Genomic DNA, 57,671 nt, shown 5'->3' with positions numbered 1-57,671 from the left:
TAATTCAGGATTATCAAACATTTCCTCTAACTTAACACAAACTTCCATATATTTAGTGCCAGAACAGCAATCAAGAACATTTGCAACGCGTTTTAAATCAGCAAATAAGGCTTTACCAACTTGCGCTAGTGGCTCTTTTCTTTCACCACATCCCATTCCGATAACTTGACCTGGCTTACGTCCTTCTAGAATAACGTTATTCCAATTTGAACGACAACACGCTAATTCAGAAGCACTCATTTCTGGAGCATCCGCTAATACACACCAAATCAGGAATAAATCAAGAAAGCGAATTTGAGTTTCGTCAACACCAATTGGCGTAAATGGATTGATATCAAGTGAACGAACTTCGATATATTCAATACCACCGCGTAATAACGCATCAGAAGGTGATTCATCCCCTTTAACCACACGTTTAGGACGAATAGGTGCGTAGAGTTCATTTTCAATCTGCAACACATTGGTGTTTAACTGAATATACTCACCGTTTTTCTTAATACCTAATTTAGCAAACTCTTCAGAAGGCTTATGAATCGCTTTTTTGAGCCCTTTGACATAAGTTTCAAGGTGATTAAAGGTGATATCTAAATCGCTTTGGGATTTATTGGTATATCCTAAATCGCTTAAACGTAATGAAGTTGCATAAGGTAAATACTTCGCCCCCTTAGACGTACTCTCAAATGGTAGATTTGTTTCTCTTCCTCTTAAGAAAGATCCACAAATTGCGGGTGATGCACCAAAGAAGAATGGAATGATCCAGCCAAAGCGATAGTAATTTCGAATAAGACGTAAATAACCGTCAGAAATCGCTTCTTTTCCACTCTCTTCATCTTTTACATTAGCCCATGCTTGCCAAAATTCGATAGGTAATGAAAAGTTGTAATGCACACCTGAAATAGTTTGCATTAACGCGCCATAACGATTTTTAAGCCCTTCACGATAAAGTGTTTTAAAACGCCCAACATTCGATGTGCCAAATTGAGCCAGCGTAATCTTATCTTCCGCTTCAATAAAGCAAGGCATACTCATAGGCCACATACGTTCATTATCTAAGTGACGTGCTGTATAGCGATGTAAATCACCTAAAAAATGCAAGGTATGTGCAATGTTGTCATCAACAGGTGTAATAAACTCTAATAGAGACTCAGCAAAATCAGTTGTGATCCATTTATGAGTTAATGATTTACCTAATGAAATAGGATGCTCTGTTGATGCTAAATTGCCTTCTGGCGTAACTCTTAAAGTTTCACGCTCTATACCACGGTGGATGCCACATAAAACTTTAGGGTGTGCTTCTAACCAAGAAAGCGCTTTTGATACGTCCGGGATCAAAGGTGACCTCCCGCGTTGATTGATGTTAGTAAATAGATAGGAGTTACTTTATCGCAAAGTCACTAAATTGTCGCTTATTAGATGATATTAGCATTGTTAGTTGGTGCTAAACAAAAACATCACTTTATGAGAAATAATAGAATAGTAGAAAGCAAAAAGCCTCGCTATTGCGAGGCTTTTAAGATGGTGCATCCTGGAGGATTCGAACCTCCGACCGCTCGGTTCGTAGCCGAGTACTCTATCCAGCTGAGCTAAGGATGCAGGTCTGACGTTTTTACTAGAAAGAATAAAACTAAGTTATCTAATAAAAGATGGTGCATCCTGGAGGATTCGAACCTCCGACCGCTCGGTTCGTAGCCGAGTACTCTATCCAGCTGAGCTAAGGATGCATTGTAGTTATTTTTCTAGTTGCTCATATTGCAATTGGCAATCTGAGTAATGAGATGGTGCATCCTGGAGGATTCGAACCTCCGACCGCTCGGTTCGTAGCCGAGTACTCTATCCAGCTGAGCTAAGGATGCGCCGTTTTAATACTTTACTCTTTTAATGCAAATTATTCACCATTTGCACCAAAATAAAAACCCCATACTTTAATCATGGGGTTGGAATATGGTGCATCCTGGAGGATTCGAACCTCCGACCGCTCGGTTCGTAGCCGAGTACTCTATCCAGCTGAGCTAAGGATGCAAGTCTAAATGGCGGTGAGAGAGGGATTCGAACCCTCGATGCAGCTTTTGACCGCATACTCCCTTAGCAGGGGAGCGCCTTCAGCCTCTCGGCCATCTCACCATATTTAGAACCACTCGAAGAAGTTCTTACTGAACATCTCGTCTCTGTGTGGCGCACATATTACTTTCTCAGCCTAAGAAGTCAAACAATTTTTCTCAACTTTTTACGAATATAGGTTTGTTTGAACACTTCACAAACAAACTGATGCGTTTATCATCAAGATTGGCTAAAAAAGTCCTAAACACAATGATATCGCTGATGAAAAATCATTCAAGTATTTTATTCTCTTAGTTAATAAATTCATTCACACATCAAATAATTATGAATCGAATGATTAGAGGTAAAAAGAGTTTCAATTCTGTCAATCAGAATAAACGGATAGTGTAATAATAAATACAGCTCAAGGAGAGCGAAGATAGGAACAAAGAAGGGAATCAAAAGTCTTATAAAGAGAAAAGCGCCCAAACCCGGCAAAAGTGTGGACGCTCACGAATGAATTGTGACTAACTAAAATAGGAATTAATTTAGTAGTTATCAGTAGGCTGAGTTTTCTCGGCCTGAATTCGTTGATAGATCTCTTCACGATGGACAGATACTTCTTTAGGTGCGTTTACGCCAATCCGTACCTGATTACCTTTAACCCCTAAAACGGTTACGGTCACATCATCGCCTATCATAAGCGTTTCACCAACTCGACGAGTTAGAATAAGCATTCTTTGCTCCTTGAAAATTTACAAGAGTCGGGTCTCTAGAATTTCCCGGCCATTATCCATCATACATTGTCAATTCGTATAACCCTTATTTATCACAAGTAACTCATACTTCATAACAAAATATAAATTTAGTGATTGATTATTTAACGGATTAACAATATCTCAATAAGGCGTTATCCCTATAAAAAACAGAGATAACGCCTTTTTTCAGGTTTCTATCGCTTACAGATGCGATTCAACCCACTCGTCAACACTTGCCAAAGCAGCTGGTAAAGCTTCAACGTCAGTACCACCAGCTTGAGCCATATCAGGGCGACCGCCACCTTTACCGCCAATTTGCTGTGCTACAAAACTAATTAGCTCACCTGCTTTAACTTTAGCAGTTAAATCTTTAGTGACCCCAACAATTAAGCTCACTTTACCATCAGAAATAGTGGAAAGCACAATAATTGCAGAACCTAATTGATTTTTTAAATCGTCAACCATTGTTCTTAACATTTTTGGCTCAACACCATTAAGCTCACGAACTAAAAGTTTGATACCTTTCACGTTTTTAGCCTGACTACCTAAAGAGGAACTCTCTTGGGCAGCTTGCTGATCTTTTAGTTGTTGGAGTTCTTTTTCTAATAAACGATATTTTTCTTGGACTGTTTTGATTCTTTCGACCAAGTTTGTTCCATCGCTTTTTAGAACTTGTGCAACAAGAGAGATAAGATCTGATTGCTCATGAATACTCTCAATTGCTGTAATACCAGTAATTGCCTCAATACGACGAATACCAGCTGCAGTACCTGACTCACTGACAATGCGGAATAAACCAATATCCCCCGTTCTAGAAGCGTGAGTACCACCACAAAGCTCAGTAGAGAAGTCACCCATTGTTAAAACACGAACTCGTTCGTCGTATTTTTCACCAAAGAGTGCCATCGCACCTTTTTCTTTCGCATCTTCAAGATCCATTAACTCAGTGACAACTGGTGAGTTAAGTCGGATTTGCGCATTGACAATATCTTCAATTTTTCGTAATTGTTCTGGTTTAACTGCTTCAAAATGAGAAAAGTCAAAACGCAGATATTTATCATTAACTAAAGAGCCTTTTTGAGTAACATGCGTACCCAGAACTTGGCGCAATGCTGCGTGCAATAAGTGCGTCGCAGAGTGATTTAAACGAATAGCATCACGGCGAGCAATATCGATAGTGGCATTAATTTTATGGTTAACAATAAATGACCCTACGTTAACTTTACCAATATGACCAATAGCTTTACCGTATTTTTGCGTATCTGTGACTTCAAACAGGCTATCTTTACCTGTTAAAACACCTTTATCACCAACTTGTCCACCAGACTCTGCATAGAATGCCGTTTTATTTAAGAAGATAATACCTTCTTCGCCTGCTTTCAATTCAGTGACAGCTTGTCCATTATGGAAAATAGCGGTGATTGTGCCTTGCTGTTCATCATGATCATAACCAGAGAACTCACTACGGCTATCCACTTTGATTAAACTGTTATAGTCAGTACCAAAACCACTAGATTCACGAGCACGTTTACGCTGCTCTTCCATCGCAACATCAAAGCCTTTTTCATCAACTTTGATATTTCTTTCACGACAAACATCGGCAGTTAAATCAAGAGGGAAACCATAAGTATCATAAAGACGGAAAGCTGTTTCACCTGGAAGAACGTCATCTGTTAAGTTAGCAAGTTCTTCATCTAATAATTGAAGACCGCGTTCTAATGTACGAGCAAATTGCTCTTCTTCCGTTTTTAATACTTTTTCAACGATAGCTTGTTGACGTTTTAATTCTTCACCAGCCTCTGCCATAACTTCAATTAATGGAGCGACTAACTTATAGAAGAAAGTATCTTTTGCACCAAGCATATAACCATGACGTACTGCACGACGAATAATACGACGCAATACGTATCCACGGCCCTCATTAGAAGGGATCACACCATCGCAAACAAGGAATGAACAAGAACGAATGTGGTCTGCAATAACGCGTAATGATTTATTACTTAAATCCGATGCATTAGTTACTTTAGCAACTGATTCAATTAATGAACGGAATAAATCAATATCATAGTTAGAATTTACATGCTGTAAAACAGCTGTAATACGCTCTAAGCCCATCCCCGTATCAACAGAAGGTTTTGGTAGCGGATCCATTGTACCGTCTGACTTACGGTTAAATTGCATAAAGACGATATTCCAGATCTCAATATAACGATCGCCGTCTTCTTCTGGTGATCCTGGAGGTCCCCCCCAAATGTGGTCACCATGATCATAAAATATTTCAGTACAAGGTCCACAAGGGCCTGTATCCCCCATTTGCCAGAAGTTATCTGATGCAAATGGTGCGCCTTTGTTATCACCAATACGGATTATTCTTTCTGCTGGAATACCAATTTCTTTATTCCAAATATCATAAGCTTCATCATCTGTGGCATATACCGTTACCCAAAGTCTTTCTTTAGGTAGATTGAACCACTCTTCGCTTGTTAATAATTCCCAAGCAAAATTGATTGCATCATGTTTGAAATAGTCACCAAAACTAAAATTACCTAGCATTTCAAAAAAGGTATGGTGACGAGCGGTATAACCCACATTTTCTAAATCGTTATGTTTACCACCAGCGCGCACACAGCGTTGCGCGGTTGTCGCTCGGGAATAAGGTCTATTATCCAATCCAAGAAATACATCTTTGAATTGGTTCATCCCTGCGTTTGTAAACAGCAATGTTGGATCGTTATTTGGAACCAAAGAACTGCTAGGTACTATTTGATGTCCTTTAGTATGAAAAAAGTCGAGAAACGCCTGACGGATCTCAGCGGTGCTTTTGCTCATAATTATCCCGAAATCAAGCTGGAAAAACAGAAATTAGAAATCTAGTTAGAGGAGGTTTATTATTACCTCTACTTAGCCAACGAATACATAAGTAGGGATAAGATAGAATTTCTTCAGTCAGAAGTAAAACCCCCGATAAACTTATTCGTGTTGACATTGTAAATCGTCTAGTTTTTTTCTGAAAGTGGGATTGTTATCTGAGAATGGGACTTTTCTCTATTTAAGAGCAATTATCTTGGAAAATGTTAGCAACTTAAAGTATTTTCATTTTGTAATTATTAAAAAGTATTTGTTATTACTGCTTTTTTATGAGATGACTCGATATACGTTTTTTTCTTTAAATAATCTCTTTTTCTCATGGCCATTAGTAATAAATACATAAGCACCATTACTTAAATAATATATTTATATGGCGATAACTTACTAAAATAAAAGCATTTATTACTACAAAACACAACTTACATCTCAACAAACCTTTAAATATAATTTAAATCAGATCCAAATATATTGAAGATATTTATCTTTATATGTCAATTAATTATTATCTGGTGCAACCAGATTATCGTAATGATTCTTATTTCTATTTTTTATTAACAAGGATATATCACCAAAATTTCACTATATAAAATTTCATATAACTATCAAAAACAAGTTAGTAAAAAATATCGTTATATTAAATAAAGTAGTGTTAAAGGCTATTTTTCATGGAAAGAAAACAGAATAAGACTAATTTTAACTCTATTTTGAATAAAAGATGCAACATATAGCAAAAAGGAAGCCGTTTTAGAGCTTCCTTTATTAAGTGAGTTAAATCACATTAATTGACTAATGGTTTACAACTACAATAATCGTAATATGTTTTAATACACATTCAATGTGCAATTTAGGCATTGGTAAAAATTATTTTTCTGTTTCTTCGCTATCTGTAGCGCCATCAGTATCATTAGCAAAATCAGCTGCGCTAGTAAATTCACCTGCATGATTTAATAACATTTCACGAAGTTTAGTGTTTAACTCATCGTACATTTCAGGGTGTTCTTTTAGGTAAGTTGTTGCATTGGCTTTACCTTGACCAATTTTCTCACCATTGTAGCTATACCATGCGCCAGCTTTCTCTACCAATTTATGTTTCACACCTAAATCAATCAATTCGCCAAAGGTATTGATACCTTCACCATACATAATTTGGAATTCAGCTTGTTTAAATGGTGCTGCAATTTTATTTTTCACCACTTTAACGCGTGTTTCACTACCAACAACTTCATCACCGTTTTTAACAGAGCCAATGCGACGAATATCTAAACGGACAGATGCGTAGAATTTAAGTGCATTACCACCTGTTGTGGTTTCTGGATTACCAAACATAACACCGATTTTCATTCGAATTTGGTTGATGAAAATAAGCAACGTGTTGGAATTCTTCAAGTTACCCGCTAATTTACGCATAGCCTGGCTCATCATACGAGCAGCTAAACCAACGTGTGAATCACCAATCTCACCTTCAATTTCTGCTTTTGGTGTTAAAGCAGCAACGGAGTCAACAACGATAACATCAACAGCACCAGAGCGAGATAACGCATCACAAATTTCTAGGGCTTGTTCACCAGTATCAGGCTGAGAACACAGCAAGTTATCAATATCTACGCCTAGTTTTTGAGCATAGATAGGATCTAATGCGTGCTCAGCATCGATGAATGCACAAATTTTGCCTTCACGTTGAGCAGCTGCGATAACTTGTAGTGTTAATGTTGTTTTACCAGAAGATTCTGGGCCATAGATTTCAACAATACGGCCGCGTGGTAAACCACCAGCACCTAAAGCAACGTCTAATGATAAAGAACCAGTAGAGATGGTTTCAACGTTCATGGAACGATCTTCGCCCAGACGCATGATAGACCCTTTACCAAATTGCTTTTCAATTTGACCAAGTGCTGCGGCCAATGCTTTTTGCTTGTTTTCATCAATAGCCATGTTATCTCCCTCTGGGCAGTGAAGCATAAAAATGGGTCACTACCATTAAAACGTATATGATTTTGCTTGTTGAAACTCATTATACTGTATAATCATACAGTATCAAGTTAATTATTAATAATTTCTTTAAGAATTGATTTTAAAGAAAAAATAACAGATTCAGCTCTTATTTGATCTCGAGAACCACTAAATATACAGTGTGTTGCCGTAGTTTGAATACCTGTTGATGTTTTCATTGCAAAGCCAAACCAAACTAAACCAACGGGTTTTTCTTCACTACCACCACCGGGGCCTGCAATACCGCTAACAGACACTGCAAAATCTGCATTAGCTTTTATCAGCGCCCCTTTAGCCATTTGACGAACAACCTCCTCACTCACCGCACCATATTTAAGCAAAGTTTGTTCATCAACACCTATCATTTCATGCTTTGCTTCATTGCTATATGTTACAAAGCCACGCTGATAATATTCAGAGCTTCCTGCAATATCAGTGATAACTTTCGCAATCCATCCGCCAGTGCAAGATTCAGCCGTTGTTATCGTACGCTTCTTTTCAAGTAATGCTTTACCCATTTCAATACTTAGGCGGGTCATTTCATCGTCATTTATCATTAAGGTTCATCTAACCTCTATTATAAATCTCACTGTTTAAGATTTCTTCCTAGTGCAATCCCATAACCATAGACCACCAATTGCTAGGGCAAAAATAGCCCCAAAGCCTATTCCGATAGCAACAACAGAGACACCAATGCTTGTAACTAGTGAGAATAAACCAAGCATTAATAACATTGCTGTATTTTCACCGAGATTTTGTACAGCGATAGCATTACCAGCACCAACACTGTGCTTTCCTTTGTCTTGTAATAACGCATTCAATGGCACGACAAAGAAGCCACCAAAAACACCGATGATGATAAGAATTAAGTAGGATGGAATAATTGAGGTTTGCAATGAGAAATAAACAACACCAAGACCAATTAAAATACCCGCAGGCATACAGCGACGTACTGTTTTCAGAGTCACAAATTTAGCAGCTAATCCGGCACCGACCACAATACCAATAGCAACCATCGCATTTAATACAGTCGGGGTTGTATTATCAGTCATACCTAGAGCAATAGGTACCCACTGCACAAGTAAAAAGCGCAATGTTACTCCCGCTCCCCAAAACATGCTGGTTCCTACTAAAGAAAAGCGACTTTCTTTATCAGCCCATAAAGTTCGTGTAGCCTCAAGAAACTGTGTAAACATTTTTTTAATGTTCCAACCACGACCAATTTGAGCAGCTGATAATTTAGGTATACCAAAGTTAACAAATACCGCTAAACCATACATTGTAGCACAAACACCTAATGCAAAAACAATGCTCCAATCTGAGAGTAAACCACCAATGACGGATCCCAATAAAATAGCCGCAATAGTAGAAGCTTCCATTAAACCATTTGCTTTAACTAAACGTTCGCCATCGGTTAATTCACCTAAAATGCCATATTTAGCCGGAGAATAAACAGCGGCACCAATTCCAACGAGGGCATAACCAAGAAAAGGATCAGAGCCAACGCAGATAAGAAATGCACCTACAAATTTTAACAGATTACCGCTGAGCATTACCCTACCTTTAGGATTACGATCAGCAAACTGTCCTACAAAAGGAGCTAAAAGAATAAAAGCCAGCACAAAGACCATCTGTAAAACAGGTTGGCTCCACTCTGGATACAGTGACGATTTAAACTGCGCAAGAATGGCAAACAGTAAGGCATTATCGGCAAAAGCAGAAAGAAATTGTGATAAAAGTACCGCTTTCATTCCCCTACTCATTAAAGGAGGCTGGCTAATATTCTCTGGCATTAATTATTTTCCTGTTCAGCTAGTTTCTTCAATGAAACAAAATCCGTTTTTCCACTTCCTAAGACAGGAATCTCTTTGATAAAACGAATGTCTTTTGGTACAGCGATTTCGGCAATACCTTCAGATTTTGCCAGTGTTGATAATACACTACGATCTAATTGTTTATCTGTTGTAAAAAGAACTAATGATTCACCTCGGCGTTTATCACTTATTGATACAACCGCATGCTCACCTTGAGATGCTTTACGTGCAAGTTGCTCAACACCTTCGAGAGAAACCATTTCACCAGCAATTTTTGCAAAGCGTTTAACACGCCCTTTAATTGTACAGAAACCTTCACTATCGATAGCAACAATATCACCAGTGTCGTACCAACCTTCCTCATCAATGCCTTCAGCATTAGCTGCGACTGGGGCTTCCAATTTTTCAGGGGATTCTACTCGTAAGTACCCCATCATTACATTAGGGCCACGTAGTTGTAGTCTACCGCCATCAGTAATACCATTCATTGGAATTAAACGCCCTTCCATACCAGGTAACAAACGCCCTACTGTATGAGCTTTAGCACTCATAGGCACGTTGATTGACACAACTGGTGCACATTCTGTTACGCCATAACCTTCTAAAATACGAATACCAAATTTCTCTTGCCATAAAACACGTGTTGATTCAGAGAGTTTTTCAGCCCCAGCAACCACATATCTCACTCTGGCAAAATCATAAGGATGAGCAAATTTTCCGTAGTTTCCTAAAAAGGTTGATGTTCCAAATAACACTGTACAGTTTTGGTCATAGACTAATTCGGGTACAACTCGATAGTGTAACGGACTGGGATAAAGAAAAACGCGTGCACCCAAACAAATTGGGGTTAGCAAGCAAGCGGTTAAACCAAATGCATGGAATAACGGCAATGCTGACATAAATTTATCTTTTGGCGAAAAATCAGCAATAGCACGAATTTGATCAACGTTAGCCAATAAGCTTGAATGGCTATGAACAACGCCTTTGGGCGTCCCTTCTGAACCTGATGTAAATAGAATAACGGCTGCATCATGTGCATCTTGCGGTAACATCGCTTTTTGAGGCGTAATGAGATGTTTGAGGATCCAGCGTTTATCTTCACTGGTGACAGTATCTTTTAGATCCTCAAGATAAATCCAATTAGCTTCAGGGGTTTGCTCAGGAATATGTAATAAATTCCCTTTCTCTAAAAACTGGCGTGATGTAAAGATGGTTTTGATTGATGCGGCTTTCATCGCATTTTGTACACCTAAACTACCTGCCGTGTAGTTAAGCATTGCCACAACACGTTGACGCATAGTGGCACCTAATAGTGCAGCTGCAGTTACCGTTGTATTTGGAAGCAGTAAACCTATACGCTCTTTCGGCTCCGTGTAGCGTTCAATCAACCGGCTGATCCCTAACGTTTTTTTCAGTAACCCTTGATAAGAGTCTTCTTTTAAGCTGATATCAGAAATTAGTGGACTAAATCGGCCATATTGAGACATTGCCTGTAAAAATGCTTCATACAACGTAAGATTAGGGCGTGTTTGCATGATGGCTTCCATCATGATGTCACGCATCGCTTCACCTGCTAATCGGCGACGCTCAGAAGATTTTTCAGCTTTTGGCATCGGTAAATCAACGGCAGGAAGCACTTTGATAGTGATTTTAGGAAAGAATTGAGACTTTACTCGTAAACTTTTACGTACTCGTGAAAAATAGCTGAATTCAGCGCCTTCAATTCTAACAGGAACAACTTTAGCGCCTGATTTTGCGGCAATAAAAGCAGCACCTTCATAAATTTTCATCAAACCATTTGTTACAGTGATCCTTCCTTCTGGGAAGATCACAATTGGACGACCTTTATCCACTTCTTTAACTAATTGGCGCACAGCCATTGGATTAGCGGGATCTAAAGGTACAATATCAGCATAACGACCTAACCATTTTGTCGTTTTTGCAGAAGCAACAGAGGTATAAACAGCAAACACGGGATTAATAGGCAGGAATAAACGTAATAATATACCGTCAATAAAAGAAGTATGATTTGGTGTAATTATACATTTTTCATATTGTGAAAACTGATTAACAAGTCCTTCAATTCTTATTCTAAATAAGAATTTAAATAGTGTTTTAAAAAACGCTATCAACATCATATCCATATCTCATTTTGCTATAATTAGCCTTACTATAAATAGGATGTGATGAAAATAAAATAGATCTTCCCTGTTTTATCCTTTATATCAGACGACTTCTTAATTATTTCATGAGTTTTGCGAGAATTACCTCAATAATTTCGTTTATAGATAATCCCGCATCGACAATGATATCAGCACATTGTAAATATAAAGGTTCACGTTTAACCAAAACGTCATTCATTTCTGAAACTAACGTTTTACCCGTCAAACTTGGTCTTTGTGCTTCATTCGGATCTTGAGATAAACGCTCAACTAAAGTTTCAACAGACGCCTGTAAATAAATAATAACACCTGAAGATTTCATATAATCACGATTTTGTTCTGCTAAAATCATACCCCCACCCGTTGAGATAACTTGATTAGGTTGGCTAACTTGGATTAGTGCTTCTGATTCAATTTGACGAAAAAAATCCCAACCTTTTTCTTGAACCATTAAAGATATAGTTTGTTGATATTTTTGAGTTACCCAATCATCAGTATCAATAAATCTATAATTTAAAGTGAGGGAAAGTGCCTTACCTACTGTTGTTTTCCCTGCACCTCTAGGCCCAATAAGGTAAATTGTACTATCCATAAAATGCACTATCTCCATAGTGTGTTCCCTTTTAGGGTTGTAATTAAAAGTTTACATGCTGTAAAGTATAAAACATCATACCTGATGTAACAAAAAAATAAAGCCACACTTTAGAAAGTATGGCTTATTTCGTCATCTTAATAATTAGCTACGAATTGTATTATCACCGTAACCAATCCATTTATAGGTCGTTAATGCATCTAAACCCATCGGGCCTCTAGCATGTAGTTTCTGTGTACTAACAGCAACCTCAGCACCTAAACCGAATTGTCCACCATCAGTAAAACGCGTGCTTGCATTAACATACACAGCTGCAGAATCAACTTGACGAACAAAACGATCAGCATTAGAGATAGATTGCGTTAAAATAGCGTCAGAGTGCGCAGTACCATAACGACGAATATGACTAATTGCCTCCGTTAATCCACTCACTACTTCAACATTTAAATCAAGTGACAACCATTCATCGCAATAATCAGCATCTTTCACATCAACTACAGTAGCTCCGCCTTTTTTCAGCCCTACCAATGCTTTCTCACTTGAATGCAAAGTTACCTTTTGAGTAGCCATGGCATCACTTAACTGTGGCAAAAATAGATCTGCAATATTTTCGTGTACTAAAAGTGTTTCTAACGAGTTACATGCACTAGGACGTTGTACTTTTGCATTTATGATAACCGTTAATGCTTTTTCTAAATCAGCACTTTCATCAACAAAAGTATGACAAACACCGATACCACCAGTGATAACTGGAATAGTTGATTGTTCACGGCAAAGTTTATGTAATCCTGCACCACCACGTGGAATAAGCATATCAATATACTCATCCATTTTTAGCATTTTAGCGACTAACTCACGATCAGGCTTATTGATTGCCTGAATAGCACCGGCAGGAATGCCACATTTTTCTAATGCTTGTTGAATAACAGCCACAACCGCTTGGTTAGTGTGATGGGTTTCTTTTCCACCTCGAAGAATCGCTGCATTACCTGTTTTCAAACATAAAGAAGCGACATCAATTGTCACATTAGGGCGAGCTTCATAAATAACTCCCACCACCCCCAATGGCACACGACGACGCTCTAAACGTAAACCGCTATCTAGCATACGTCCATCAATAACTTGACCCACCGGATCTTCTAAGCGACACACTTGTCGTACATCATCTGCGATTGCTTTTAAGCGTGCAGAATTAAGTAATAGACGATCAAGCATAGCGGCATTGATATTAGCTTCGCGAGCCGCTTGCATATCTTTTTCATTCGCCGCAAGAATTGAGGCTTCATGTTGTTCTAATAAATCAGCCATAACTAATAATGCCTGATTTTTTTGCTCTGTTGATAGTTGAGCTAAATGCCAAGAGGCCTCTCTTGCAGATTTACCCATTTGTTCTAACATCAGAAGGCTCCTTAGCTAACAATCATATCATCACGATGCACGACAACACTGCCATACTCGTAACCTAAAATTTGACTAATTTCTTGTGAATGATGTCCTGCAATTAGACGTAAGGCATCACTATTATAGTGAGCAACACCATGAGCGAGATCTTTACCTTGTAAACTTTGCACGCGGATAACACAGCCACGGGAGAAATCGCCTTTAATTTCTTTGATACCTTTTGGTAAAAGGGAGCTACCTTTTTCTTTAATTGCGTTTTCAGCGCCTTCATCAACCACAATCACACCAGCAATTGGCGCACCAAAGATCCACCGTTTACGCGCTTCTAATGGGCTTTTTAAGCCATGGAATAACGTTCCAACAGGTTCATTATTGATAACTTTAGCAATAACTTCAGGTTGAACACCTGCAGCGATGACAACATCAATACCTGCGCGCCCTGCAACGGTCGCAGCTTGCAGTTTTGTAGCCATTCCCCCCGTGCCTAAGCCTGATACGCTATCACCTGCCATTTGACGTAATTTATCATTGATATCAAAAACTTCAGGGATCAATTTAGCATCTGGATTACTACGCGGATCAGCTGTATACAGCCCTTCAATATCCGTCAGTAATAACAATTTATCTGCACCACCTAAAATAGCAGCTAATGCTGATAAGTTATCGTTATCACCCACTTTAATTTCCGCGGTAGCAACAGCATCATTTTCATTGATAACGGGGATAATATGGTTATCCAACAGTGCATGTAATGTATCACGCGCATTTAGGAAACGTTCTCTATCTTCAATATCTGCACGCGTTAATAGCATTTGACCAATATGAATACCATAGATGGCAAATAACTGTTTCCATACTTGAATTAAGGCACTTTGCCCCACAGCGGCCAGCAACTGTTTTGAAGCAATAGTTGCTGGCAAATCAGGATAATTCAAATACTCACGCCCAGCGGCAATTGCACCTGACGTGACAATTATAATCCGATGACCTTTTTCATGTTGTTTAGCACATTGGCGAACCAGCTCAACTATATGAGACTGATCTAGACGTCGTGAACCACCAGTCAGTACACTTGTCCCTAATTTAACAACCAGCGTTTGGCTGCTACTCATAACATTTACCATTCTTGTTGATTATTTAAAAAGATAATACACAGTTTTATCAGGAGAGAAGCGTTATGCCAACTGACATAACGCAAAATCTATGAAAAGTTGCCCTAACACAAAATTAGGGCTGAATGGGAAGAGGAAATTTGTTCATTTTTTCATCGGGGATGAGTGTCATCTCTAATTCACTCACCGCAAGTTGAAGAAATTCATGAAAACGAATAAGTGTTTCATTGATTGACTCAACAACATCATTCTTACTTATGTTCTGATGAAGCCAGTCACCATTTTTATCGAATAGCCCAATTTGATAATGATAAATGAGCTGTTCATTATTACGTTCTAATTCCATCCACCAGCCCCAAAACTCTCGTTTTTCCGGCGCGACTTTTTTATTTACACAAACCGCTAAACAGTCAAAAAAGAACTGGCTCTCTTGGCATTGTTGCTCTCGGATATAAGGACCGATTTGAGCAAAACGCTTTAATAACTTACCTCGGGTAGGGTTCAAAGATGAAGTCATAAATTCAGCCTCCTTAGAAACTCTACTGTTATATAATCTAATATAATTAGCAAGTTATTGTTCAAAATTAATTATATTAATTTATCATAGATCCAATCTGCACTTTTTTGTAACGCAAGCTCTAAACCTTCGTAAAGCGGTTTGTCATTAATAGCAAGAATATCACCATCCATAGAGGAACGAGCAATTAACTGCGAATCCTCTTTAGGACTCATTTCATCCCCTTTCCAATAAACGCCCATCATAGGAACAGGCATACGTCGGCCAATCAATCCTTGGTTTTTCAAGGAATAACTGCTCAACGATAATCGAAGATTATTCTCATCTATATTCCATAACCCCAAGCGACTTGCTAATACATCAAGGTACATCACAGGGATCTTTTTCTGCAATTCAGCTTGAGTAAAGAAAGCGTGGATCAAAGGACCTAAAGCAACAACACCTTTAATTAATTTTGGGTAGATATAAGCTAATCGCACAGCAATATTACCACCAAAGCGAAAGCCCATCACACCAACGCGAGTATGATCAATCCAAGGCACTTCAGAAAGTTGTTTTAGAACGTCACCTTGTAATTGGCATGTATCTTCCGTTAGTTTTTGTTTTACTGAATAACCAATTCCGGGCATATCCAGTGTTAACATTGCAATCCCTTTAGGGGAAAGGTAATCACGGAAGAAGCTAACATAATCGCTTTGTAAGCCGTCTAGCCCGCCACAAAATAACACAGTAGGATAAGGGCCTCTACAATCTTTAGGTAAATGCAGAAAACCCGTTGTCGACCCTTTTCCCTCTAATTTAAATGTCAGTTTTTTTACTTCAAAAGAAGAAAATTTAGTCGCATTTTCAAAGGCCTTCATCGATAAAGTTACAGCTTGATCCGCTAGGAAATCACCATTAATAAAGGGATATGCGGCAATACTATAAAGATGTGCGGCTTGTAACCAACACTCTGCTGCGACATCACCAGACTCTTCACGTAATGCTTTTTGTTGCCAGATCATCGCTTGATGTGACCATTCAAATGACCAACCTCCTTTACGATATCCTACAACGGTATCAATAAATTTATCATCACTGCGAGGAGCATCGTGTACCGCAATTCGACTTAACACTTCTTCTATTTCAATAGGAGAAATTCCACGCCAAATCCAAAGTAAACGTTGAATAGTCCGATACCAATTTTGCTGGCTCGTACCATTAAGTACAGTATAGGTATTAATATTCGATTTTGGATGGGTGTACTGAATTAGCGTTGAGGTTTCAGCGTGCTTTGCTCGTGGCTTAAATAAAGTTTCAGAAAGATTCGTATTGTTTGCCATATCACTCTTCAAATCAGTGGATACCGTATAAAGGGGCTTAAAAGTCTGGCTTTATCATAGCATGAAATCGGCTACAACAATGTGTATCACGACAAGCAATCGCACGAAGACACCATAACAAGAGAGAGAAGTGTAAAAACAAAAATCCCCGCCTAAGCGAGGATCTCAATTAAAACAGCAAAGCAAATGCTATCAATTTATTTTTGATCACAAACTGGAGGTATAAAGGCAACGCCCATATCCCAAGGCTGTTCAATCCATGTGTTTTGCGGAATATCAACCACAAAATCATCCACTAAAGGACGCCCTTCTGGTTTTGCAAAGATAGTAACAAAATGCGCTTTTGGATACATTTCACGGATAACTTTAGCAGTACCACCAGTATCGACTAAATCGTCAACAACGATAAAGCCTTCACCATCACCTTCTGCTTTTTTTAAGATTTTGAGGTCACGCTGATGATCATGGTCATAGCTAGAAATGCAAACTGTATCCACGTGGCGGATACCTAATTCACGAGCAAGTAATGCAGCAGGGACTAATCCCCCACGGCTGACAGCAATAATGCCTGTCCACTGTTCGACTGGTAATAAACGTTGCGCCAATTGACGGGCATGTATTTGCAACATATCCCACGTTACAACATATTTTTCGCTCATAATATTGTGATCCTAGCTACTTGAATTTCGAGAGAAGCTTTTTTGCGGAAAAAAAGGTTGCGCGAGATTATAGTGATTTGAGCGCCTAAAAACCAGAGAAAACGTGAAAACAGGTGAGATTATCCTCATTTTTTTATGTAATACCTTTTTCTGATTAAAAAACAAACTATATAAAAAATGAATACAAAATAGAGATCTACTTTCTTAGATAGAGATGTGAATAGAATGACGCATTCATCAGAAGAAAGTGATATTCTCAACTATATTGGCGTATAACGCTCAGAATAATAAAGCTAACCCTTAAAAAAGCGGTAGGCTATCAATAACACAGATGCTGTTAGAGGAGATCCATCGTGTCTGAACTATCTACTCTATCCCCACAACCACTATGGGATATTTTTGCAAAAATTTGTTCAATTCCACATCCATCACATCATGAAGAAGCCTTAGCTTCCCATATTCTTTCTTGGGCTAGTGAAAAAGGTCTTTTTGCTCAGCGCGATGCAGTTGGCAATATTTTAATTCGTAAACCAGCAACCAAAGGCATGGAAGATCGTAAAGCCGTTGTTTTGCAAGCACACTTAGATATGGTGCCACAAAAAAATAACGACACGGTTCACGACTTCACTAAAGATCCGATTCAACCTTACATTGATGGTGAATGGATCAAAGCTAAAGGCACAACATTAGGTGCTGATAATGGTGTAGGTATGGCATCTGCATTAGCTGTTTTAGCTGATGACACTGTTAAGCACGGACCATTAGAAGTGCTACTAACTATGACTGAAGAAACAGGCATGGACGGTGCATTTGGTTTACAACCAGGTTGGTTACAAGCTGACATTCTTATCAACACAGACTCAGAAGAAGAAGGCGAAATCTACATGGGTTGCGCGGGTGGTATTGATGTTAAAACCACAGTAAGCCTTTCTTACGATGCAATGCCAGCAGGCCACATTGTTAAACAACTGGTTTTAAAAGGATTAAATGGTGGTCACTCTGGTGGTGATATCCATTTAGGCTTAGGTAACGCCAATAAATTATTAGCGCGTTTCTTAGCGGGTCATGCCGAAGAATTATCGCTGAAATTAATTGATTTTCATGGTGGTACACTGCGTAATGCGATTCCTCGTGAAGCAAACATTATTTTTGCAATTCCAGCGGATAAAGCAAACCAACTAGATGAAGTAAAAGCGAAATTTGAAGCGCTGTTAAAAACAGAATTAGCTATTGCTGAAAAAAATCTGAAAGTTGAATTAATTGATACAACAACAGATAAGAAAATTTTCACTGCAGATTGCCAAGAGCGCTTAATCAACCTACTTAATGCAATGCCAAATGGTGTTATACGTATGAGTGACGACGTTGAAGGTGTTGTTGAAACTTCATTAAACGTCGGTGTTGTTAGCATTGTTGACGATAAAGTAGAGATCTTATGCTTAATTCGCTCACTGATTGATAGCGGTAAAACCTATGTTGTTAGCATGCTAACATCATTAGCAAAACTGGCGAAAGCAGATATCGAAACCAAAGGCGGCTATCCTGGTTGGAAACCTGATGCAGACTCTCCTGTTATGCATTTAGTTCGTGACACTTACCAGCAACTGTTTGATAAAGTACCAAACATCATGGTTATCCACGCTGGTCTTGAGTGTGGTCTATTCAAAAAACCTTACCCAGATATGGATATGGTTTCTATTGGGCCAACAATCCGTGGTGCTCACTCACCAGACGAACGCGTTCACATTAAGAGCGTCGGTCAATACTGGCAATTATTAACCGCGATTTTAAAAGCAATCCCTGCTAAATAATCTCGCTTTAGCGTTAATAATGAAACCCGCTTAATTGGCGGGTTTTTTGTAACGCAACCAGCAAGAAAATAATTTATCCCTCCTTCCCCTATTTCCCTTAAAGATCATAATTTATTCCTCATATAGCCAATTTCTCAATCACTTATTTCATAATGGAATAAAAAAACAGATCTTAATAAATTAAATATATATAATGCTAATCATTATCATTAGCATTAATATTTTTAGAGTGATATTTTCATGGCTTCCGCATTTAAAGTTAAATAATAAAAAACAAAGGGTTCAATTGTGTCTAATAAAAATTGCGTTGTTAGCCTCTTTCTCGCTTTACCTCTAAGTTTACTTTCTATCCAGATCCATGCAGCCGTTACTCAAAATGTACCTGAAAAGATAATTGTTACAGCATCTCCATCACAAGATCCTCAAGCACCGGTTTCCGGCTTTGTAGCAACAAAAACATTATCAACAAATAAAACACCGACTGAAATAGAAAAAACACCGCAATCTATTAGCGTGATCACACGTGATCAAATGGATACTCAAGATGTCAGTTCTGTTTCTCAGGCGTTGCGTTATACACCGGGAGTTTTCACAGAATATCGTGGAAGTTCTAATCGTAATGATGAAGTTTTTATTCGTGGATACAGTTATGCGCCACGTTTTCTTGATGGTTTAAGCTATGGAATGGGAGCATCATCATCAACTGGCGCAATTGATCCATGGTTATTAGAACGCGTTGAAGTAGTTAGAGGACCAGCATCGGTTCTTTATGGTCAAGTAAACCCTGGTGGTCTTGTTGCAATGACAAGTAAAAGACCAACAGCATCCCCTATTCGTCACATTCAAGTACGTGTAGGCAATGATAAATTAGCAGAAACTGCTTTTGATTTTTCAGGTACATTAAGTGATGATAATCGTATACTTTATCGTCTAAACGGTATTGCCAAAACACAACATACACAAATAAAAAACTATAAAGAAGAACGTTTTGCACTTGCTCCTGCGATAACATTCTTACCTAATGAACAAACTCGCTTAACATTATTAAGTTTTATTCAACAAGAGCCTGAAGCAGGATATCGTAATTTTTTACCTGCCTATGGTACGGTTAAAAGCACTCCTGCGGGTACTATTCCCTTTAATTTTGATGTTAACAATCCCGATTACCATAAATCATGGCGCCAACAATATGGTGTAGGTTATGAGTTTGAACACGAATTTAGTGACTCACTAAAAATTGTACAAAATGCTCGATATAGCCATATTAATCAGAAATATAAATACCTTGTATTTGGATCTTTAAGAAAAGATAACCCTTATGTCCTTGAACGCCGAGCACAACAAGAGCAACGAGAAACCGATACTTTAGGAATAGATACTCGTTTACAAGCCGACTTTGCTACTGCAAAACTTGATCATACTGTGATTGCTGGTATTGATTATCAATGGAGTAAAGATCAAGATAACTTACTCCGTGCAATGGGGCCTGAGTACGATCTTGATTGGCGTGATCCTAATTATCACTATCCAATTAATATGAACTTACAAAAACCCGCAACCGATCAGCGCCAAAAACGTGATCAGATCGGTCTGTATCTACAAGATCAGCTCCAATGGAAAAACTGGATCTTACTTGCAGGCTTACGTCAAGATTGGGCTCAAGTTCGGACTCATGATTTCTTAGCTAAAAGCTATGACCAACAAGACGATCATAAATTGACGGGGCGCGTAGGGCTTTTATATTCTTTTGATAATGGCATTTCTCCTTATATTAGTTATAGCACCTCATTTGAACCTAATTTACAAACTCGTCGAGCACCAGGAAGTTCTCCTTTTGAGCCTAGCGAAGGTCGTCAATTAGAAGCAGGAATTAAATACCTCACACCAAATGAACAAACATTAGCAACACTCTCTGTTTATCAATTACAACAACGCAATGTTACCAATTACAATGCTGAAAAAGCGTATTTTGAACCGGTGGGTGAAATTAGAAATCGAGGTGTTGAAGCGCAAATTAATAGTCAATTAACTGAAAAAATTTCATTTATCAGTAGCTATGCTTATATCGATACTGAAGTCAGAAAAACCATTATTGCGGGAACACAAGGAAAAGAACTCCCTAGAGTCCCTAAACATATGGCATCTCTTTGGGGGCAATATGATGAAACATCCGGACTATTTAATGGGGCAAAAACGGGTATTGGTGTGAGATATGTGGGGGTATCTCAAGGTGATACCAAAAATACAGTCAGTGTACCAGCGGTTACTCTTTACGATGCAATGATTGGTTATTCATTAGGTAAGCTATCACCCTCTTTAAAAGGTGCTGAAATTCAGCTCAATATAAATAATATTGCGAATAAACACTATGTGGCATCTTGTGCAGGTGATACTGCATGTTTTTATGGGATTGGCAGAACAATGACAGCAACAATGAATTATCGCTGGTGATCCCGTATTAGATTAACAACATAAATGAACTGCATTAACCATAGTCTATCGATAAAGAGGCTATGGTTTTTTTAATATTTATAATGCTAAAAGAAGTTGTCGTTCTATTTGTGGATCTTGCAAAGTGACATGAAAACCGATTAATCGCACACCTCGGCCATTTCGGCGCTCATGCCATGCTTGATAGGCAATATTTATTAAATCGGCTTTTTCTAAAATAGGATGAGTATGCTCTTGTGTTGTTAATTGAAAATCATCAAATTTTAGTTTAACGCCTTGCCTTGCTATTCTTAAATCAGGTTTCACTTTTATGAGCCGCCTTTCTAATTCGTTATATAACCCATCAAGTAACACCAAGCAATCATCCCAAGAATTGATATCTGAGGCAAAAGTACGCTCAACGCCAACAGATTTTCTGAGTCTATCAGGGTTAATTTCACGCTCATCAATGCCATGACTACGTTCCCACAAATTTTGACCAAATTTCCCAAACACTTTTACCAAAGAAATAACATCGCTACGACGAATATCAGCGCAAGTTTCTAACCCCATTTCTTGCAAGCGAGCAAATGTCACCTTACCTACACCTGGTATTTTATTAAGCGGTAATTTTAAAATAAAATCATCGACTTGCTCTGGTGTAATAACAAATTGTCCATTTGGTTTATTAATATCAGAGGCAATTTTTGCAAGAAATTTAATCGGTGCAATACCAGCTGATGCAGTGAGATTTAATTCATCAAAAATTTGTTGGCGAATCTCTTGTGCTATCAACGTCGCTGAGCCGTGGCAATGCTTACTGTCAGATACATCAAGATAAGCTTCATCGAGTGAAAGAGGTTCAATAAGATGGGTATAACGAGAAAAAATTTTACGGATCGTTGCTGATGTCTCTTTATAGAGCGCCATTCTACCTGGTAAAACTTTTAAATGAGGACATAACTTCAACGCTGTTGCTGTTGACATCGCGCTACGAACACCAAAACGACGAGCTGGATAATTCGCCGTGCAGATCACTCCTCGGCTAGAAGCATTACCTCCAACCGCAATTGGGATCGCTTTTAGTGCTGGATTATCTCGCATTTCAATCGCAGCATAAAAACAATCCATATCAACATGAATAATTTTACGCATACAATCACCTCATCTTATTTACTGTTTAAATATACAGTAAATAAATATTAACTACAATTTTATTCCTTCTCATCTCCCTCTATTGAGGTGTATTTCTCATAAAACTCTGAATTAGTCTGTTTATTTATAGAAATGTCACAAAGTGATGATAGATTGTTTTTGCTCGTTGATTAATTACATTAATTTTAAGTATTGTTTTGTAACTATATATAAAACAAGGAAATAATTTTTCATGATCAAATTATTTATCGCTATTTCTCTCTTTTTTTATTCTGTAATTCTTATGGCATCTCCTAAAATTATCGCACATCGTGGTGGCACAGCTGATGCCCCTGAAAATACTGAAATTGCTATAAAAACAGCCCTTTCTAATCAAGCTGATGCAATTTGGATCACCATTCAATTATCGAAAGATAATATTCCCGTTCTTTATCGTCCAAGCGACTTAAAAAGCTTAACGAATGGACAAGGCAGTATTTCTGACTTTACTGCACAGCAACTTAAACAATGGGATGCGGGTTATAAATTTGGTGAAGCACAACAGTTTCCTTATCGAAATAAAGGCGTCACCATTCCAACATTAGATGAGATCTTAACTCAATTTCCGACAACACAGTTTTATCTTGATTTAAAATCGCCAGATGCTGATCCAACAATCCAAAGTGAAGCATTAACTACTGTGCTTCGTAAACATAACGCTCTGGATAGAACTCGCATCTACTCTACAAATACCGCATTTCTTAATGCCTTGCCGGATAATGTACAACGTTTTGAAAGCCGTGATATCACTCGTGATATTTTAGCTAATATCACCATGAACCATGTTTGCTTATTACCAGAAAGTTTAGATATTACTCGTTGGTATGGACTTGAGCTTCACCGCAAAGTAGAGGTCGTTGAGAAGTACACACTAGGTGAAGCTCGCTCAGCATCTATTCTGAGTTGGGATAAGGATGCCATGTCTTGTTTTCGTGCTGGTGGCAATGCTCATATTATTCTTTTTGGGATCAATACAGAGAAAGATTATATTCAAGCCAAAGAATTAGGTGCTGATGCAGTTATGGTTGATTCACCTGCAAATATGAAAGCATTTAGAAAAGAGTAAACGTCTAGTTTTAGCTTCGTTTTTTTAGAAAAATAAAATAAAAAAGAGTGATGTAAACAGATACACCACTCTTTTTTTATTTTTATATCTTACTTAAAGAATTCTATTTTTATTAAGCAATTCTTCTCTTGCTGCATCTTTTGCCATACGTTTTTTACGTGCATCACAAGGTTCAGGGCAATCACACTCTTTCTCTATACCCATAGCACCTAAACCGCCACAGCTACCTTGAAGGCTTTTACGTTTTACAATATAGCCTAATGCCATACCAAAGAAGGCAATCAAGAATAAGATGAAGGCAAATAAAAATATTTTTAACATAACCTTCTCTCCTTAAATTCTACTTTTTCAAGAATGGGGCGAATGCTTTACTATAACGCTCTTCAAACCCATTTTCAGTTTTCACTATCATAAAGACAGGAATATTTAACTCATTTGCTACTGCTAACCCTTTTTCAGGTCCTAAAACATTTAATCCTGTTGAAAGACCATCAGCACTCATACAACTTGGCACAATCACAGTGATAGAAGCAAGATTATGTTTAATAGGATGACCTGTTGTTGGGTCAATAGTATGAGAAAAACGGACACCGTCTTCTTCAAAATAGTTACGATAATCACCAGAAGTGGCTATTGAGTTATCACCCGGTTCAATAATTAACTGAACACTCTGCTTTGTGCCATCATTCGCCGGTTTTTCAATCGCTATACGCCAAAGCTTATCATTACCATTCACGCCTTGGGTTCTTACTTCACCACCAATATCAACCATATAGTTAGTGATATTCTGTGAAATTAAATATTCAGCCACAGCATCAACGCCATAGCCTTTAGCAATCGAAGAGAGATCAACATAAAGTTCAGGGATCTTCTTAATTAATGTATTCCCTTCAACAGCAAGGTAATCAATTCCAATCCACTGTTTACGTTTTTCTAATTCATCTTCAGATGGTTGATGCGTAAATCGGCCTTCAGGACCAAACCCCCATAAATTAACCAACGGCCCAACGGTTACATCCAAAGCACCTTCAGTTATTTTATTAATATGGATAGCTTCACTGACTACTTTTGCTGTCGCAGGTGAAACAGGAAATGGAGTATTAATTTCACGGCTTTGATTAAAACGACTAAGTTCAGAATGAGGACGATATGTTGACATTTGATCGTTAACTTCTTCAAGAATACGATCAATCTCTGTTTGTAAGACGTTTTGTGGAGGTGAGTTACTGTCAGGAATATATTTAATCGAGTAATAAGTTCCCATGGTTTCACCTTCTAATACCTGCTGCTTTTCACCACATGCAGATAATAGAACTAATGCAGACAGCATCACTATCCAGTTTATCATCTTTCTTTTTAACATAACTCTCTCTTCTGATCATGAGCGCCCACATAAGTGGGCGCTTGTCATTTCATTCATTTATGCTTTATACCAAGAGAGGATCAACCCCCAAAGTCATCCAGCATAATGTTTTCATCTTCAACGCCTAAATCTTTGAGCATTTTAATAACTGCTGCGTTCATCACTGGCGGTCCACACATATAGAATTCACAATCTTCTGGTGCTGGATGATTCTTGAGGTAGTTCTCAAACAACACATTGTGAATAAATCCAGTATAGCCAGTCCAATTATCTTCAGGCAATGCATCTGAAAGCGCGACATGCCATGTGAAGTTTTCGTTTTCTTTTGCAAGCATATCGAAATCTTCAGTGTAAAACATTTCACGAACAGAACGCGCACCATACCAGAAGCTAATTTTACGTTTAGAATGTAAGCGCTTTAATTGGTCGAAGATATGTGAGCGCATTGGCGCCATACCCGCACCACCACCAATAAAGATCATCTCAGCATCAGTTTCCTTGGCAAAGAATTCACCAAATGGCCCTGAAATTGTCACCTTATCACCCGGTTTTAACGACCAAATATACGATGACATAATTCCTGGTGGCACATCAGGATTACGTGGCGGAGGTGTTGCAATACGCACGTTTAGCATGATAATGCCATGCTCTTCAGGGTAGTTCGCCATTGAATAAGCACGTACTGTAGTTTCTTTAACTTCAGAAACATAACGGAACAAATTAAATTTATCCCAATCTTCACGATACTCTTCTGGTACATCAAAATCTTCATAACGTACCGTATGAGGAGGACATTCGATTTGAATAAATCCACCTGCACGGAAAGGTACAACCTCACCTTCAGGGATTTTTAACACCAATTCTTTAATGAAAGTGGCTTTATTATCATTTGAGATAACTTCACACTCCCACTTTTTAACACCAAAGATTTCTTCCGGTAATTCTAATTTCAAGTTGTTTTTTACGTTTACCTGACACGCTAAACGACAACCTTCTTTAGCTTCACGTTTGTTAATATGTGAAAGTTCTGTCGGTAAAATATCACCGCCACCTTCCAGCACTTTAACGCGACACTGACCACAAGAGCCACCACCACCGCAAGCTGATGAAATAAAAATACCTTCGTTTGATAATACGTTAAGTAATTTATCACCTGCTGGTGCATTAAAACTTTTGTCTGGGTCTCCATTGACCTCAACAGAAATATCCCCTGTATTGACCAGTTTTGATTTTGCGAACAAAATCAACGCTGTTAATACCAATACAATCAGGGTAAACATCACGACACCTAGAATAATTATATCCATGAGTTCTTCTCACCCTTTATAGCTGAACACCAGAGAAGGACATGAAACCTAATGCCATCAACCCTGTGGTGACAAAAGTAACGCCTAACCCTTTCATACCTGCCGGTACATCCGCGTACTTCATTTTCTCACGGATAGAAGCCAGTAATACGATGGCTAACATCCAACCAATTCCGGAGCCGAAACCGTAAACAATAGACTCGCTAAAGTTATAGTCACGTTGTGCCATAAATGACACACCACCAAAGATGGCACAGTTAACGGTAATAAGAGGCAAGAAGATCCCTAGTGCGTTATACAGCGCTGGGAAATAACGGTCTAAAATCATTTCTAGGATTTGTACCAGTGCTGCAATCACACCGATGAAAGTAATAAAGTTTAAGAAACTTAAATCAACACCTTCCATCAATGCATTATCACGTAACACATAGTTGTAAACCAAGTTATTCAACGGTACAGAAAGACCTAGAACAACGGTAACAGCGATACCTAATCCAAAAGCTGTTTTTACGTTTTTAGAAACAGCAAGAAATGTACACATCCCTAAGAAGAATGCGAGCGCCATATTCTCAATAAAAACAGCACGAACAAACAGGCTTATATAATGTTCCATGGCGATTAGTCCTCTTCAACCTGTGCAGGTTTTAATGTACGTAATCCCCAAATTAGCAAGCCAATGATAAAGAACGCACTTGGAGCTAACAGGAATAAACCATTAGGCTGATACCAGCCACCATTCTGAATAGATTCCATTACGGTAATGCCGAATAATTTACCTGAACCAAAGAGTTCACGTAGAAAACCAACAAGGATCAAGATAACGCCATACCCTAAGCCGTTACCAATACCATCCATAAAACTTTCAATAGGAGGTGATTTCATTGCATAAGCTTCAGCACGCCCCATTACAATACAGTTAGTAATGATAAGACCAACGAAAACAGAGAGTTGCTTAGAAATCTCATAGGCATAAGCTTGTAAAACTTGGTCAACAACGATAACTAATGAAGCAATGATCGCCATTTGAACAATAATACGAACGCTACTTGGTATGTAATTACGGATCAGTGAGATAAAAAAGTTTGAAAATGCAGTAACTAAAGTCACCGCAATTGTCATCACTAATGCAGTTTCAAGTTTTGTTGTTACCGCCAATGCAGAACACACACCTAACACCTGTAAGGCAATCGGGTTGTTATCTAACAATGGCCCAAGTAAAACTCGTTTAATTTCTTTTGTATCAGCCATTGATCTCTCCTTCACGAACTTTTTTCAGGAATGGACCGAAACCTTTTTCACCTAACCAGAAATCGAACATATGCTGGATACCATTTGAGGTCAATGTTGCGCCAGAAAGCCCATCAATACCATAAGGGCTGTCAGATGCGCCACCACGCACAATTTTAATCGCGGGAATACCTTCTTCAGTCAGTAAACGCTTACCTTTCCATTGTGCTTTCCACTGTGGGTTATCAACTTCACCGCCTAACCCTGGTGTTTCACCATGTGAATAATAAGTAATCCCTTTCGCTGTTACTCCATCAATATCTACAGCTACGAAAGCGTACATGACAGACCATAAACCTGAACCATATACAGGTAGCACAACTTCCGTTGTTTTACCTTGAGCATCGAGAACGAAGTAAACTTCAGCGGTATTGGCACGACGACGAATTTTAGCAATATCTTCAGCGGGTGATAACGCAATAGATGTCTCATCACTACGCAATTCAGCATTTAAATCAAAATTGCCTTTACTATCAGTCAGCTCACCGGTCTGAAAATTAACAATTTTTGCTTTAATTCGAGTGTCATACACTTTAAGTACATCTGTCGCACTCATTTTAGGTACGAGCAGACCCGCAACATCAAGAATATTACGTTGTTTATCAAGAAGTTTCTGTTCTTCTTGTTTAGACTTCAGTCCAACAGCAGCTCCTGCTACTACCACAGAACACACAAGACATAGAATAAATACAACGAGGAACGTTCTTGCGACGCTATCTTTGTTTTTCTCTTTAGCCACGAGCTTTTCTCCGCTTAATATTCGCCTGAACAACCACGTAATCGAACAGTGGTGCAAATAAGTTTGCGAATAAGATTGCCAGCATCATACCTTCTGGGTAAGCCGGATTGACGACACGAATAAGCACAGCCATTACGCCAATCAAAATACCGTAAGCCCATTTACCTTTATCGGTGAACGATGCAGATACTGGATCGGTTGCCATAAACATCATACCGAAAGCAAAACCACCTAATACTAAGTGCCAGTGCCAAGGCATTGAGAAGAGAGGATTGGTATCTGAACCGATAAAATTAAATAGGTATGACATTACAATCATGCCCACCATTACCCCAGCAACAATACGCCATGAAGCAATGCGAGCAAAAAGAATGACAGCACCACCGATTAAAATCATCAGTGTTGAAACTTCACCGATTGACCCTGGAATATATCCAAGGAAAGCATCCATCCAAGAGATAGGTTGTTGAGTGACGGTATTTAATAATGCACTTTCACCCGATACAGACCATTGTGATAATGGTGTCGCACCAGAGAAGCCATCTGCCGCAGTCCAAACTAGATCACCTGAAATTTGAGCAGGATAAGCAAAGAACAGGAATGCACGACCTGCTAATGCTGGGTTTAAGAAGTTACGCCCTGTACCACCAAAGATTTCTTTTGCAATAACAACACCAAACGTAATACCTAATGCAGCCTGCCAAAGTGGTAATGTTGGCGGTACAATCAAGGCAAATAAGATTGATGTAACAAAGAAACCTTCGTTAATTTCATGACCACGAATAAAGGCAAAAAGAACTTCCCAAAATCCACCAACCACAAAAACAACAAGATAAATAGGTAAAAAGTAAGTTGCACCAAGTAGCATCTTACTTGCCCATCCAGCATCTGTTGTTAATGATGCGCCAAGGAATTCAGCAAGACGATAGTGCCAATCTGAAGCAATTATTTGCTGTAATTCAGCACCGCTATATAACTGATTAAGTGCAGGGATCGCTTGATGACCGACATTATACATTCCCCAAAACATTGCTGGGAAAACGGACAACCAAACTAAGATCATCATGCGTTTTAGGTCAATAGTGTCACGAACATGCCCACCATTACGCGTGACAGTACCTGGCGTATAAAATACCGTGGTAACTGCTTCATAAAGCACATACCATTTGGCTAATTTGCCACCGGGCTCAAAATGGTGCTCTACTTTTTCAAATAAATTTTTCAAACCCATGAGTTACCCTTCCTGCTCAATTTTGGTCAATACTTGGCGCAGTGCTGGGCCATACTCATATTTGCTTGGGCAAACATAAGTACATAATCCCAAATCTTCTTCATCCAACTCCAAGCAACCTAAAGCTTGAGAACTGTCTGTATCACCTACAAGTAAATCACGTAATAAATGCGTTGCCATAATGTCTAAAGGCATTACTCGCTCATAGTTACCAATTGGTACCATCGAACGTTCACCACCATTCATTGTGGTTGTAAATGCAAAGCGTTTATTTTTTAAGAAGTGACCGATAGTCGTACGAGTGATAGAAAATTTATCGCAACCCGGCATCCCCCAACCAAATAACTCTTTATCACGACCTTCACGTAATATAGAAACTTGGTTATGGAAACGACCTAAATAGTGATGAGCCTCATCAGATTTCCATCCCCATAATACAGAGCCAGAAATAATGCGATTCTCACCATCAACTAATTGATCTTTAGTTAACTCATAGAGATCAGCCCCTAAACGAGTACGCACTAAACGAGGTGCTTTTACTTGAGGGCCAGCTAATGCAACAACACGTTCTGTATATAAAGAACCTGTTGTAAACAGATAACCAATAGCAATGACATCTTGATAATTTAAATGCCAAACCATTTTCTTAGCACTCACAGGTTCTAAGAAATGGATATGCGTACCAACTAATCCAGCAGGATGTGGACCCACAAATTGGTTATAGCTAATTTGTCCGTCATTTAATTTTGTCGGTGATTTTTCACCATGACAAACATAAATTTTGCCTTCAGTTAAACGAGTTAAAACAACAAGGCCATCATTAAATGCCTTCTCATTTTGCTCAATAATAACCATAGGATCTGCTGCAAGCGGATTTGTATCCATCGCAGAGACAAAAATGGCGACAGGTGTTGTGCCTAAATGCGGAGTACGACTATAAGGACGAGTCCTTAACGCAGCCCACATCCCCGAATTAACAAGATTAGTTTCGACTTGTTCGCGGGTCAGGTCTGAAAGCGTTGAGCTATCATAACGGTTAAAGGTGATTTCTTCATCGCCATCAATTTCGATAACGATAGATTGGAACACACGACGTTCGCCGCGGTTAATTTCAACGACTTTACCACAAGCAGGGCTGGTGAAAACAACACCGGGATTCTTTTTATCTTCAAAAAGAATTTGCCCTTTTTTTACATGCTCACCTTCCGAAACCATCATAGAAGGACGCATACCGACATATTCTTCACCTAGCAATGCTACGCGTCGAATAGCGGGTCCGTCTTCTATCACTTGGGCAGGCGCTCCTGCAATTGGGAGGTCGAGTCCTTTTTTAATTTTAATCATAAGATTTGCACAAGTTTATCAGTTAAACCCTAAGCTACAAATTCACCCCGAAAATGTAGCGACTCTGTAATAAAAACATCTTAAGGTGTTTTTGAACCCTAAGTTATTTATCTCCGATAATTGTTACTATTTTCTCTTATTCCGCCGAACTGAATTTTATCATCTCAGCCTAAGCCTGTCTGACTATTCGAGTGATTTAGCTCAAGCAAATGGGAATATTATTTTGACTGAAACGTTAACAACTCGTATAAACCGAATTAAAATATCATCTTTTTCGACTAGCGATTAAATTTCACACAGAATATTTTGTAAAAGAAAAGAAACTATATCAGATTTTAATTTACAATTTTATTGCTTCATAGCAATCTACTATCTACTTTATCAACAAATTTTAAGCTATTTTTCTGATAAAACCATGACCAGTCACGCAAAACAACTAATCAGTTTTTTAACATTAATGTTAATTCCTTTATTAGTTAACGCTGAAAATAATTCAAGTTTTCTAATGAAACCTGTTAAAAAAAGTACAGGTCAACCTATCTATATTCAAATTTTCAAAGAAGAAAGTTTGCTTGAACTGTATACGGAAAAATTAGATGGGCAATTAGAAAAAGTACGTACCTACCCTATTTGTAGCTATTCTGGGGGACTTGGACCTAAAAAGTTTCAAGGTGATTTAAAAAGTCCGGAAGGTTTTTATCAGGTTAATTTCTCACAATTAAATCCGAACAGTCGATTTTACCGAGCTATTAACCTGGGATTTCCTAATCAATATGATAAATCCAAAGGATACACTGGCGATTTTTTAATGATCCACGGCGCATGTAAATCAGTTGGTTGCTATGCAATGACAGATCCGGTGATGGATGAAATTTATCAGTATGCTGAATTGGCGCTACAAAAAGGTCAATCTACGATTAATATTCATATTTTTCCATTTAAAATGACTGCCGAAAATATGAAAAAACATCAGTATTCAAAAGATATGGATTTCTGGCAACAACTTATGCCAGCCTACCAATATGTTGAAGAATACAAACAAATCCCATCTATTACTGTTCAAAATGGGCGTTATTTCGTTAATAGCACTTTGGCTTCACCTAATAGTGTAAGTCCCGTACTTAACTTATCACAAAATAGTGAAAACAAATGGTTAGAGAATACGCACACCACGATCAAATAAGACAAACTCACCTTCGGGAATACGTTGCCAAGATTCATTCCCAGTCAATGGTAATGTTGAAATCACTGAAACGACATCATCAGATTGTGTGTGTTGTTGAAAATCGATTTCTACATCTTGATCAAGTAATTTGGCTTTGCCGAAAGGCGCTTTACGCGTGATCCAGTGTAAATTTGTTGAACAATATGCCATCACAAATCGACCATCTGACAACAGCATATTAAAAACCCCTTTTTGCTTTAATTGAGAGGCTAAAACAGCGATAAAACGGAATACAGCAGGCCAATTCACAGGGGTTCGTTTATAACGATTCTCGAGTTGATTTAAGATCCAGCAAAAAGCTTTTTCACTATCCGTCTGCCCTATGGCTCTAAAACGACCCGTATCAAGAGATTGATAACCTTTTAGTTGACCATTATGCGCATAAGTCCAATTTTTTCCCCATAATTCACGGGTAAAAGGATGGGTATTTTCTAAAGAGACATTCCCTCGATTCGCTTGACGAATATGAGCTATCACCGCCTCTGATTTAATAGGATATTCTTGCACGAAGCGAGCGACTGGCGAAATTGCGCTAGCTTGAGGATCTTTAAATATACGACATCCTAATCCTTCGTAGAAAGTAATTCCCCAACCATCTTTATGAGGTCCTGTCTTACCACCTCTTGGAATTAATCCACTTAGACTGAAATTAATATCTGTCGGTACATTTGCACTCATGCCTAACAATTCACACATCGCTCACTCCTTCTTGCCGATGTTTATTGCTAATTTATAGCAATATCAACAAATTATTTTTCCATTTCTTTTTCAATTAATTGGATCAGAATATGGATAACTTTAATATGAATTTCTTGGATACGATCAGCATAACCAAAATGAGGTACACGAATTTCAACATCAGCTGTACCGTCCATTTTTCCGCCGTCTTTACCGGTTAGCGTAATGACTTTCATGCCTTTCTCACGCGCAGCACTAATTGCTTTGATGATATTGCCTGAATTACCTGAGGTTGAAATACCTAGCAGAACATCACCTTCTTTACCTACAGCTTCAACATAACGAGAGAAGATATATTCATAGCCAAAATCATTACTTACACATGAGATATGGCTTACATCTGAGATAGCAATAGCAGGATAACCAGGACGATTTTCGCGGTAGCGTCCAGTTAATTCTTCTGCAAAATGCATTGCATCGCAATGAGAGCCACCATTACCGCAAGATAATACTTTACCTCCGGCTTTAAAAGAATCGGCTAATAACACTGCAGCTTTTTGAATAGCTTCAATATTTACATCATCTTGAAGAAAACGAGAAAGCGTATCTGCTGCTTCAGTTAATTCACCACGGATAAGATCTTGGTACATAGGATTTTTACTCCAGAAAGGGTAATCGAAATTTTCTGTTTCTCAGTGTAACGGATTAAATGTCATGAAAGAAGATACCTATGATCGACAAATGCTAACTTCTCTCATTTACGAATAAATTGTGAGCTATATTGTAATTAGAATGTAAATATATTGATAAAAGTTGGTGACTGAATTAGATCTAAATAACAAACAACAGGTCTGACCTCTGATCTCTTGGCAAATGCAGGAGTTTATTATGACACTACTCAGTATCGTACTTTTTATTGTTCTTATTGGCGTACTTAGTTATCGCAAATTCAGTATCACAGTAAGTAGTCTTGCGCTTATTGCTTATACATTCGTTATGGGTCTCGCCAATATTTGGAGTTATTGGTTACTCCTTCCCGTTGCATTGGTTTTATTACCCTTTACTATCCCTTCTATTCGTAGAGCCTATATCTCAGTACCGGCACTTAAAGCATTTCAAAAAGTCATGCCTTCTATGTCTAAAACAGAACAAGAAGCTATTGATGCAGGAACAACATGGTGGGAAGGTGAGCTTTTCCGTGGTGCTCCCGACTGGAAACAACTTCATAATTACCCTAAACCACAGCTAACAGCTGAAGAGCAAGCTTTCCTTGATGGACCGGTTGAAGAAGTTTGTCGCATGACAAATGACTTTCAGATCACTCATGAGTTAGCTGATTTACCTCCTGAAATTTGGCAATACCTTAAAGATCATCGCTTCTTCGCGATGATCATTAAAAAAGAGTACGGCGGGTTAGAGTTTTCAGCCTACGCTCAGTCACGCGTATTACAAAAATTATCGGGAGTGTCTGGCATTTTAGCCATTACCGTTGGTGTACCTAACTCTTTAGGCCCCGGTGAACTACTGCAACACTACGGCACTGATGAACAGAAAAAACGCTATTTACCAGGTTTAGCCAAAGGGGATGAAATTCCTTGCTTTGCCTTAACAAGCCCTGAAGCTGGCTCCGATGCTGGCGCTATCCCTGATAGTGGAGTTGTATGTATGGGAGAATGGCAAGGTGAGCAAGTACTTGGCCTTCGTTTAACATGGAACAAACGCTATATCACGCTTGCTCCTATCGCGACTGTATTAGGATTAGCATTTAAATTACGTGATCCTGACCACCTATTAAGCAATGATGAAAACCCAGGTATTACCTGCGCGTTAATTCCAACTAATGTCAAAGGTGTTGAAATCGGCCATCGCCATTTCCCATTAAACGTACCATTTATGAATGGACCGACTCGTGGTAAAGATGTTTTTGTTCCTATCGATTACATTATTGGTGGACCAAAAATGGCAGGACAAGGATGGAGAATGCTAGTGGAATGTCTCTCTGTCGGACGCGGCATAACATTACCATCAAACTCTACCGGTGGATTAAAAAGTGCAGCTATGGCAACAGGGGCTTATTCTCGTGTCCGTCGTCAATTCAAAATTCCTATTGGTAAAATGGAAGGTATTGAAGAGCCATTAGCTCGCCTTGCTGGAAATGCTTATCTCTTAGATGCTGCATCCACCTTAATTACTACAGGTATTATGTTAGGTGAAAAACCTGCCGTATTATCCGCCATAGTCAAATATCATTGTACTCATAGAGCGCAACGAGGGATTATCGATGCAATGGATATTGTTGGAGGTAAAGGGATCTGTCTTGGCCCTTCAAACTTTGTTGCTCGCTCTTACCAAGGCTCCCCTATTGCGGTCACTGTTGAAGGTGCCAATATTTTAACTCGTAGTATGATAATTTATGGTCAAGGTGCTATCCGTTGCCATCCTTATGTATTAGATGAAATTGCTGCTGCACGAGACAATAACCTACATGATTTTGACCGTGCTTTATTTGGTCATATCGGTCATGTAATAAGTAATACTCTGCGTAGTTTATGGTTGGGTATCACTAATGGTCGATTAAGTAATTCCCCCACTAATGATGAAACCCGTCGTTATTATCAACAAATTAACCGTTTGAGTGCCAATATGGCGCTATTATCTGATGTTTCAATGGGCGTTTTAGGTGGAAGTTTAAAACGTCGTGAGCGTATTTCAGCACGTTTAGGTGACATATTAAGTCATATATTCCTCGCATCAGCCACACTAAAGCGTTATGAAGATGAAGGTCGCCATACCGCAGATTTACCTCTCGTGCATTGGAGCGTAAAAGAGTGTTTATACCAAGCTGAAAATGCAATTGATGAACTGTTGCGCAATTTTCCAAGCCGTGTCATCGCAGGCTCGATGCGTGCAATTATTTTCCCTCTGGGTAAAGCTCAAAAATTACCATCAGATAAATTAGATAGCAAAGTCGCGCAACTAATCCAACAACCGTCTGAAACTCGTGATCGAATTGGTAGAGGTCAATACTTAACACCTAGTGAACATAATCCGCATGGCTTAATGGAAGAAGCACTACTGGATATCTTAGCCGCAGAGCCTATTTTCGACCGAATTTGTCGACTTTATGAGAAGAAGTTTAGCTTTACTCAATTAGATAAATTAGCGGACAAAGCACTAGCAGATAAACGAGTAACCCAAGAAGAAGCTGATATCTTACGTAAAGCAGAGCAGAGTCGCTTACGCAGTATCAATGTTGATGAGTTTGACTTTGATGCATTGGCGGTGCCTGCAAAAAAGCCGAAAGCTGACCTAATCAAAACAGACAAAGCCGCTTAACAACAGATATAAAGGGAAAGGTTTCCTCTGATAAAACACAAACACCTCATCACTTTTAGTCATGAGGTGTTTTTACACAAGCCAAATTATTGAGAAGCAAAAAATGAATTAGAGATCTAACTCTAATGCTAATAACTCTTCTATTGTTTGACGACGACGAATTAATTGAGGAACACCCTCTGTTATCAATACTTCAGGAATAAGTGGTCGACTATTATAATTTGATGACATTGAAGCACCATAAGCCCCTGTATCATGAATAACTAAATAATCACCTACCTGTGCTTGAGGCAATAAACGAGGAACAACCATACCGCCCTCTTGCTGAGTAAAAACATCGCCAGACTCACACAAAGGACCAGCCACAATTGTCTCTTGTAATTCTGTCATTGGTTTAATTTGACCATGGTTATCTAAAACTGAAATTTGATGGTAACTGCCATACATTGCAGGACGCATTAAATCACTAAATCCAGCATCCACCAGCACATAGTGACGGCTTCCCATTGATTTAACAGCTCTCACTTGTGAAATCAATACACCTGATTCAGCCACTAAGAAACGACCTGGTTCTATTTCAAGCTCAATAGCATGCCCTAAATGTTGTGCGATACGTTGACGTGCTTTATCCCATAAAGAAAAATAGTGTTCTAAATCTACTGTTGCCTCCCCCTCTTGATACGGCGTTGATAATCCACCACCTGCCGAAATAGCTTGAATATCAACTTGAGAGGTAAGCACTTGCGCTACCATCGCATCACAGACACTAGAAAGATGTTGATAATCAACACCTGAGCCAATATGCATATGAAAACCAACTAGCGTTAGATTGTATTGTTGGATCACTGCTAATGCTTCAGGCACATCTTCATACCAAATACCATGCTTACTATTTTCACCACCTGTATTGGTTTTTTGGCTATGCCCATGCCCAAATCCAGGATTAATTCTTATCCAAACCGCATGACCTTGATTGCGTTCTCCTAATTGACGCAACATATCAATAGAACCTGCATTAACAGGAATATCTAACTCAACAACACGTTCAATGGTTCTTTCATCAAGCAAATCAGCAGTAAAAACAATTTCACTTTTTTCTCTGCCACCTTGATAACCCGCGACTAAAGCACGTTCAATCTCCCCTAATGAAACAGAATCAACTTTCACACCCTGTGCTTTCATTAAACGTAAGATATGAATATTGGAACACGCTTTTTGAGCAAAGCGAACCACATCAAAAGAGTTAAGCTGGGCAATACGCTGAGAAATTGTATCGCCTTGATAAATCCATAATGGCGTTCCATAAGTTTGTGCTAATTGGTATTGAGCCATAGTTATTGATGTTGTCATGTTATCTACTCATAAAAGTCACAGGTGAATGAAATCATTATTTATTAACTTAAAAGGGAATAAAAATATCAAATAAGCTACACTCTATTCATCTGTGATATAGGAATAGACCATGAAAACTCCTTTTACTTGGCGACATATTGAAATTTTTCATGCCGTGATGACCACTCAAAATCTTACTGAAGCCGCAGAGTTACTGAAAACATCACAACCCACTGTCAGTAGAGAATTATCTCGTCTTGAGCATCTATTAGCATTTAAATTATTTGATAGAATAAAAGGCCGTTTACAACCCACAGCTGAAGGATTACGCTTTTTTGAGGAAGTGCAACGTTCTTATTATGGCTTAGATAGAATAATTAACGCAGCTGAAAACATTCGCTATTTTAATCAAGCAGAATTGAATATCACCTGCTTACCCGCATTTGCTCAATCATTATTACCTTCAATATGTCGACAATTTCTAGATACATATCCTGATGTCAACTTAACCATTGTTCCTCAAGAATCTCCTTTATTAGAAGAGTGGTTATCTGCTCAACATTATGATTTAGGATTGACTGAACACACACAAACACCAGCCGGAACTCAACAAGAAACCATACTTACACTCAATGAAGTCGCGGTGTTACCCAAATCTCACCCATTATGCCAAAAGCGATTGTTATACCCTGCGGATTTTCAAGGTCAGCGCTTTATTAGCTTGTCTGCCAATGATAGCTACCGACAATTAATTGACACCGTCTTTATTAAAGATGGAATTGTGCGGCAACTAGTGATGGAAACGCAAAGCGCAGCCTCTATTTGTGCCATGGTAAGCGAGAACATCGGCATTTCAATAGTTAACCCTATCACTGCTCTTGATTACTTAGATAAGTCTATTTGTCTTCGCCCTTTAAGTTTTTCTATCCCCTTTACCATCAGCTTAATTACCCCATCACATCGCCCTTCATCACAACTTGTTTCCTATTTTATTGATGTAATGAAAGAGGCATTATCAGATTACCCCAAACGACTAACTCAAGCTTTTGCCCGATAAAGCAAACCAATACGGTGATGATGAAAACCATTCAACTAAAAAATCCAACAATGCTCTGACAGCGGCAGGCATATTTTGCCGGCTCGCTAAAACCGCATAAATACCCATGGGTTGAGCTTGATAGTCAGACAAGACTTGTTCTAAGTCTCCATTATCAAGATAAGGTTTGGCAGAATAATAAGGCTGTAGCGATATACCCGCTCCTTTTAACGTAGCCTGCAATAAAACAACGGATTCATTTGCACTTAAATTACCACCAACAGGCACTGAATAACGTTCATCACCTAAATTAAATTCCCACAAGCTACGACCAAAAAATCGGTAAGTTAAACATTGATGCTGAGCGAGTTCATCGGGCGTTTGAGGTATGCCTTTTTTTGCTAAGTAATCTTTATGAGCACACACCACCGAAAGACATGTCGCTAGCGAACGTGCGATTAGATTAGGTTCAAGGTGATTGGTAATACGCAAGGCAATATCAATCCGTTCTTCCACCAAATTCACGGTTTGATTAGTAATTTGTAAATCAACCGCAATTAAAGGATAACGTTGCATAAACTCACATATCGCCACTGACAAAATACTATTTGCTAACGATTGTGAGCTGGTAATACGAACAAGCCCACTGATTTGATGACGTTCTTTCGGAATATTGGCGGGAATACGTTCAGCCATTTCTAATAGCTGTAAACTCTGCTCATAAACCATTTCACCAACGGATGTTAAGCTTTGTTTACGTGTCGTTCTATGCAATAAGCGAACGCCTGCCCACTCTTCCATTTCATTTAAATAACGCGTCACCATGGCTCTAGACATACCTAGATAATCAGCCGCTTTTATCATGCTCCCCTGCTTCACAATGGTTACAAACACTTCTGATGCTTTTATTTTATCCATTCTATTTACTCGATTTACGCAACAATCAATTGCCTAAAATAGGGTTTTTCTCTTGTTTTATGCAACATATTATAGTCAGCAACAACATTATGGAGAAAACAAAAGATGAAAAAATTACTTCCTTTAACACTTGCAACGACTGCGTTCTTCGCAACATCAACACTAGCAACTGATTTAACATTAGATATTTACAACCCAGGGGAAGCGAGTGTTTTTCCTGTCTCTTCTGAAATAATTTATGGCGATAAAGATGCCGTTTTAATTGATGCACAATTTCAAAAAAATGATGCACAAGCGTTGGTTGATAAAATAAAAGCCTCTGGAAAAAACCTGACTTATATCTATATCAGCCATTCTGATCCTGATTTTTATTTTGGGTTAGATGTCATTACGGATGCCTTTCCAAATGCCAAAGTGATTGCTACAGAACCCACAATTAAAGCCATTAATGAAACTCAAACAGGAAAACTTGCCTACTGGGGACCTGTACTTAAAGAAAATGCCCCTCAGAAAATCATCCTTCCTGAAGTACTAAAAGGTGATAGTTTTTCGCTAGAAGGTGAAACCATTTCAGTCAAAGGTTTAGACGGACAATCTCCAGATAGAACATACCTTTATGTTCCAAAACTTAATGCAGTAATGGGAGGCGTTTTAGTTTCTGAAAATATTCATGTTTGGTTAGCAGACACTCAGACTGTGGAAGAACGCCAACATTGGATTAGTGCGTTACAACAAATAAAAGCACTATCCCCAAAAACGGTGATTCCAGGTCACTATTTACCAAAAGCAACCTATGATCTACAAGCTGTTGACTTCACAATAAATTATCTTATTGAAGCTGAGAAAAATCTTGAAAAAACAAAAAATTCAGATGAATTCATTGCTGCGATGGAAAAAAATCATCAGAATTTAGCAGATAAATCAAGCCTAGAACTTAGTGCAAAAGTACTAAAAGGAGAGATGCAATGGCCCCAGTAGCAAGCAATTCAGGTAATACCCAAAGTACTAAAATATTGCACTATGTTTATGATCCTCTGTGTGGTTGGTGCTACGGCATTGCGCCCCTCATTGAAATGGTAAACAATGCTTTTCCAAATTCCATTAAATTACATGGTGGTGGATTGTTTACACCAGCAAGAGCCGTAACCGGTGGTCAATCATGGAAAGAGCATGTCACACCAATTGATGAGCGTATTAGTCAATTATCAGGCCAAGTTTTTAGTCACGCATACCGAGACACTCTTGGCAACACTGAAATGGTATTAAACTCACTACTACCTATTTCAGCCATTATTGTTGCTGGAATAATGGGAAAGCGGGATATTTATTTATTAAAAGCGTTACAAGAGGCCTATTACCTTGATGGCTTAAATATCAGTGATAAAGATACACTGCTATTTATTGTGAAAAAACTTGGCTTTGATGTTGAACAATTTGCATCATTAATAACTGAGATTGGTGAAACACATATTCAACAACATTTAAACCAGACACAACAGTTAATGGCTCAAGTTAATGGTCGCGGTTTTCCAACTTTATTTATTGAAGATAATCAAAAATATCGCCTGATATCAGTTGAAAATTATTTAGGTGATACAAAACGTTGGCAGCAATTTATAAAAGACAACCTATAATCTTCTTTCAGTGTGCTGATTAATTTCCGCACACTGCCTTCTTGAGTTCTATTCTTACTATTTTGTGTTTTTGTTATAAATTTCTAATAAAAAACATTGAAATCAATTAATTAATGGAGTGATAAGATGAAAAGTAGAAGCTTAATACCATTAATGTCGAAAATGAAAGACAAGAACCAAATGCCACTTTTTTTATACGATCTTTTATCGTGATTAATACTGCACAATAAATACTTAATCCTAGAAAAGAACCTAGTAAAAGAATATAGGGCAACTTTTCTAATCCACACCATGCTCCAATAGCCCCAAATAATTTCACATCACCAAAGCCTAAAACACATTTTTGACAGATAAAATATCCCCATAAATAGATGCTATAAAAAAGCCCCACACCACTTAAAAAACCATAAAAAGCATGATCAAAAGGTACTAATCCATATGCGGTATAATTACACAATAACCCTAAAAATATTAACCAATAAGTCAATGTATTAGGCAGAAGAAAATAGTCCGCATCAAAGAAAGAGAGTATTAACAAATAAAAGCTTAATATTGAAAGTAATATTAATAAAGAAAGTGAATTAATTGAAAAAAACCAATATAAACAAACAGTAATATAGCTTATAACAAGTTGTTTACGGCGAGTTTTAGGTAACAGAAATAATAGTGAAAAAGGCAGACAAAACTTAATAAAAACAAAAAAATCATGCAAAAAAGAAAGCAAAGGTATTTTTATAAAACAAAAGCGCTTTAATAGCATAAATATCTACTCCTTAGAAACCTCGTTATCCTTGCTAAGCGACTGTATAAGAAGATCAATTTAATACCGAGAATTTTCTTTATGAGAACAATGAAAACATGAAATTTTGCGACAAAACACGCAATAAGATCCGCGCTATAATAACAACAAAAGCAAAGTGATAACTTGCATGCCATAATGTCATGCGTATGATGCATATCACATATTTTATTTATCACGGTTAACCATCTTTTACGTAAGGGTTTCACGTTATGCGTATTCCTCGCATTTATCATCCAGAACCACTCACAGCAGGTACTCAAACAGCATTAGATGAAGAAGCATCTAATCATGTTGGGCGTGTATTAAGAATGTCTACTGGGCAAAAACTGGCTCTATTTGATGGTTCAAATCAGGTATTTGATGCTGAAATCATAGAAAGCACAAAAAAGTCAGTCACTGTGCAAATTAATGAAGGCATTGTTGATGATAAAGAATCCCCTCTCGACCTCCATTTAGGGCAAGTGCTTTCTCGCGGCGAAAAAATGGAGTTTACTATTCAAAAATCAGTTGAGTTAGGGGTTAATACGATCACGCCACTGATCTCAGAACGCTGTGGTGTTAAACTTGACCCCAACCGTTTAGAGAAAAAGCATCAGCAATGGCAAAAAATTATTATCTCAGCATGTGAGCAATGTGGCAGAAATAGCATTCCACAATTAATGCCCGTGATGTCATTAGAAGAATGGTGTGCTCAAGATGATGGTAGTTTAAAACTCAATTTACATCCTCGAGCTAACAAAAGTATTAATACCTTACCCTTACCGGTTAAAAAAGTGCGCTTATTGATTGGCCCGGAGGGTGGACTTTCCCCTGAAGAAATCGCCATGACAGCAGAGCACCATTTTACTGATATTTTATTAGGTCCTCGTGTATTAAGAACTGAAACAACAGCACTCACCGCAATCACCGCTTTACAGGTTCGGTTCGGCGATCTGGGATAAAGGAGAAGTAATGATTAAATTAGGTATTGTGATGGATCCTATTTCATCCATCAAAATCAAAAAAGACACCAGCTTTGCCATGCTATTAGAAGCTCAACGTCGTGGCTGGGAAATTCATTATATGGAGATGAACGATCTTTACCTGCACCAAGGTGAAGCACGCGCTCACACTCGTTTACTCAGCGTAGAAGAAAACCCAGAAAAATGGTTTGAGTTTGGCCAAGAGCAGGATATTGCACTAGGTGAACTAGATACCATCTTAATGCGTAAAGATCCGCCTTTTGATACCGAATTTATCTACGCAACCTATATTTTAGAACGCGCTGAAGATATGGGAACATTAATCGTTAATAAGCCACAAAGTTTACGTGACTGTAATGAAAAACTCTTTACTGCATGGTTCCCAACATTAACACCAGACACATTAGTCACTCGTGAAGCTAAGCATTTACGTGCTTTCCATGAAAAACACGGTGATGTTATTTTCAAACCACTAGATGGTATGGGTGGAGCATCAATTTTCCGCTTGAAAAAAGATGATCCAAACGTAGGTGTTATTATTGAAACATTGACAGAACATGGTCATCGTTTCTGTATGGCACAAAATTTTCTACCTGAAATTGTTAACGGTGACAAACGTATTCTTGTTGTTGATGGCGAACCAGTGCCTTATTGCTTAGCCCGAATTCCTGCAAAAGGTGAAACGAGAGGCAACTTAGCAGCTGGTGGTCGTGGAGAAGCACGTCCATTAACAGAAAGTGATTGGGCAATAGCCCGTCAAGTTGCACCTATTCTTAAACAAAAAGGTCTTATTTTTGTCGGATTAGATGTTATTGGCGATCGATTGACTGAGATTAACGTTACAAGTCCAACATGTGCGCGTGAAATTGAAGCGGCTTATCCTGATGTTTCTATTACAGGCATGTTAATGGATGCAATTGAAGTACGCTTAAACAAGAAAAACTAACTTTTAGACACTGAGATTAAAAGGTTTAAAAGTATGAACCTAGCCCCCACATATTAATCAATAAGCGGTATACATTAAGAAATACAATGTATAAAAGGGCTAGGTTTTTTAATAAAAATGATCAGGGAACAGTACTACTATTATGAACTTACTTAACCATTTTCTTATTGCTATGCCTTCATTAAGCGATCCGTTATTTGAACGCTCGGTCGTCTATGTTTGCGAACATAATGAAAACGGTGCGATGGGCTTAATTATTAATAAACCTATCGAAGACATCTCTGTGGAAGGGGTATTAGATCAACTGGAAATTTTTTCAACTGACAGAGATGAAACGATTAGCTTACAAAAACCCGTGATGTCAGGTGGGCCAGTTGCAGAAGAGCATGGTTTTATCTTGCATACTCCGGTTTCAGGTTTTAGTTCTAGCATCAAAATTAGTGATAGCACGATGATCACAACGTCTAAAGATGTCTTAGAAACCTTAGGTACAACAAGACAACCAGAAAAAACATTAGTCTCTCTAGGTTATTCTAGTTGGGAACAAGGCCAATTAGAGAAAGAAATTTTAGAAAATAGCTGGCTAACCGTTGAAGCCTCACCTCAAATTATTTTTGATACTCCTATTGCTGAACGTTGGCATAAAGCCGCTGAATTAATTGGGATTAATATCCACACCATTTCACAAATAGCGGGCCACGCATAATGTCAAACAAAACGGTAATGGGATTTGATTTCGGCACTAAAAGTATTGGCGTCGCTATCGGTCAAGAAATTACAGGAACAGCAAGACCTTTAGCTTCATTTAAAGCAAAAGATGGTATTCCTGATTGGGCTCAAATCGAAAAAATAATAAAAGAGTGGCAACCTGACTTAGTCGTTGTCGGCTTACCTCTTAATATGGATGGCACCGAACAGTTAGTCACAACTCAAGCAAAAAAGTTTGCTAATCGCCTTCACGGTCGATTTGGTGTACAAATTGCGTTACATGATGAACGCCTTAGCACCGTAGAAGCTCGCGCTCATCTTTTTGAACGTGGTGGGTACCGTTCCTTAGATAAAGGCAGTGTAGATGCAGCATCTGCCGTTATTATTCTTGAAAGCTGGTTTGAACAACAATGCTAAAAAATAAGTTCCACCTCGTGTGATATCCGCCTATTTTTACTTCTACGTTATCACTCAGCTTGAATTAAACCTTCATGTTGGCGTTGTTGCCGACTTAACATGAAGGTTTGCATTCCGTATTCGCTACCCGTTTGCATTAATGTTGTCACTTGGTGATATTTCCCTTCTCTTATAAGATGCGAAATACCCTGCGTAACCTGCATTATTTCAAATAACGCCACTCGCCCGCCTTCAGTTGAAGAGACTAACTCTTGTGAAATTATCGCTCTTAAGCTGCACGCTAATTGTGATGAAATCCATTGTCGCTCATTACCTGTAAATACATTAGTTACGCGCTCAAGCGTTTGTACTGCTCCTTGAGTATGCAATGTTGCTAACACCAAATGTCCTGTTTCTGCTGCTGTTAATGCCAACTTAATACTTTGTGCATCTCTTAATTCACCTAACATAATGACATCCGGATCTTGGCGTAAAGCACTCTTTATCGCACTTTCAATATGTTGAACATCTCGTCCTATTTCCCTTTGCTGTACAATGCTTTGCTTATTGCTATGTATAAATTCAATAGGATCTTCTAATGTCAAAATATGCTGACGTTGATATTGGTTTAAATGATTGAGCATTGCCGCTAATGTCGATGATTTTCCACTTCCTGTAGCACCAGTCACTAAAATAAGTCCATGAGAATAGCTATCTAATAATGTTGAAACTGATTTAGGTACTCGAAGTTTATCTAAAGAAGGAATTTGTGTTTCAATTATTCTTAATACTGCGGAAACACCTTTTTGTTGGCGAAATAAATTAACACGCAGTCGTTGTCCACAAGACAGTGTAAGTGCCGTATCAACCTGCCCTTCATGCTCAAAAGTTTGCTTTTGAACGTCACTCAAAAAAGGTCTGATCCAAGTTAGTAAACTATCCGAAGTGATAGGTTTACATTGATTTTGTTGATAAAGTATTCCATTGATCCGCAATCGAGGTACATCACCACAACAAAGGTGCAGATCCGACGCATTATGCTTTACACTATATGCAATTAAATTTTCCATTTTCATCTTATTATCTCCTGAGTTGCCATGAATACTATTAAACAGAATCTCGTCAATGTCAGGTCTCACATTGACATAGCAGCGCAGAAATGCGGTCGTTCTTCAGAAGACATAACACTACTTGCAGTGAGTAAAACAAAACCTGTGAGTGACATCGAAAAAGCAATAGCCTGTGGACAAACTGAATTTGGTGAAAACTATGTCCAAGAAGGTGTTGATAAAATCCATTATTTTGCTGATAACCCTGTCTTAGTTTGGCACTTTATCGGCCCTTTACAGTCCAATAAAACGCGCCTTGTTGCCGAAAATTTCGATTGGTGTCATACCATTGATAGGTTAAAGATCGCTCAAAGATTAAGCGACCAACGTCCTGACTCATTGCCACCATTAAATGTACTTATTCAAATCAATATCAGTGATGAAAACAGTAAATCAGGTATTAATCTAACTGAGCTTGATGGGTTAGCAGCACAAATCTCTATTCTTTCAGGTATTAAATTACGCGGATTAATGGCTATTCCAGCACCTGAAAGCAAGTATGAAAAACAAGTTGAAGTGTTAGAAAAAATGCATCTTGCATTTAAACAATTACAATCTCAATATCCCGATATAGATACGTTATCTATGGGAATGACAAGTGATATGGAGGCAGCTATTGCTTGTGGTTCAACCCTCGTTCGTATTGGTACAGCAATTTTTGGCGCAAGAGATTACACGACTAAATAAAAATAGAGGTTTATATGGAACATCGTAACATCGCTTTTATTGGCGCTGGAAATATGGCTCAGGCCATTATTGCAGGATTAGTTCAAGGTGAATATCCAGCACATAAGATAACCGTCAGCTCACCTTCTGCCGTTCGCCGTGAACCTTTAGAGAAAGAGTTTGGTATTTATAGCACTAATGACAATATTGATGCCGTTCAAAAAGCAGATGTTATTGTACTGGCAGTAAAACCACAAATGATGGAAGAAGTGTGTAAGCCTTTACAAAATATCGCCATGAGTAAAAAATTAGTCCTTACTATCGCCGCTGGCATTCCTGCCACACGTTATAACGACTACTTTGCGACTCAATTACAGCTTGTTCGCATTATGCCAAATACCCCAGCACTGGTAGGTAAAGGCTTAAGTGGTATGTTTGCGCATAATTCGCTGTCATCTCAAGATAAACAGTTTGCTGATGAATTAATGAAAAGTGTCGGAACAACTGTTTGGGTAGAGCAAGAATCTGCCATCAATGATATTATCGCCGTTGCGGGTAGTGCACCCGCTTATTTCTTCTTGTTTATGGAATCAATGCAGCAAGAAGCTGAACGTTTAGGCTTTTCACCTGAAGTCGCTAGAGCTATTGTGCAACAAGCAGCCAGTGGTTCTACCGCCTTAGCTGAAAAACAGCATATGTTGCCTTTCTCAACTTTACGCGAGCAAGTAACATCAAAAGGTGGAACGACTGCAGCTGCACTTATGCAGTTTTATGAAGGTAAATTACCTGAAAACGTCGCTTCTGCCATGCAAGCTGCGATTAAACGTGCGCAAGAAATGGAAAAACAATTTTAATTTCATCAGGGCCAACTAATGAATTTTTTAAATTTCGTCATTCTGACTCTTCTTCAACTCTACACATCTGTCCTACTATTACGTGTTTGGATGCAATGTGTTAGAGCTGATTTTTATAATCCTTTTTCACAATTTATCGTCAAAATCACACAGCCAATTGTTCGCCCATTAAGAAGTGTTATTCCTTCTATTGGCCCTATTGATACCGCTTCAGTCTTATTGGCCTATATACTCATTCTACTTGGTATTATTATTCCATCTTACTTATCAGGAACATCTATTCCTTTCTCTTTAATGTTCCCGTTTGCCTTTATTGAACTGCTCACAGCAGCTGGTAAGATAATTTTCTGGTTGATCATTATCCGAGCAATCCTTAGCTGGGTAAGCCAAGGTCGCAATCCAATTGATCACCTTTTATTTCAATTAACAGAACCTTTAATGGCACCAATTCGTCGTGTAATTCCAGCGATGGGCGGTTTAGATTTCTCTGCAATGATTGTTATTCTTGTGCTTTACGCCCTGAATTATCTGCGTGTAGACGTTTTACAATGGCTACTAAGCGTAACACTTTATTAAGGATAACACTTATGCAAAAAGTCGTTCTCGCAACAGGAAATCCGGGAAAGGTCAAAGAGCTAGCCTCTTTGCTTTCTAATTTTGGTTTAGATATTGTTGCTCAAACAGAACTTGGGGTTGATTCTGTTGAAGAAACTGGCTTAACCTTTGTTGAAAATGCACTGATTAAAGCGCGTCATGCAGCAAAAGTAACTGGCCTTCCAGCAATTGCTGATGACTCTGGTATTTCGGTAGATGCTTTAGGTGGTGCCCCGGGTATTTACTCAGCACGCTATGCGGGTGTTGATGCAAGCGATCAGCAAAATCTGGATAAATTGCTTAATGCAATGAAAGATGTTCCTGCTGAAAAACGCCAAGCACAATTTAACTGTGTATTGGTTTATATGCGCCATGAGAACGACCCCACTCCGCTGATTTTTCACGGTATTTGGCACGGCGTATTAAGCACTGAAATGCACGGCGAAGGAGGATTTGGCTATGATCCTATTTTCTTTGTTCCTGAATTAAATTGCACAGCTGCGCAATTAACTAAAGAGCAAAAAAATCAGCATTCGCATCGTGGTAAAGCACTTAAATTAATGTTGGATGCCCTTAAGAATGCTTAAGTTGCCTCCATTAAGTTTGTATATTCATATTCCTTGGTGTGTACAAAAATGCCCTTATTGTGATTTCAATTCACACACCTTAAAGGGTGAAGTACCACATCAGGAATATGTGCAACATTTACTCAATGACTTAGATGCCGATCTTATTCATATAGGCTCCCGTGAAGTCCAAACAATATTTATTGGTGGCGGTACACCTAGCTTATTAAGCGCTGAGTCAATGGCTGATTTACTCTATGGTGTGAAAGCACGCATTGCTGTTAACCCTAATGCAGAAATTACGATGGAAGCAAATCCAGGAACTGTAGAAGCTGAACGCTTTGCTGGATTCCAACGCGCGGGTATAAATCGTATTTCTATTGGTGTACAAAGTTTTGGCAATGATAAACTTATTCGCTTAGGACGTATTCATGATGCTGATGAAGCTAAAAATGCGGCTCGTTTAGCCAAAGAATTAGGTTTACGTAGCTTTAATTTAGATTTAATGCATGGATTACCAGACCAATCATTATCTCAAGCACTTTCGGATTTACAGCAAGCAATAGCGTTATCCCCCCCGCATTTGTCTTGGTATCAATTAACCATTGAACCCAATACACAATTTGGCTCTCGCCCGCCAAAATTACCTGATGACGATATGCTATGGGATATTTTCTCAGAAGGCGATAAATTACTGACAGCTGCAGGTTATCAACAATATGAAACATCAGCATATTGTAAACCAGGCTTTCAATGTGAGCACAATTTAAACTATTGGCGTTTTGGGGATTATTTAGGTATTGGTTGTGGCGCTCATGGAAAAATAAGCTTTGAAGATGGTCGCATAATGCGAACAGTAAAAACCAAGCACCCTAAAGGCTTTATGGAAGGTCGTTATCTCCACCAGCAAAATTTTGTTGATAATGATGACCGTCCATTTGAATTTTTTATGAACCGTTTTCGTCTATTAGAAGCATTTCCAAGACAAGATTTTAGCGATTATACGGGGCTTACCGAAGAAACTATTCGCCATCAAATAGATGAAGCGTTGGCTTTAGATTATATCCGTGAGACTGAAACACACTGGCAAATAACGCCACACGGTAAATTGTTCCTTAATTCATTACTTGAGTTATTTCTTTAATATTACTGATTTCAAATAGCTAACTTAAAAAATGCCCATACTGTTATTCGAACTGCCCCAGTTCATTCACAGTTGGGCATTTTCCTTTATTGTAAACCTTAAAACACCATAAAAATCTTAAGGTTCTATCAATTAAAGTGCGCTTTCTACTGCCTCAATCTGCTTAGTTAAGCTGTCTAATCCACCACCAGAGAGATACCAAAGATCTGCTTGCAGATAAACAATACCGCCATTTTTATAGGCAGAAGTTGTCTTTATTATCTCATTTTCAAATGCTGTTTTATCTAATTTATCTGCGCCAATAGCTTCGCTACGATCGACAATTAAAATAACATCAGGATTAGCTTTTGCGATCATTTCAGGTGTCACGACACGACGCTTACCTTTTTCTTCTTCAGCAATAGGCGGTAATTCTGCTCTTTTTGCTTTAACAACATCATAAACAACACTTTGATTATTAGGCATTAAATTGCCAGCATTATGTAATAGCACTAAAACTTTTTTATCAGACGCCGTTGCTTTTTTCTGAGCTTGCTCAATAACAGTATTTAACTTAGCAAGTTGCTCTTCAGTCGCTTGCTGTTTATCAAATAATTCACCTAATAACTTGATATTTGATTCAACGGAATTGAGGTAATTAGCACTATTAGTACCTAAATTAACCGTAGGTGCAATTTTTGCTAACGCTTCATAAGACGCACCTTGACGGCCAGTAATAATAATTAAATCAGGTTTAATCTCAGCTAATTTTTCTAAGTCAGGCGACTTCATACCACCGACATTAGCAACATTACTTGCAATACTTTCTTTAATATATGTAGGTGCATTACCCAATGGCAATCCTACCACTTTATCGGCTAAACCTAACTGAACTAAAGAATCATAAAGACCAAAATCAAATAGAACAACTTTTGAAGGATCCTTAATAACCGACGTTTCACCCAACAGGTGTTTAATCATCATCTTGTCATTCTGCTGACTAATAACTTGGTTAGGTTGGTATTCGATTGATGTTTTGCTTAACGCAGAGAAGCTCGTTACAGAAAGGATAGATGCGATAACTAAAGGAAGGATCTTCTTCATTAATTTTGCCCTGTTTAAGTGAAATACTCAAACAGGGCATTCTAAACAGCTCTCCTCACAAGTCAATTGAACAAGAATGATTTTCATTATTATTTTCAATTATTGTGAGCTCGTCATTTATAAAGCTTATTAACTATCCGGTTAATAACTCAATCATTAAAGAGACAAAGTAGCTACTTCTTTAATGCATTAATTAATTCAACTCGCTGATTTTCCATTTGAGTTATTTTGCTACAAGCTTGCTGACCAAATTGAGTAAATGCTGCTTCTTGTTGCTTCCACTCCTGATCTATAATCTTTTGGAAACCATCTAAGCTTCCTAATAACCCGCCTAAGGCTTTTTTACTGTCACCACCAGCGGCTGCTAATAGCTGCTTTTTCCCCAATTCATTAATGCTGTCTTGCAACATACCACCTAGGCTACTTTCTACAATTTCACGGCCTTTGGCTTCAACTTCTTTAATAGCTTGAGAATGAAACGTAATGTTATTCGGTTCTATGCTGATCACTCTATCCATTTGCTGATTAAGATCTTTCTCTAATCTACTTAATCTATTAAGAATGTTGCTTTCTTTACCAAAAGCTTCAATTACTACTTTATCAAGTACTTTGCGAGAGTCTTGCAGTTTTACCCCTGTTTCAGTTCTTAACCAAGGTACGTCTCGTCTTACTGTAGCTTGATATTTTTTGGCTAATTCTTGTTGTTGTGGTGTCAATGTAGCACTTTTTTCATTTTGAAATAATGTGCCGTCAGGATAAATGACCATTAAACCATTTGAACCAGCGACTTCAACAAATTCAGAGGTTATGCGTAAATCATCTTTTGGCATTACAGCACAATCAAAACTTGGTGATGCATTTGCTGTACTCGCAACAAAAAATAGTGTGACAGCAATATTTCTTAAATTCATAACAACTCTCCTGAAAACACCCCTAAAAAATTGAACGCCCTACCTTGTTTGCTAATAATTCAAGTGCTGCACAGCCTGCTAATGAGTTACCTGATTTATCCAGCTCTGGTGACCAAACAGCAACTGTAAAGGCATCAGGGACAACGGCAATAATGCCACCGCCTACGCCTGATTTTCCGGGAATGCCAATACGAAATGCAAATTCACCTGCTCCATCATACATACCACAAGTTAACATTAATGCATTTATTTGGCGGGTTTGTCTTGGCGTAATAATCTGATTTTTATTACCCACACATATACCTTGATTCGCTAAATAACTAAAACATCGTACTAACTCGGTACAACTCATTTCTATTGAACAATAGTGAAAATAAGTTTCAAGCACCGTAATAACATCATTCTCAAAATTACCGAAAGATTTCATTAGATAAGCGATTGATGCATTTCGACTAAGATGCTCCATTTCTGATTTTGCAACCACTGAGTTATAACAAATGTCAGGAGTATCAGTAAGAAAACGGATTACTTCTAACATTCTTTGCTTAGGCGCACTTAATCGAGACTGCAACATATCAGTGATAACAATGGCACCAGCATTAATAAAAGGATTGCGCGGGATCCCTTTTTCCATTTCTAGCTGTATCAAGGAATTAAAAGGCAGTCCTGATGGCTCTTTTCCTACACGTTGCCAAATTTCATGTTCTTCATAACGTGTTAAAGCAAGCGTTAAACTAAGTACTTTAGAGATAGATTGGATCGAAAAACGCTTATCTGCCATGCCTGATTGATAGAGTTCACCATCAACAGTATAAACAGCCATAGCAAGCTGTTCTGGAGGTACTTGAGCCAATGCGGGGATATAATCCGCGACTTTTCCTTGCCCAATTAATGGGCGAATTTGTTGCAAAATATCTGACAGTAATGCGTTAGATAACGTTGTAGTCACAATCCCTTCCCCAGACAGACAAGGGCATCCTTTTGGATGCCCTTGTAATTATTTGCTAAATGTATAACTTTTTATCAATCCCACCAAACATCAAATAGTTCAGAAGTCTGTACATCTTGCATTTTGCTTTCTTTAAGGAAGTTTTCGACTAATTGGCGATGCTCTTCTGTACATTTACCAATTTGTTGTAAGCAGATTAAGCCTTCCCAGCTCAGGTAACCACTTGCATCAAATGCCAGCCCGTTTGGTTCAATAACTTTGAGGATCAGTTCATCAACAAAGCGATCGACTTCCTCAATTGGGGTATTTTCTGGGAAAGTCCATTTTACTGAGAAACCTAATTCCTGAAATTCATCGATACGCATTTTTTTGCGTAAACGGCGACTACGTTGTTTAGCCATTATTTTACCCTCTTAAACATAAGATCCCAAACTCCATGCCCTAAACGATGACCGCGTTTTTCAAACTTAGTCACAGGACGTGTTGCTGGTCGTGGTACATAATCCTGAGTTTCTGACAAATTCTGATAACCTTCAACACTTGTCATCACTTCAAGCATATGTTCTGCATATGGTTCCCAATCTGTCGCCATATGAAAAACACCGTCTAACGTTAATTTTTTTAAAATTAATTCGGCAAAAGGCACCTGAACAATACGGCGTTTATTATGACGCGCTTTGTGCCATGGATCAGGAAAGAATAACTGAACCATTTTTAAACTATTATCTGGGATCATATGATTGAGCACTTCAATCGCATCGTGACACATGACTCTCAGATTACTTAATTGCTCTTCTTCAGCATTTGCAAGACAAGCACCCACACCCGGTGCATGTACTTCAATACCGAAATAATCATTTTCTGGTGTATTTTTTGCCATAGTCACGAGCGACGCGCCCATGCCGAAGCCAATTTCTAAAATTACAGGCGCTTCGCGTCCAAAAACCTGACTGAAGTCGATGGGTTCCGGTTGATATTCAATACCAAAGACAGGCCACTGTGTTTCTAATGCTTGCTCTTGACGAGGCGTTAAACGGCCTTGTCTACGAACAAAACTACGAACGCGTCGTAAAGCACGCCCTTCTTCATTGAATTCCGGAGAAATTACATTCTTGATCATGTCTAATACTATCAGTCGTTAGGCCAGTTATTTACTTAAAATCGTTATAATGTCGCTATAGCGCAACTTAACCGACATTATCCAAAGATCACTAAGTTTAGCAAGAGTCGTTTATAGAAGCATCACTCTATAAGATAAATATTAAGAGTGTTTACAGTTTATTCTCTCTGTGGTGCAATCTTACCTTAATCAGAACATGAGTTAATAAAATAAAACATGATGGAAGCTCTGCAATTTTCGCAAGTCGTACTTAATTGGTATCACAAATATGGGCGTAAAACGCTCCCTTGGCAGCAAGAAAAAACGCCTTATCACGTATGGTTATCTGAGGTAATGTTGCAACAAACTCAAGTTGCGACGGTTATTCCTTATTTTGAGCGTTTTATTGCACGTTTTCCTGATGTCAGTGCATTAGCTAAAGCCCCTCTTGATGAAGTACTTCATCTCTGGACTGGTCTTGGCTATTACGCAAGAGCTAGAAACTTACATAAAGCAGCACAACACATTGTAGATAAACATCAAGGACAGTTTCCTGATACCTTTGACGACGTTTGTGCTTTACCCGGTGTTGGACGTTCAACCGCAGGTGCTATTTTATCGTTATCACTGAAAAAACCTTACCCAATTCTTGATGGTAATGTGAAACGTGTTTTAGCACGCTGTTATGCTGTCGAAGGCTGGCCGGGTAAAAAAGAAGTTGAGAAAAAATTGTGGGAGATTAGCGAAAACGTCACACCAACTGAAGGTGTCGAGTATTTTAATCAGGCAATGATGGATTTAGGTGCAATGGTTTGCACAAGAAGCAAACCTAAATGTGAATTATGCCCATTAAATACTGGATGTATCGCTTATGCTCAAAACAGTTGGGCGGATTATCCTGGGAAAAAACCTAAAAAAGTTATCCCAGAAAAAATAACTTATTTTCTTATTTTACAATATGATAATCTGGTTTGGTTAGATAAAAGACCGCCAGCAGGAATATGGGGTGGGTTATTTGCCTTTCCTCAATTTGAAACAAAAGCGCTTTTAGAACAGTGGTTAACTGAGCATGGGCTCGATAATAATGAATCAGAACAACTGATTTCATTTAGGCATACTTTTAGCCACTTTCATTTAGATATTGTGCCAATTTGCGTAAAACTCTCAGCGTTTACCTCTATGATGGAGGAGCAAAAAGGACTTTGGTATAACTTACAGGCTCCTGCAAACGTAGGGTTAGCAGCACCTGTAGAGAATTTACTTAGACAATTAGCCTAAGCTAATACCTGCGATATTGAGGATTTATTATGAGCAGAACTATTTTTTGTACTTTCCTTAACAAAGAAGCTGATGGACTTGATTTTCAGTTGTACCCAGGAGAAATTGGAAAGCGCATTTTTAATGAGATATCAAAAGAAGCATGGGCTCAATGGATGGCAAAACAGACCATGCTTATCAATGAGAAAAAACTTAACACCATGAATCCTGATGATCGCAAACTATTAGAACAAGAAATGGTGCGATTTTTATTCGAAGGCCATGATGTTCATATTGATGGCTACACACCACCTGAAAAATAATATTCACTTTTCCAGAGTCTTTAAGGCTCTGGTATTTTATTCACCATAGCGATGCAATTGACCATGAAAAAAATCCTTCTCTTGCTGATTATCGCCCCTCTACTCATTTCATGTAGTAGCCAACCACCAAAAACATTCGAGCCTGATTACGCAAAGGACACCAATGCATTCGATATTCTTATGGGACAATTTGCCAATAATATCGAAATGATTTGGGGTATGAAGGAAGTATTAATCGCGGGTCCTAAAGATTACGTAAAATACACCAATGCTTATAAAACACGTAGCCATATTAATTTTGAAGCAGGTACAATTACGATAGAGACTTTAGGTGATGATGCCCCCCAATTCCAATTGCATAAGGCGATAGTCACAACGTTATTAATGGGTGAAGATCCGGGTTCTATTGACCTCTACTCTGATGTTAATAACATTCCCCACAGCACTGAACCGTTTTTATTTGGGCAGGTTCTTGATAATACGGGACAACCTATACGCTGGGAATGGCGAGCCAATAAGTATGCAGATTATCTGATTGCTAATAAATTACAAAAACGCCAATCTGGTATAAATACAATTTGGTATGTCACCATTAATCTTGTTCCTAACCACCTTGATCAACGTGCTCATAAATATTTACCGTTAGTTCAACAAGCGGCGGCTAAATATGGGGTTGAACCATCACTAATCTTAGCAATTATGCAAATTGAATCGAGTTTTAACCCCTATGCAGTGAGTAGTTCTGATGCTCTAGGCTTAATGCAGATCATGCCAGCAACGGCAGGGCGAGATGTATTCCGAATGCAAGGAAAATCAGGGCAACCAAGTCGTAGTTATTTATTTGATCCTGCTAATAATATCGATGCAGGTACGGCTTATATCTCAATACTGCAAAATAGTTATCTTGGCGATATCAAAGATCCCGTCTCGCGCCGTTACGCCGTTATACAGGCTTACAACGGTGGTGCGGGTAGTGTGTTACGCATATTCCATAACGATAAAAAACAAGCAGCGGCCATAATTAATAACTTGGAGCCAACACAGGTGTATACAACGTTACGTAATAAGCACCCTGCCGACCAATCTCGTCGTTATCTTGAGAAGGTTAGTACAGCTCAACGTAACTACCGTTAGTTAATATTTAATCTAAAAAAACCAAGCTTCCCCAATAAATTTGGGGAAGCTTTTCTATAATTACGATTCGATAACTCGTCTTATCGCATTCCTATCATCATTTGTTATGTATACCACTAATTCTTTTTAACTCCACTTTTGCTCTTTTTTCATGATAAATAGCGTTTTATTAATCAATAAGTTTAAAAAAACAGCAATCAAACAGTTTTGTGATAAATAACGTTGACGAGCAAGGCGATATCGGGTTTAATACGCCCCGTTGCCCGAATAGCTCAGTCGGTAGAGCAGGGGATTGAAAATCCCCGTGTCCTTGGTTCGATTCCGAGTTCGGGCACCATCTTTCCTTTCGGAAATGGTGTAACCGTTTCCCTAGCACGGTCGCTGGAAGTGAGATCTCCACCGCCCGGTTAAAAACTTGAATTTCAGTTGTAATCACGTTCATGACTTCTCACGTGGTTGACAATGATTTATCAAGCAAGGGTGTTTTGCAGAACACCCTTCTCAATTAAATCCAGCTTATACACAAAGTTGATGAAATAGTCAACTTTGTGTAAATGTTTTTTATTTTACATCACACTCGCTGTCTTTTTGATATTAGCCTTGAGTGCTCACCACCTAATCCCATTGTTAAAAACTCCCCTAATTCGTCTTCCAGGATCCTGACTGTACTGTATGCGTCCAGAGCAATATACTCCATTGTCGAAGACAGGCTACGGTGTCCTAACATCTGTTTCGTCAACTGCATATTACGTTCAGGATGTTTCATTAATGTGGTCGCCAGTGTATGTCTGAAACGATGAGGACTGACATGAAATCCACATTCCTTTGATAAACGACGAAAAAAAGAACGTATCGTCTGACTGACAGGCGTTTCAGACAGTGAGAATTGTTTATGATAAAGACGATGTACATCAAACAAAATATCGTTTTTATCCGCCCCGTGACAACGCATTTCCTCAGCCAACGGAGCCAGTAAACCACGCAGTGGCTGAACAAAAGCAATCTG

General features: G+C 38.5%; 54 protein-coding genes and 6 tRNA genes (1 of these 60 running past the window's edge). 21 read left to right on the top strand and 39 right to left on the bottom strand.

The genetic code is table 11. The annotated features are described in order from the left end of the window. The 18 genes from gshA to gpt form a co-directional block, all read right to left on the bottom strand. Nucleotides 1-1,332, bottom strand: the 5' portion of a protein-coding gene (gshA, locus tag QSH13_RS16210; RefSeq protein WP_109396313.1) for a glutamate--cysteine ligase. Its footprint begins 249 nt before the window's first position; only the first 1,332 of its 1,581 coding nucleotides appear in the window; the start codon lies at nt 1,330-1,332; the stop codon falls past the left edge of the window. 184 nt (nt 1,333-1,516) lie between these two features. After that, nucleotides 1,517-1,593: transfer RNA gene (locus QSH13_RS16205), tRNA-Arg, on the bottom strand. A 51-nt stretch (nt 1,594-1,644) separates the two neighbouring features. After that, nucleotides 1,645-1,721 (bottom strand) — tRNA-Arg (locus QSH13_RS16200). Nucleotides 1,722-1,776: 55 nt separating this feature from the next. Next, nucleotides 1,777-1,853, bottom strand: a tRNA-Arg gene (locus QSH13_RS16195). An 89-nt stretch (nt 1,854-1,942) separates the two neighbouring features. Next, nucleotides 1,943-2,019 (bottom strand) — tRNA-Arg (locus QSH13_RS16190). Between the two features lie 9 nt (nt 2,020-2,028). Then, a tRNA-Ser gene (locus QSH13_RS16185) sits at nt 2,029-2,121 on the bottom strand. A 464-nt stretch (nt 2,122-2,585) separates the two neighbouring features. After that, nucleotides 2,586-2,774 carry a carbon storage regulator CsrA gene (csrA, locus tag QSH13_RS16180; protein WP_004244778.1) on the bottom strand — a complete coding sequence of 63 codons (189 nt, stop codon included), beginning with the start codon at nt 2,772-2,774 and terminating at the stop codon, nt 2,586-2,588. Nucleotides 2,775-2,996: 222 nt separating this feature from the next. Continuing rightward, nucleotides 2,997-5,624 (bottom strand): alanine--tRNA ligase, encoded by a 2,628-nt coding sequence (gene alaS / locus QSH13_RS16175; protein ID WP_109407144.1) that lies wholly within the window; start codon nt 5,622-5,624, stop codon nt 2,997-2,999. 900 nt (nt 5,625-6,524) lie between these two features. Further along, nucleotides 6,525-7,595: a recombinase RecA gene (gene recA / locus QSH13_RS16170; protein ID WP_109396315.1), complete on the bottom strand. Its 1,071-nt coding sequence runs from the start codon at nt 7,593-7,595 to the stop codon at nt 6,525-6,527. 107 nt (nt 7,596-7,702) lie between these two features. Beyond that, nucleotides 7,703-8,209 (bottom strand): nicotinamide-nucleotide amidase, encoded by a 507-nt coding sequence (gene pncC / locus QSH13_RS16165; protein WP_109396316.1) that lies wholly within the window; start codon nt 8,207-8,209, stop codon nt 7,703-7,705. 36 nt (nt 8,210-8,245) lie between these two features. Then, on the bottom strand, nt 8,246-9,445 hold the full coding sequence (gene lplT / locus QSH13_RS16160; protein WP_196544628.1) for a lysophospholipid transporter LplT: 1,200 nt from the start codon (nt 9,443-9,445) through the stop codon (nt 8,246-8,248). Beyond that, the gene (aas, locus tag QSH13_RS16155; protein WP_109396317.1) at nt 9,445-11,604 is read right to left on the bottom strand and encodes a bifunctional acyl-ACP--phospholipid O-acyltransferase/long-chain-fatty-acid--ACP ligase; all 2,160 of its coding nucleotides are present in this window, start codon (nt 11,602-11,604) and stop codon (nt 9,445-9,447) included. Before aas ends, lplT begins: the two co-directional genes overlap by 1 nt. A 103-nt stretch (nt 11,605-11,707) precedes the next feature. Further along, entirely contained in the window at nt 11,708-12,220 is a 513-nt protein-coding gene (aroL, locus tag QSH13_RS16150) for a shikimate kinase AroL (protein ID WP_109396318.1), read from the bottom strand. Between the two features lie 144 nt (nt 12,221-12,364). Next, entirely contained in the window at nt 12,365-13,618 is a 1,254-nt protein-coding gene (locus QSH13_RS16145; protein WP_109396319.1) for a glutamate-5-semialdehyde dehydrogenase, read from the bottom strand. Nucleotides 13,619-13,629: 11 nt separating this feature from the next. Continuing rightward, nucleotides 13,630-14,733, bottom strand: a complete 1,104-nt coding sequence (gene proB / locus QSH13_RS16140) for a glutamate 5-kinase (RefSeq protein ID WP_109396320.1) — start codon at nt 14,731-14,733, stop codon at nt 13,630-13,632. Between the two features lie 115 nt (nt 14,734-14,848). Then, nucleotides 14,849-15,250: a sigma factor-binding protein Crl gene (gene crl / locus QSH13_RS16135; protein ID WP_075672399.1), complete on the bottom strand. Its 402-nt coding sequence runs from the start codon at nt 15,248-15,250 to the stop codon at nt 14,849-14,851. Between the two features lie 71 nt (nt 15,251-15,321). Continuing rightward, complete coding sequence (gene frsA, locus QSH13_RS16130; RefSeq protein ID WP_109396321.1) at nt 15,322-16,572, bottom strand: esterase FrsA; 1,251 nt, start codon at nt 16,570-16,572, stop codon at nt 15,322-15,324. Between the two features lie 197 nt (nt 16,573-16,769). Beyond that, nucleotides 16,770-17,231: a xanthine phosphoribosyltransferase gene (gpt, locus tag QSH13_RS16125; protein WP_006534780.1), complete on the bottom strand. Its 462-nt coding sequence runs from the start codon at nt 17,229-17,231 to the stop codon at nt 16,770-16,772. Nucleotides 17,232-17,584: 353 nt separating this feature from the next. Here gpt and pepD point away from each other — a divergent pair, with 353 nt between their 5' ends. Together pepD and QSH13_RS16115 are read left to right on the top strand one after the other, a co-directional pair. Then, nucleotides 17,585-19,042, top strand: coding sequence for a beta-Ala-His dipeptidase (gene pepD, locus QSH13_RS16120; protein WP_196544631.1), 1,458 nt, complete (start codon nt 17,585-17,587; stop codon nt 19,040-19,042). A gap of 288 nt (nt 19,043-19,330) precedes the next feature. After that, nucleotides 19,331-21,493, top strand: coding sequence for a TonB-dependent siderophore receptor (locus QSH13_RS16115; RefSeq protein WP_109396323.1), 2,163 nt, complete (start codon nt 19,331-19,333; stop codon nt 21,491-21,493). A gap of 78 nt (nt 21,494-21,571) precedes the next feature. Here QSH13_RS16115 and dinB read toward each other — a convergent pair whose 3' ends face one another. After that, nucleotides 21,572-22,627: a DNA polymerase IV gene (gene dinB / locus QSH13_RS16110; protein ID WP_109407149.1), complete on the bottom strand. Its 1,056-nt coding sequence runs from the start codon at nt 22,625-22,627 to the stop codon at nt 21,572-21,574. Nucleotides 22,628-22,859: 232 nt separating this feature from the next. Between dinB and QSH13_RS16105 the strand changes: the two genes are divergently transcribed. Beyond that, a complete protein-coding gene (locus QSH13_RS16105; RefSeq protein WP_286039363.1) occupies nt 22,860-23,732 on the top strand; it encodes a glycerophosphodiester phosphodiesterase family protein in 873 nt (290 codons plus the stop codon). A 93-nt stretch (nt 23,733-23,825) separates the two neighbouring features. On the opposite strand, the gene nqrM is transcribed toward QSH13_RS16105, so the two are convergent. From nqrM to QSH13_RS16065, 8 genes are all read right to left on the bottom strand, one after another. Then, entirely contained in the window at nt 23,826-24,053 is a 228-nt protein-coding gene (gene nqrM, locus QSH13_RS16100; RefSeq protein ID WP_023580998.1) for a (Na+)-NQR maturation NqrM, read from the bottom strand. Between the two features lie 19 nt (nt 24,054-24,072). After that, nucleotides 24,073-25,095 (bottom strand): FAD:protein FMN transferase, encoded by a 1,023-nt coding sequence (locus QSH13_RS16095; RefSeq protein WP_109396326.1) that lies wholly within the window; start codon nt 25,093-25,095, stop codon nt 24,073-24,075. A gap of 80 nt (nt 25,096-25,175) precedes the next feature. Then, a complete protein-coding gene (gene nqrF, locus QSH13_RS16090; RefSeq protein ID WP_072063525.1) occupies nt 25,176-26,402 on the bottom strand; it encodes an NADH:ubiquinone reductase (Na(+)-transporting) subunit F in 1,227 nt (408 codons plus the stop codon). Nucleotides 26,403-26,418: 16 nt separating this feature from the next. Continuing rightward, nucleotides 26,419-27,015 (bottom strand): NADH:ubiquinone reductase (Na(+)-transporting) subunit E, encoded by a 597-nt coding sequence (nqrE, locus tag QSH13_RS16085; RefSeq protein ID WP_006534792.1) that lies wholly within the window; start codon nt 27,013-27,015, stop codon nt 26,419-26,421. Between the two features lie 5 nt (nt 27,016-27,020). Beyond that, a complete protein-coding gene (locus QSH13_RS16080) occupies nt 27,021-27,650 on the bottom strand; it encodes an NADH:ubiquinone reductase (Na(+)-transporting) subunit D (RefSeq protein ID WP_004244801.1) in 630 nt (209 codons plus the stop codon). Next, the gene (locus QSH13_RS16075) at nt 27,643-28,428 is read right to left on the bottom strand and encodes a Na(+)-translocating NADH-quinone reductase subunit C (RefSeq protein ID WP_006534795.1); all 786 of its coding nucleotides are present in this window, start codon (nt 28,426-28,428) and stop codon (nt 27,643-27,645) included. The genes QSH13_RS16080 and QSH13_RS16075 overlap by 8 nt, the downstream gene beginning before the upstream one ends. Further along, nucleotides 28,421-29,659, bottom strand: a complete 1,239-nt coding sequence (locus QSH13_RS16070; RefSeq protein WP_109396327.1) for an NADH:ubiquinone reductase (Na(+)-transporting) subunit B — start codon at nt 29,657-29,659, stop codon at nt 28,421-28,423. Before QSH13_RS16070 ends, QSH13_RS16075 begins: the two co-directional genes overlap by 8 nt. Nucleotides 29,660-29,662: 3 nt before the next feature. Beyond that, nucleotides 29,663-31,003 (bottom strand): Na(+)-translocating NADH-quinone reductase subunit A, encoded by a 1,341-nt coding sequence (locus QSH13_RS16065; protein ID WP_109396328.1) that lies wholly within the window; start codon nt 31,001-31,003, stop codon nt 29,663-29,665. Between the two features lie 415 nt (nt 31,004-31,418). Between QSH13_RS16065 and QSH13_RS16060 the strand changes: the two genes are divergently transcribed. Continuing rightward, nucleotides 31,419-32,186, top strand: a complete 768-nt coding sequence (locus QSH13_RS16060) for a L,D-transpeptidase family protein (protein WP_286039362.1) — start codon at nt 31,419-31,421, stop codon at nt 32,184-32,186. Here QSH13_RS16060 and QSH13_RS16055 read toward each other — a convergent pair. Next, complete coding sequence (locus tag QSH13_RS16055) at nt 32,157-32,924, bottom strand: class II glutamine amidotransferase (RefSeq protein ID WP_286039361.1); 768 nt, start codon at nt 32,922-32,924, stop codon at nt 32,157-32,159. The genes QSH13_RS16060 and QSH13_RS16055 overlap by 30 nt on opposite strands. 53 nt (nt 32,925-32,977) lie before the next feature. Next, nucleotides 32,978-33,556 carry a D-sedoheptulose 7-phosphate isomerase gene (gene lpcA, locus QSH13_RS16050; protein ID WP_109396331.1) on the bottom strand — a complete coding sequence of 193 codons (579 nt, stop codon included), beginning with the start codon at nt 33,554-33,556 and terminating at the stop codon, nt 32,978-32,980. Between the two features lie 238 nt (nt 33,557-33,794). On the opposite strand from lpcA, the gene fadE reads away from it, so the two are divergent. Further along, the gene (gene fadE / locus QSH13_RS16045) at nt 33,795-36,242 is read left to right on the top strand and encodes an acyl-CoA dehydrogenase FadE (protein WP_109396332.1); all 2,448 of its coding nucleotides are present in this window, start codon (nt 33,795-33,797) and stop codon (nt 36,240-36,242) included. 108 nt (nt 36,243-36,350) lie between these two features. Here the strand turns inward: fadE and lysA are convergent, their stop codons facing one another. Beyond that, nucleotides 36,351-37,592 carry a diaminopimelate decarboxylase gene (gene lysA / locus QSH13_RS16040; RefSeq protein WP_109396333.1) on the bottom strand — a complete coding sequence of 414 codons (1,242 nt, stop codon included), beginning with the start codon at nt 37,590-37,592 and terminating at the stop codon, nt 36,351-36,353. Nucleotides 37,593-37,704: 112 nt separating this feature from the next. On the opposite strand from lysA, the gene QSH13_RS16035 reads away from it, so the two are divergent. After that, nucleotides 37,705-38,631: a LysR family transcriptional regulator gene (locus tag QSH13_RS16035; RefSeq protein ID WP_286039360.1), complete on the top strand. Its 927-nt coding sequence runs from the start codon at nt 37,705-37,707 to the stop codon at nt 38,629-38,631. Here QSH13_RS16035 and QSH13_RS16030 read toward each other — a convergent pair. Continuing rightward, nucleotides 38,608-39,528, bottom strand: coding sequence for a LysR family transcriptional regulator (locus QSH13_RS16030; protein WP_109396335.1), 921 nt, complete (start codon nt 39,526-39,528; stop codon nt 38,608-38,610). The two genes, QSH13_RS16035 and QSH13_RS16030, sit on opposite strands and share 24 nt — an antisense overlap. Before the next feature lie 105 nt (nt 39,529-39,633). Between QSH13_RS16030 and QSH13_RS16025 the strand changes: the two genes are divergently transcribed. Then, nucleotides 39,634-40,506, top strand: coding sequence for an MBL fold metallo-hydrolase (locus tag QSH13_RS16025; protein ID WP_286039359.1), 873 nt, complete (start codon nt 39,634-39,636; stop codon nt 40,504-40,506). Next, the gene (locus QSH13_RS16020) at nt 40,494-41,162 is read left to right on the top strand and encodes a DsbA family protein (protein WP_196544464.1); all 669 of its coding nucleotides are present in this window, start codon (nt 40,494-40,496) and stop codon (nt 41,160-41,162) included. Before QSH13_RS16025 ends, QSH13_RS16020 begins: the two co-directional genes overlap by 13 nt. 106 nt (nt 41,163-41,268) lie before the next feature. Here QSH13_RS16020 and QSH13_RS16015 read toward each other — a convergent pair whose 3' ends face one another. Beyond that, a complete protein-coding gene (locus QSH13_RS16015) occupies nt 41,269-41,922 on the bottom strand; it encodes a prepilin peptidase (RefSeq protein ID WP_109396338.1) in 654 nt (217 codons plus the stop codon). Nucleotides 41,923-42,173: 251 nt separating this feature from the next. Here QSH13_RS16015 and rsmE point away from each other — a divergent pair, with 251 nt between their 5' ends. The 4 genes from rsmE (at nt 42,174) to ruvX (ending at nt 44,997) form a co-directional block, all read left to right on the top strand. Then, nucleotides 42,174-42,905: a 16S rRNA (uracil(1498)-N(3))-methyltransferase gene (gene rsmE, locus QSH13_RS16010; protein WP_185901792.1), complete on the top strand. Its 732-nt coding sequence runs from the start codon at nt 42,174-42,176 to the stop codon at nt 42,903-42,905. Nucleotides 42,906-42,915: 10 nt separating this feature from the next. After that, complete coding sequence (gene gshB, locus QSH13_RS16005) at nt 42,916-43,872, top strand: glutathione synthase (protein WP_023581014.1); 957 nt, start codon at nt 42,916-42,918, stop codon at nt 43,870-43,872. A gap of 142 nt (nt 43,873-44,014) precedes the next feature. Continuing rightward, complete coding sequence (locus QSH13_RS16000; protein ID WP_109396340.1) at nt 44,015-44,578, top strand: YqgE/AlgH family protein; 564 nt, start codon at nt 44,015-44,017, stop codon at nt 44,576-44,578. Beyond that, a complete protein-coding gene (gene ruvX / locus QSH13_RS15995; protein ID WP_109396341.1) occupies nt 44,578-44,997 on the top strand; it encodes a Holliday junction resolvase RuvX in 420 nt (139 codons plus the stop codon). The genes QSH13_RS16000 and ruvX overlap by 1 nt, the downstream gene beginning before the upstream one ends. A gap of 50 nt (nt 44,998-45,047) precedes the next feature. Here ruvX and QSH13_RS15990 read toward each other — a convergent pair whose 3' ends face one another. Continuing rightward, nucleotides 45,048-46,052 (bottom strand): type IV pilus twitching motility protein PilT, encoded by a 1,005-nt coding sequence (locus tag QSH13_RS15990; RefSeq protein WP_196544465.1) that lies wholly within the window; start codon nt 46,050-46,052, stop codon nt 45,048-45,050. Between the two features lie 21 nt (nt 46,053-46,073). On the opposite strand from QSH13_RS15990, the gene QSH13_RS15985 reads away from it, so the two are divergent. The 5 genes from QSH13_RS15985 to hemW are packed head-to-tail and all read left to right on the top strand — an operon-like array spanning nt 46,074 to nt 49,909. Further along, nucleotides 46,074-46,772: a YggS family pyridoxal phosphate-dependent enzyme gene (locus tag QSH13_RS15985; protein ID WP_109396343.1), complete on the top strand. Its 699-nt coding sequence runs from the start codon at nt 46,074-46,076 to the stop codon at nt 46,770-46,772. A gap of 14 nt (nt 46,773-46,786) precedes the next feature. Continuing rightward, the gene (gene proC / locus QSH13_RS15980) at nt 46,787-47,605 is read left to right on the top strand and encodes a pyrroline-5-carboxylate reductase (RefSeq protein WP_286039358.1); all 819 of its coding nucleotides are present in this window, start codon (nt 46,787-46,789) and stop codon (nt 47,603-47,605) included. Nucleotides 47,606-47,623: 18 nt separating this feature from the next. Then, the gene (locus QSH13_RS15975) at nt 47,624-48,181 is read left to right on the top strand and encodes a YggT family protein (protein WP_069367057.1); all 558 of its coding nucleotides are present in this window, start codon (nt 47,624-47,626) and stop codon (nt 48,179-48,181) included. An 11-nt stretch (nt 48,182-48,192) separates the two neighbouring features. Next, on the top strand, nt 48,193-48,786 hold the full coding sequence (locus QSH13_RS15970) for an XTP/dITP diphosphatase (RefSeq protein ID WP_109396345.1): 594 nt from the start codon (nt 48,193-48,195) through the stop codon (nt 48,784-48,786). Next, nucleotides 48,779-49,909: a radical SAM family heme chaperone HemW gene (gene hemW, locus QSH13_RS15965; protein WP_109396346.1), complete on the top strand. Its 1,131-nt coding sequence runs from the start codon at nt 48,779-48,781 to the stop codon at nt 49,907-49,909. Before QSH13_RS15970 ends, hemW begins: the two co-directional genes overlap by 8 nt. 132 nt (nt 49,910-50,041) lie before the next feature. On the opposite strand, the gene QSH13_RS15960 is transcribed toward hemW, so the two are convergent. From QSH13_RS15960 to trmB, 5 genes are all read right to left on the bottom strand, one after another. Next, the gene (locus QSH13_RS15960) at nt 50,042-50,992 is read right to left on the bottom strand and encodes a siderophore ABC transporter substrate-binding protein (protein WP_196544467.1); all 951 of its coding nucleotides are present in this window, start codon (nt 50,990-50,992) and stop codon (nt 50,042-50,044) included. Between the two features lie 173 nt (nt 50,993-51,165). Continuing rightward, nucleotides 51,166-51,903: a DUF2884 family protein gene (locus tag QSH13_RS15955; protein WP_109407154.1), complete on the bottom strand. Its 738-nt coding sequence runs from the start codon at nt 51,901-51,903 to the stop codon at nt 51,166-51,168. A 22-nt stretch (nt 51,904-51,925) separates the two neighbouring features. Beyond that, nucleotides 51,926-52,852 carry a glutaminase B gene (glsB, locus tag QSH13_RS15950; protein WP_185901788.1) on the bottom strand — a complete coding sequence of 309 codons (927 nt, stop codon included), beginning with the start codon at nt 52,850-52,852 and terminating at the stop codon, nt 51,926-51,928. A 74-nt stretch (nt 52,853-52,926) separates the two neighbouring features. Then, on the bottom strand, nt 52,927-53,253 hold the full coding sequence (locus QSH13_RS15945; protein ID WP_023581025.1) for a YggL family protein: 327 nt from the start codon (nt 53,251-53,253) through the stop codon (nt 52,927-52,929). Next, complete coding sequence (gene trmB, locus QSH13_RS15940) at nt 53,253-53,972, bottom strand: tRNA (guanosine(46)-N7)-methyltransferase TrmB (RefSeq protein WP_109396350.1); 720 nt, start codon at nt 53,970-53,972, stop codon at nt 53,253-53,255. The genes QSH13_RS15945 and trmB overlap by 1 nt, the downstream gene beginning before the upstream one ends. Before the next feature lie 216 nt (nt 53,973-54,188). Between trmB and mutY the strand changes: the two genes are divergently transcribed. The 4 genes from mutY (at nt 54,189) to QSH13_RS15920 (ending at nt 57,002) form a co-directional block, all read left to right on the top strand. Continuing rightward, entirely contained in the window at nt 54,189-55,229 is a 1,041-nt protein-coding gene (mutY, locus tag QSH13_RS15935; RefSeq protein WP_109407156.1) for an A/G-specific adenine glycosylase, read from the top strand. Between the two features lie 29 nt (nt 55,230-55,258). Then, nucleotides 55,259-55,531 (top strand): oxidative damage protection protein, encoded by a 273-nt coding sequence (locus tag QSH13_RS15930; RefSeq protein WP_006534840.1) that lies wholly within the window; start codon nt 55,259-55,261, stop codon nt 55,529-55,531. A 63-nt stretch (nt 55,532-55,594) separates the two neighbouring features. Further along, a complete protein-coding gene (gene mltC, locus QSH13_RS15925; RefSeq protein WP_109396357.1) occupies nt 55,595-56,665 on the top strand; it encodes a membrane-bound lytic murein transglycosylase MltC in 1,071 nt (356 codons plus the stop codon). A 261-nt stretch (nt 56,666-56,926) separates the two neighbouring features. Next, nucleotides 56,927-57,002 (top strand) — tRNA-Phe (locus QSH13_RS15920). Nucleotides 57,003-57,236: 234 nt separating this feature from the next. Here the strand turns inward: QSH13_RS15920 and QSH13_RS15915 are convergent. Next, nucleotides 57,237-57,671: site-specific integrase (locus tag QSH13_RS15915; RefSeq protein WP_286039357.1), on the bottom strand; the 435-nt coding region annotated here is incomplete at its 5' end.

The organism is Proteus faecis (assembly GCF_030286765.1).
GTDB lineage: Bacteria > Pseudomonadota > Gammaproteobacteria > Enterobacterales > Enterobacteriaceae > Proteus > Proteus faecis.
The sequence above is the reverse complement of the archived record's forward strand: the minus strand, read 5'-3'. Positions and strand labels throughout refer to the sequence as shown.

Coding starts and splice junctions, on each gene's coding strand:
- QSH13_RS16020 (WP_196544464.1), top strand. CDS start 40,494: ATGGCCCCAGTAGCAAGCAATTCAGGTAATACCCAAAGTACTAAAATA.
- QSH13_RS15945 (WP_023581025.1), bottom strand. CDS start 53,253: ATGGCTAAACAACGTAGTCGCCGTTTACGCAAAAAAATGCGTATCGAT.
- aroL (WP_109396318.1), bottom strand. CDS start 12,220: ATGGATAGTACAATTTACCTTATTGGGCCTAGAGGTGCAGGGAAAACA.
- recA (WP_109396315.1), bottom strand. CDS start 7,595: ATGGCTATTGATGAAAACAAGCAAAAAGCATTGGCCGCAGCACTTGGT.
- QSH13_RS16070 (WP_109396327.1), bottom strand. CDS start 29,659: ATGGGTTTGAAAAATTTATTTGAAAAAGTAGAGCACCATTTTGAGCCC.
- nqrF (WP_072063525.1), bottom strand. CDS start 26,402: ATGGATATAATTATTCTAGGTGTCGTGATGTTTACCCTGATTGTATTG.
- QSH13_RS15930 (WP_006534840.1), top strand. CDS start 55,259: ATGAGCAGAACTATTTTTTGTACTTTCCTTAACAAAGAAGCTGATGGA.
- QSH13_RS15975 (WP_069367057.1), top strand. CDS start 47,624: ATGAATTTTTTAAATTTCGTCATTCTGACTCTTCTTCAACTCTACACA.
- frsA (WP_109396321.1), bottom strand. CDS start 16,572: ATGGCAAACAATACGAATCTTTCTGAAACTTTATTTAAGCCACGAGCA.
- lysA (WP_109396333.1), bottom strand. CDS start 37,592: ATGACAACATCAATAACTATGGCTCAATACCAATTAGCACAAACTTAT.
- QSH13_RS16065 (WP_109396328.1), bottom strand. CDS start 31,003: ATGATTAAAATTAAAAAAGGACTCGACCTCCCAATTGCAGGAGCGCCT.
- dinB (WP_109407149.1), bottom strand. CDS start 22,627: ATGCGTAAAATTATTCATGTTGATATGGATTGTTTTTATGCTGCGATT.
- proC (WP_286039358.1), top strand. CDS start 46,787: ATGGAACATCGTAACATCGCTTTTATTGGCGCTGGAAATATGGCTCAG.
- crl (WP_075672399.1), bottom strand. CDS start 15,250: ATGACTTCATCTTTGAACCCTACCCGAGGTAAGTTATTAAAGCGTTTT.
- ruvX (WP_109396341.1), top strand. CDS start 44,578: ATGTCAAACAAAACGGTAATGGGATTTGATTTCGGCACTAAAAGTATT.
- lpcA (WP_109396331.1), bottom strand. CDS start 33,556: ATGTACCAAGATCTTATCCGTGGTGAATTAACTGAAGCAGCAGATACG.
- hemW (WP_109396346.1), top strand. CDS start 48,779: ATGCTTAAGTTGCCTCCATTAAGTTTGTATATTCATATTCCTTGGTGT.
- QSH13_RS16080 (WP_004244801.1), bottom strand. CDS start 27,650: ATGGCTGATACAAAAGAAATTAAACGAGTTTTACTTGGGCCATTGTTA.
- trmB (WP_109396350.1), bottom strand. CDS start 53,972: ATGATCAAGAATGTAATTTCTCCGGAATTCAATGAAGAAGGGCGTGCT.
- QSH13_RS15990 (WP_196544465.1), bottom strand. CDS start 46,052: ATGAAAATGGAAAATTTAATTGCATATAGTGTAAAGCATAATGCGTCG.
- QSH13_RS15955 (WP_109407154.1), bottom strand. CDS start 51,903: ATGAATTTAAGAAATATTGCTGTCACACTATTTTTTGTTGCGAGTACA.
- QSH13_RS15960 (WP_196544467.1), bottom strand. CDS start 50,992: ATGAAGAAGATCCTTCCTTTAGTTATCGCATCTATCCTTTCTGTAACG.
- QSH13_RS15985 (WP_109396343.1), top strand. CDS start 46,074: ATGAATACTATTAAACAGAATCTCGTCAATGTCAGGTCTCACATTGAC.
- mltC (WP_109396357.1), top strand. CDS start 55,595: ATGAAAAAAATCCTTCTCTTGCTGATTATCGCCCCTCTACTCATTTCA.
- mutY (WP_109407156.1), top strand. CDS start 54,189: ATGATGGAAGCTCTGCAATTTTCGCAAGTCGTACTTAATTGGTATCAC.
- QSH13_RS16015 (WP_109396338.1), bottom strand. CDS start 41,922: ATGCTATTAAAGCGCTTTTGTTTTATAAAAATACCTTTGCTTTCTTTT.
- QSH13_RS16060 (WP_286039362.1), top strand. CDS start 31,419: ATGACCAGTCACGCAAAACAACTAATCAGTTTTTTAACATTAATGTTA.
- QSH13_RS16055 (WP_286039361.1), bottom strand. CDS start 32,924: ATGTGTGAATTGTTAGGCATGAGTGCAAATGTACCGACAGATATTAAT.
- gshB (WP_023581014.1), top strand. CDS start 42,916: ATGATTAAATTAGGTATTGTGATGGATCCTATTTCATCCATCAAAATC.
- fadE (WP_109396332.1), top strand. CDS start 33,795: ATGACACTACTCAGTATCGTACTTTTTATTGTTCTTATTGGCGTACTT.
- proB (WP_109396320.1), bottom strand. CDS start 14,733: ATGAGTAGCAGCCAAACGCTGGTTGTTAAATTAGGGACAAGTGTACTG.
- QSH13_RS16025 (WP_286039359.1), top strand. CDS start 39,634: ATGAAAAAATTACTTCCTTTAACACTTGCAACGACTGCGTTCTTCGCA.
- gpt (WP_006534780.1), bottom strand. CDS start 17,231: ATGAGCGAAAAATATGTTGTAACGTGGGATATGTTGCAAATACATGCC.
- QSH13_RS16095 (WP_109396326.1), bottom strand. CDS start 25,095: ATGTTAAAAAGAAAGATGATAAACTGGATAGTGATGCTGTCTGCATTA.
- csrA (WP_004244778.1), bottom strand. CDS start 2,774: ATGCTTATTCTAACTCGTCGAGTTGGTGAAACGCTTATGATAGGCGAT.
- QSH13_RS16030 (WP_109396335.1), bottom strand. CDS start 39,528: ATGGATAAAATAAAAGCATCAGAAGTGTTTGTAACCATTGTGAAGCAG.
- QSH13_RS16105 (WP_286039363.1), top strand. CDS start 22,860: ATGATCAAATTATTTATCGCTATTTCTCTCTTTTTTTATTCTGTAATT.
- QSH13_RS16035 (WP_286039360.1), top strand. CDS start 37,705: ATGAAAACTCCTTTTACTTGGCGACATATTGAAATTTTTCATGCCGTG.
- nqrE (WP_006534792.1), bottom strand. CDS start 27,015: ATGGAACATTATATAAGCCTGTTTGTTCGTGCTGTTTTTATTGAGAAT.
- QSH13_RS15970 (WP_109396345.1), top strand. CDS start 48,193: ATGCAAAAAGTCGTTCTCGCAACAGGAAATCCGGGAAAGGTCAAAGAG.
- pncC (WP_109396316.1), bottom strand. CDS start 8,209: ATGATAAATGACGATGAAATGACCCGCCTAAGTATTGAAATGGGTAAA.
- alaS (WP_109407144.1), bottom strand. CDS start 5,624: ATGAGCAAAAGCACCGCTGAGATCCGTCAGGCGTTTCTCGACTTTTTT.
- aas (WP_109396317.1), bottom strand. CDS start 11,604: ATGATGTTGATAGCGTTTTTTAAAACACTATTTAAATTCTTATTTAGA.
- lplT (WP_196544628.1), bottom strand. CDS start 9,445: ATGCCAGAGAATATTAGCCAGCCTCCTTTAATGAGTAGGGGAATGAAA.
- nqrM (WP_023580998.1), bottom strand. CDS start 24,053: ATGTTAAAAATATTTTTATTTGCCTTCATCTTATTCTTGATTGCCTTC.
- QSH13_RS16145 (WP_109396319.1), bottom strand. CDS start 13,618: ATGTTAGAACAAATGGGTAAATCTGCAAGAGAGGCCTCTTGGCATTTA.
- rsmE (WP_185901792.1), top strand. CDS start 42,174: ATGCGTATTCCTCGCATTTATCATCCAGAACCACTCACAGCAGGTACT.
- QSH13_RS16000 (WP_109396340.1), top strand. CDS start 44,015: ATGAACTTACTTAACCATTTTCTTATTGCTATGCCTTCATTAAGCGAT.